The organism is Sorangiineae bacterium MSr11954, from assembly GCA_037157815.1.
GTDB classification, from domain to species: Bacteria; Myxococcota_A; Polyangia; order Polyangiales; family Polyangiaceae; genus Pendulispora; species Pendulispora albinea.
Map to the genome: position 1 here is coordinate 3,228,886 of CP089984.1, position 57,324 is coordinate 3,286,209.

General features: G+C 66.8%; 49 protein-coding genes and 2 riboswitches (2 of these 51 cut by a window edge). Of the genes, 27 read left to right on the top strand and 22 right to left on the bottom strand.

What is annotated here, in order from left to right; genetic code table 11:
• Both LZC94_12610 and LZC94_12615 read left to right on the top strand, forming a co-directional pair.
• A protein-coding gene (locus tag LZC94_12610) for an MATE family efflux transporter (GenBank protein ID WXB18088.1) crosses the window boundary here: on the top strand, positions 1–763 show its 3' portion. Its footprint begins 656 nt before the window's first position; 763 of the gene's 1,419 nt are visible here — the last part of the coding sequence; its start codon lies off the left edge, out of view; its stop codon occupies positions 761–763.
• Between the two features lie 172 nt (positions 764–935).
• Positions 936–1,988 carry a succinylglutamate desuccinylase/aspartoacylase family protein gene (locus LZC94_12615; GenBank protein ID WXB18089.1) on the top strand — a complete coding sequence of 351 codons (1,053 nt, stop codon included), beginning with the start codon at positions 936–938 and terminating at the stop codon, positions 1,986–1,988.
• Between the two features lie 3 nt (positions 1,989–1,991).
• Here the strand turns inward: LZC94_12615 and LZC94_12620 are convergent, their stop codons facing one another.
• Positions 1,992–2,675 carry an alpha/beta fold hydrolase gene (locus LZC94_12620; protein ID WXB18090.1) on the bottom strand — a complete coding sequence of 228 codons (684 nt, stop codon included), beginning with the start codon at positions 2,673–2,675 and terminating at the stop codon, positions 1,992–1,994.
• 168 nt (positions 2,676–2,843) lie between these two features.
• Between LZC94_12620 and LZC94_12625 the strand changes: the two genes are divergently transcribed.
• Both LZC94_12625 and LZC94_12630 read left to right on the top strand, forming a co-directional pair.
• The gene (locus LZC94_12625) at positions 2,844–3,512 is read left to right on the top strand and encodes a hypothetical protein (protein ID WXB18091.1); all 669 of its coding nucleotides are present in this window, start codon (positions 2,844–2,846) and stop codon (positions 3,510–3,512) included.
• A complete protein-coding gene (locus LZC94_12630) occupies positions 3,466–4,107 on the top strand; it encodes a hypothetical protein (GenBank protein WXB18092.1) in 642 nt (213 codons plus the stop codon). The genes LZC94_12625 and LZC94_12630 overlap by 47 nt, the downstream gene beginning before the upstream one ends.
• Positions 4,108–4,424: 317 nt before the next feature.
• Here LZC94_12630 and LZC94_12635 read toward each other — a convergent pair whose 3' ends face one another.
• Complete coding sequence (locus LZC94_12635) at positions 4,425–5,117, bottom strand: hypothetical protein (GenBank protein ID WXB18093.1); 693 nt, start codon at positions 5,115–5,117, stop codon at positions 4,425–4,427.
• A 172-nt stretch (positions 5,118–5,289) separates the two neighbouring features.
• Between LZC94_12635 and LZC94_12640 the strand changes: the two genes are divergently transcribed.
• Positions 5,290–6,120 (top strand): hypothetical protein, encoded by an 831-nt coding sequence (locus tag LZC94_12640; protein ID WXB18094.1) that lies wholly within the window; start codon positions 5,290–5,292, stop codon positions 6,118–6,120.
• A gap of 60 nt (positions 6,121–6,180) precedes the next feature.
• Positions 6,181–7,461 (top strand): flavohemoglobin expression-modulating QEGLA motif protein, encoded by a 1,281-nt coding sequence (locus LZC94_12645; GenBank protein WXB18095.1) that lies wholly within the window; start codon positions 6,181–6,183, stop codon positions 7,459–7,461.
• Positions 7,462–7,485: 24 nt separating this feature from the next.
• On the opposite strand, the gene LZC94_12650 is transcribed toward LZC94_12645, so the two are convergent.
• Positions 7,486–7,887, bottom strand: a complete 402-nt coding sequence (locus LZC94_12650; protein WXB18096.1) for an amino acid-binding protein — start codon at positions 7,885–7,887, stop codon at positions 7,486–7,488.
• Between the two features lie 95 nt (positions 7,888–7,982).
• On the bottom strand, positions 7,983–8,477 hold the full coding sequence (locus LZC94_12655; GenBank protein ID WXB18097.1) for a hypothetical protein: 495 nt from the start codon (positions 8,475–8,477) through the stop codon (positions 7,983–7,985).
• A 742-nt stretch (positions 8,478–9,219) separates the two neighbouring features.
• On the opposite strand from LZC94_12655, the gene LZC94_12660 reads away from it, so the two are divergent.
• On the top strand, positions 9,220–10,263 hold the full coding sequence (locus tag LZC94_12660; protein ID WXB18098.1) for a hypothetical protein: 1,044 nt from the start codon (positions 9,220–9,222) through the stop codon (positions 10,261–10,263).
• Between the two features lie 31 nt (positions 10,264–10,294).
• Here LZC94_12660 and LZC94_12665 read toward each other — a convergent pair whose 3' ends face one another.
• On the bottom strand, positions 10,295–10,927 hold the full coding sequence (locus LZC94_12665; GenBank protein WXB18099.1) for a TetR/AcrR family transcriptional regulator: 633 nt from the start codon (positions 10,925–10,927) through the stop codon (positions 10,295–10,297).
• Between the two features lie 50 nt (positions 10,928–10,977).
• On the opposite strand from LZC94_12665, the gene LZC94_12670 reads away from it, so the two are divergent.
• The 3 genes from LZC94_12670 to LZC94_12680 all read left to right on the top strand — a co-directional run bounded on the left by LZC94_12670 (position 10,978) and on the right by LZC94_12680 (position 15,377).
• The gene (locus LZC94_12670; GenBank protein ID WXB18100.1) at positions 10,978–11,421 is read left to right on the top strand and encodes a DUF6463 family protein; all 444 of its coding nucleotides are present in this window, start codon (positions 10,978–10,980) and stop codon (positions 11,419–11,421) included.
• A gap of 458 nt (positions 11,422–11,879) precedes the next feature.
• Positions 11,880–12,269, top strand: coding sequence for a hypothetical protein (locus LZC94_12675; GenBank protein WXB18101.1), 390 nt, complete (start codon positions 11,880–11,882; stop codon positions 12,267–12,269).
• A gap of 354 nt (positions 12,270–12,623) precedes the next feature.
• Positions 12,624–15,377 (top strand): serine/threonine-protein kinase, encoded by a 2,754-nt coding sequence (locus LZC94_12680; GenBank protein WXB18102.1) that lies wholly within the window; start codon positions 12,624–12,626, stop codon positions 15,375–15,377.
• 34 nt (positions 15,378–15,411) lie between these two features.
• Here LZC94_12680 and LZC94_12685 read toward each other — a convergent pair whose 3' ends face one another.
• Positions 15,412–15,831 carry a hypothetical protein gene (locus LZC94_12685; GenBank protein WXB18103.1) on the bottom strand — a complete coding sequence of 140 codons (420 nt, stop codon included), beginning with the start codon at positions 15,829–15,831 and terminating at the stop codon, positions 15,412–15,414.
• Between the two features lie 389 nt (positions 15,832–16,220).
• Here LZC94_12685 and LZC94_12690 point away from each other — a divergent pair, with 389 nt between their 5' ends.
• Entirely contained in the window at positions 16,221–16,826 is a 606-nt protein-coding gene (locus tag LZC94_12690) for a phospholipase D-like domain-containing protein (protein ID WXB18104.1), read from the top strand.
• 227 nt (positions 16,827–17,053) lie between these two features.
• Here the strand turns inward: LZC94_12690 and LZC94_12695 are convergent, their stop codons facing one another.
• Positions 17,054–18,556 (bottom strand): M1 family metallopeptidase, encoded by a 1,503-nt coding sequence (locus tag LZC94_12695; protein WXB18105.1) that lies wholly within the window; start codon positions 18,554–18,556, stop codon positions 17,054–17,056.
• 613 nt (positions 18,557–19,169) lie between these two features.
• On the opposite strand from LZC94_12695, the gene LZC94_12700 reads away from it, so the two are divergent.
• Positions 19,170–19,961, top strand: a complete 792-nt coding sequence (locus tag LZC94_12700; GenBank protein WXB18106.1) for a tryptophan 2,3-dioxygenase family protein — start codon at positions 19,170–19,172, stop codon at positions 19,959–19,961.
• Between the two features lies 1 nt (position 19,962).
• Here LZC94_12700 and LZC94_12705 read toward each other — a convergent pair whose 3' ends face one another.
• A complete protein-coding gene (locus LZC94_12705) occupies positions 19,963–21,384 on the bottom strand; it encodes a hypothetical protein (protein WXB18107.1) in 1,422 nt (473 codons plus the stop codon).
• A 108-nt stretch (positions 21,385–21,492) separates the two neighbouring features.
• Between LZC94_12705 and LZC94_12710 the strand changes: the two genes are divergently transcribed.
• Positions 21,493–23,256 (top strand): monovalent cation:proton antiporter-2 (CPA2) family protein, encoded by a 1,764-nt coding sequence (locus tag LZC94_12710; protein WXB18108.1) that lies wholly within the window; start codon positions 21,493–21,495, stop codon positions 23,254–23,256.
• 561 nt (positions 23,257–23,817) lie between these two features.
• Here LZC94_12710 and LZC94_12715 read toward each other — a convergent pair.
• Both LZC94_12715 and LZC94_12720 read right to left on the bottom strand, forming a co-directional pair.
• On the bottom strand, positions 23,818–25,488 hold the full coding sequence (locus tag LZC94_12715) for a hypothetical protein (GenBank protein WXB18109.1): 1,671 nt from the start codon (positions 25,486–25,488) through the stop codon (positions 23,818–23,820).
• A 119-nt stretch (positions 25,489–25,607) separates the two neighbouring features.
• Positions 25,608–26,006, bottom strand: coding sequence for a VOC family protein (locus LZC94_12720; protein ID WXB18110.1), 399 nt, complete (start codon positions 26,004–26,006; stop codon positions 25,608–25,610).
• Between the two features lie 48 nt (positions 26,007–26,054).
• Here LZC94_12720 and LZC94_12725 point away from each other — a divergent pair, with 48 nt between their 5' ends.
• Together LZC94_12725 and LZC94_12730 are read left to right on the top strand one after the other, a co-directional pair.
• The gene (locus LZC94_12725) at positions 26,055–28,391 is read left to right on the top strand and encodes a hypothetical protein (GenBank protein WXB18111.1); all 2,337 of its coding nucleotides are present in this window, start codon (positions 26,055–26,057) and stop codon (positions 28,389–28,391) included.
• Between the two features lie 1,366 nt (positions 28,392–29,757).
• A complete protein-coding gene (locus LZC94_12730) occupies positions 29,758–30,600 on the top strand; it encodes a hypothetical protein (GenBank protein WXB18112.1) in 843 nt (280 codons plus the stop codon).
• A 102-nt stretch (positions 30,601–30,702) separates the two neighbouring features.
• On the opposite strand, the gene LZC94_12735 is transcribed toward LZC94_12730, so the two are convergent.
• Positions 30,703–31,347, bottom strand: coding sequence for a histidine phosphatase family protein (locus LZC94_12735; protein WXB18113.1), 645 nt, complete (start codon positions 31,345–31,347; stop codon positions 30,703–30,705).
• 96 nt (positions 31,348–31,443) lie between these two features.
• On the opposite strand from LZC94_12735, the gene LZC94_12740 reads away from it, so the two are divergent.
• Positions 31,444–31,818 carry a tautomerase family protein gene (locus LZC94_12740; GenBank protein WXB18114.1) on the top strand — a complete coding sequence of 125 codons (375 nt, stop codon included), beginning with the start codon at positions 31,444–31,446 and terminating at the stop codon, positions 31,816–31,818.
• 491 nt (positions 31,819–32,309) lie between these two features.
• Here the strand turns inward: LZC94_12740 and LZC94_12745 are convergent, their stop codons facing one another.
• Both LZC94_12745 and LZC94_12750 read right to left on the bottom strand, forming a co-directional pair.
• Entirely contained in the window at positions 32,310–33,419 is a 1,110-nt protein-coding gene (locus LZC94_12745; GenBank protein ID WXB18115.1) for a branched-chain amino acid aminotransferase, read from the bottom strand.
• Between the two features lie 311 nt (positions 33,420–33,730).
• Positions 33,731–34,807, bottom strand: coding sequence for a Xaa-Pro aminopeptidase (locus tag LZC94_12750; GenBank protein ID WXB18116.1), 1,077 nt, complete (start codon positions 34,805–34,807; stop codon positions 33,731–33,733).
• Positions 34,808–34,941: 134 nt separating this feature from the next.
• Here LZC94_12750 and LZC94_12755 point away from each other — a divergent pair, with 134 nt between their 5' ends.
• Complete coding sequence (locus LZC94_12755; protein ID WXB18117.1) at positions 34,942–36,456, top strand: PLP-dependent aminotransferase family protein; 1,515 nt, start codon at positions 34,942–34,944, stop codon at positions 36,454–36,456.
• Between the two features lie 185 nt (positions 36,457–36,641).
• Here LZC94_12755 and LZC94_12760 read toward each other — a convergent pair whose 3' ends face one another.
• On the bottom strand, positions 36,642–37,214 hold the full coding sequence (locus LZC94_12760) for an acyl-CoA thioesterase (GenBank protein WXB18118.1): 573 nt from the start codon (positions 37,212–37,214) through the stop codon (positions 36,642–36,644).
• 212 nt (positions 37,215–37,426) lie between these two features.
• A riboswitch (cobalamin riboswitch) is annotated at positions 37,427–37,655 on the top strand.
• Between the two features lie 277 nt (positions 37,656–37,932).
• Between LZC94_12760 and LZC94_12765 the strand changes: the two genes are divergently transcribed.
• From LZC94_12765 to LZC94_12790, 6 genes are read left to right on the top strand one after another with little or no spacing between them, the layout of a single operon-like run.
• Positions 37,933–39,828 carry a TonB-dependent receptor gene (locus LZC94_12765; GenBank protein WXB18119.1) on the top strand — a complete coding sequence of 632 codons (1,896 nt, stop codon included), beginning with the start codon at positions 37,933–37,935 and terminating at the stop codon, positions 39,826–39,828.
• Positions 39,822–41,063, top strand: coding sequence for a hypothetical protein (locus LZC94_12770; protein ID WXB18120.1), 1,242 nt, complete (start codon positions 39,822–39,824; stop codon positions 41,061–41,063). The genes LZC94_12765 and LZC94_12770 overlap by 7 nt, the downstream gene beginning before the upstream one ends.
• A 1-nt stretch (position 41,064) precedes the next feature.
• Complete coding sequence (locus tag LZC94_12775) at positions 41,065–42,132, top strand: iron ABC transporter permease (GenBank protein WXB18121.1); 1,068 nt, start codon at positions 41,065–41,067, stop codon at positions 42,130–42,132.
• Positions 42,125–42,985 carry an ABC transporter ATP-binding protein gene (locus tag LZC94_12780; GenBank protein WXB18122.1) on the top strand — a complete coding sequence of 287 codons (861 nt, stop codon included), beginning with the start codon at positions 42,125–42,127 and terminating at the stop codon, positions 42,983–42,985. The genes LZC94_12775 and LZC94_12780 overlap by 8 nt, the downstream gene beginning before the upstream one ends.
• Before the next feature lie 5 nt (positions 42,986–42,990).
• Positions 42,991–44,037 carry an ABC transporter substrate-binding protein gene (locus LZC94_12785; GenBank protein ID WXB18123.1) on the top strand — a complete coding sequence of 349 codons (1,047 nt, stop codon included), beginning with the start codon at positions 42,991–42,993 and terminating at the stop codon, positions 44,035–44,037.
• The gene (locus LZC94_12790; GenBank protein WXB18124.1) at positions 44,034–44,699 is read left to right on the top strand and encodes a hypothetical protein; all 666 of its coding nucleotides are present in this window, start codon (positions 44,034–44,036) and stop codon (positions 44,697–44,699) included. The genes LZC94_12785 and LZC94_12790 overlap by 4 nt, the downstream gene beginning before the upstream one ends.
• Before the next feature lie 4 nt (positions 44,700–44,703).
• Here the strand turns inward: LZC94_12790 and LZC94_12795 are convergent, their stop codons facing one another.
• Positions 44,704–46,071 carry a hypothetical protein gene (locus LZC94_12795; protein WXB18125.1) on the bottom strand — a complete coding sequence of 456 codons (1,368 nt, stop codon included), beginning with the start codon at positions 46,069–46,071 and terminating at the stop codon, positions 44,704–44,706.
• Between the two features lie 78 nt (positions 46,072–46,149).
• Positions 46,150–46,338, bottom strand: a riboswitch (cobalamin riboswitch).
• Positions 46,339–46,450: 112 nt separating this feature from the next.
• Between LZC94_12795 and LZC94_12800 the strand changes: the two genes are divergently transcribed.
• A complete protein-coding gene (locus LZC94_12800) occupies positions 46,451–47,158 on the top strand; it encodes a cell surface protein (GenBank protein WXB18126.1) in 708 nt (235 codons plus the stop codon).
• A gap of 187 nt (positions 47,159–47,345) precedes the next feature.
• On the opposite strand, the gene LZC94_12805 is transcribed toward LZC94_12800, so the two are convergent.
• Together LZC94_12805 and LZC94_12810 are read right to left on the bottom strand one after the other, a co-directional pair.
• Positions 47,346–48,662, bottom strand: a complete 1,317-nt coding sequence (locus tag LZC94_12805; GenBank protein ID WXB18127.1) for a hypothetical protein — start codon at positions 48,660–48,662, stop codon at positions 47,346–47,348.
• A gap of 83 nt (positions 48,663–48,745) precedes the next feature.
• Entirely contained in the window at positions 48,746–49,942 is a 1,197-nt protein-coding gene (locus LZC94_12810; GenBank protein ID WXB18128.1) for a hypothetical protein, read from the bottom strand.
• Between the two features lie 794 nt (positions 49,943–50,736).
• Between LZC94_12810 and LZC94_12815 the strand changes: the two genes are divergently transcribed.
• Positions 50,737–51,324, top strand: a complete 588-nt coding sequence (locus LZC94_12815; protein WXB18129.1) for a GNAT family N-acetyltransferase — start codon at positions 50,737–50,739, stop codon at positions 51,322–51,324.
• Positions 51,325–51,370: 46 nt separating this feature from the next.
• On the opposite strand, the gene LZC94_12820 is transcribed toward LZC94_12815, so the two are convergent.
• The 4 genes from LZC94_12820 to LZC94_12835 form a co-directional block, all read right to left on the bottom strand.
• Positions 51,371–52,222 (bottom strand): alpha/beta hydrolase, encoded by an 852-nt coding sequence (locus LZC94_12820; GenBank protein WXB18130.1) that lies wholly within the window; start codon positions 52,220–52,222, stop codon positions 51,371–51,373.
• A gap of 308 nt (positions 52,223–52,530) precedes the next feature.
• Complete coding sequence (locus LZC94_12825) at positions 52,531–52,911, bottom strand: hypothetical protein (GenBank protein ID WXB18131.1); 381 nt, start codon at positions 52,909–52,911, stop codon at positions 52,531–52,533.
• A gap of 301 nt (positions 52,912–53,212) precedes the next feature.
• Positions 53,213–54,097: an AraC family transcriptional regulator gene (locus LZC94_12830; protein WXB18132.1), complete on the bottom strand. Its 885-nt coding sequence runs from the start codon at positions 54,095–54,097 to the stop codon at positions 53,213–53,215.
• Positions 54,098–54,111: 14 nt separating this feature from the next.
• Positions 54,112–54,285 (bottom strand): hypothetical protein, encoded by a 174-nt coding sequence (locus LZC94_12835; GenBank protein WXB18133.1) that lies wholly within the window; start codon positions 54,283–54,285, stop codon positions 54,112–54,114.
• A 129-nt stretch (positions 54,286–54,414) separates the two neighbouring features.
• Here LZC94_12835 and LZC94_12840 point away from each other — a divergent pair, with 129 nt between their 5' ends.
• On the top strand, positions 54,415–55,353 hold the full coding sequence (locus tag LZC94_12840; protein WXB18134.1) for a LysR family transcriptional regulator: 939 nt from the start codon (positions 54,415–54,417) through the stop codon (positions 55,351–55,353).
• A 17-nt stretch (positions 55,354–55,370) separates the two neighbouring features.
• On the opposite strand, the gene LZC94_12845 is transcribed toward LZC94_12840, so the two are convergent.
• Positions 55,371–56,375, bottom strand: a complete 1,005-nt coding sequence (locus LZC94_12845; protein ID WXB18135.1) for an MBL fold metallo-hydrolase — start codon at positions 56,373–56,375, stop codon at positions 55,371–55,373.
• A 216-nt stretch (positions 56,376–56,591) separates the two neighbouring features.
• On the opposite strand from LZC94_12845, the gene LZC94_12850 reads away from it, so the two are divergent.
• Positions 56,592–57,324, top strand: the beginning of a protein-coding gene (locus LZC94_12850; GenBank protein ID WXB18136.1) for an amidohydrolase family protein. The gene runs 1,073 nt beyond the window's last position; the window shows 733 of its 1,806 coding nt (coding positions 1–733); the start codon lies at positions 56,592–56,594; the stop codon falls past the right edge of the window.

Here is a 57,324-nt window from a genome sequence, read left to right on the forward strand (position 1 = left end):
GGCCTCCACCCTCGCCTACCTGGTGCTCGTCTCCTTCGTCGGCGGATTCGCCTTGCGGCAGCGGCGAAAGACGGCTTCGCAGCCCGCCGCGCGCGCCCCGGGCGACCCCGCCGCAACCACCGTGTCGATGGGCACGATGGTGAAGCTCGGCACGCCCATCGGACTTCAGCTGCTGGCCGAGATTGGCGTCTTTACGATGGCCTCGCTGCTCTCGGCGAGCTTTGGCGCCAAGGTGGCGGCCGCGCATCAAATCGCATTGGCGCTCGCGACCTTCGCCTTCATGGGCGCCATCGGCATCAGCGGCGCGACGGCCGTGCGCGTCGGTCTCGCGGTGGGCGCAGGCCAATCGGCGCGCCGTCCGGGGCTAACGGGCATTCTGCTCGGCGGCACGGTGATGACGGTGCCGGCCATCGTCTTTTGGTCCATCCCCGAGCACCTGGCGTCGATCTTCACCTCCGATCCCGAGGTGATCGCGCTGGGCGCGCGCCTTCTGCGCATCGCGGCGATCTTTCAGCTCTTCGACGGCGTCCAAGGCGTGGCCGCCGGTGCGCTCCGCGGCGCAGGCGACGTGCGCGTTCCATTCGTCGTCATGCTCATCGCCCATTGGTGCGTCGGTTTGCCCACCGCGCTGCTCTTCGGCTTCGTCCTCGGCGCCCAGGCCCGCGGCATCTGGTGGGGCCTGACCGCGGGCCTGATCGCCGTATCCCTGGCGCTCGTCTGGCGCTTCCTTCGCATATCCCGCGGCACCATCGCGCGGGTCTAGCGCGTTCGGACGGTTTGGCACATGCTGACACGAGTGCCTGGCTCGTAGCAGGGGGCGCTGCGATGAAATGCCGCGTGCAATTAACGCAACGTAGATGTATTTGTATCCGTATCGTATGAGTCGGACACATCGAGCGGACGTTGGCAGGGGGCGAAGGTTGGGGTGCGGGCTCGTGCTCGCGTGGTTGGTCACCATGTGCGCTTCGTGCGAGCGCGTTTCGGCGGCGGCCTCGCCGGTTCCGGAGGCCTCGCGATGGGGGAGCGTGGTGGTGGAACCCGGGCAGAAGGCGTCGGGGGTTCTCCCGGTGCCATCGGGCAGCGACGGGGCGACCGAGATACCGCTGACCGTGGTGCGCGGCGCCCGGCCGGGGCCCGTGGTGGGGGTGGTGGCGGGCGTGCACGGCTCCGAGTACGTTCCGATTCTGGCGTCGCAGCGCTTGCGCGAAGCGCTCTCGCCGGCCGATCTCGCCGGAACGGTGGTGTTGGTGCACGCGGCCAACCCGCCGTCCTTCTTCAAGCGAACCATTTACGCGTCGCCGGTGGATTGGAAGAACCTCAATCGCGCCTTTCCAGGTAAACCCGACGGCACCCTCACCGAGCGCATCGCCTACGTCCTCACGCGCGACATCATCGAGCGGGTCGACGCCTTCATCGATATGCATTGCGGCGACGCCAACGAAGCGTTGACCCCCTATGTCGGTTACGTCACCACGCCCGATCGGCCCCTGGCCCAGCGCGCGCGCGCCATGGCGCTCGTCTTTGGCGTCGAGACCATCAAGGTCCGCTCGAACCCCATCGACCCGAGCAAGAGCCGCTACAGCGTCGACACGGCGGCCTCCCGCGGCAAACCCGCCATCGCCGTCGAAGTCGGCCAGCTCGCCCAGACCCCCGACACGGACGTGACCCGCGTGGTCGAAGGCGTTCACCGCGTCTTGCAGCGCCTCGGCGTTCTCGCCGGCGAGCCGGCCCCCGTGGCGCACCCGCGCTGGGTCGCGCGCAGTGAAACGGTGTCGAGCCCCGTATCGGGGATCTTCACTCCGTTCGTCGCGGTGGGCCAATCCGTCGAGGCGGGTGCCCCCATCGGCGTCGTGCGCGACTTCTTCGGCCACGTGCTGAGCGAGCCGCGCGCCCCCATCGCGGGCGAAATTTTATTCGTCACCAAGACACCGCCGATCAACGCCGAGGAGTCGGTCGCCAGCGTGGGGCAGCTCGGGGATGCGCCCTGATCGCTAGGCGCCGTTCGTAAACCCTGCGAGGAACGCATCGGCCTCGTCGGCGATGCGCGCGAGGGATGCGACGAGCTCGTGCCCGTCGTCGACCTCGACCAGGCGCACGTGGCGTTTGCCGGCGGCCCAGGTGCGTGCGTTGTCGATGAGCGCCACGTCGTCGTTCACGCCGTGGACGATCAAGGTTGGAACGCGGACGTCGGGCCAGCCGTCGCCGTGGGCTTCGAGGGATTCGAGCTCGCGGATGAAGCCGTAGTCGACGGTGGTGCGGCGCTTTTCGGCGTAGTCGTCGATTTCGAGGGCGTCGGTCTCCTCCCAGCGGCGCCAGGCTTCCTCGCCGAGGCGGACGCGCCAGCGCGGGCTGATGCGAAAGGCCGGTGCGAGCAGGACCAGCGCGCAGATGCGCGCGTCTTCTTCGGCGACGCGGCAGGCCGTGAGGGCGCCCAGGCTGGAGCCGAAGACGATGGCCCGATCGGACGGGCCGCCGATGGCGTCGTGGACGACGCGCTTCATGGCGCTGAAACGAAGGTGCTCGAGGGAAGGCACCCGAAGATTGAGCCGCTCCAGCGCGATCCCCCGGCGCGAGTAGTGCTCCGAGAGCGCCACGCCCTTCGACGACTGCGGGCCGGAGGCAAAGCCGTGCAAGTAGAGCCAGCGAGGACCTTGGACCGCGCGCGGAGCGTTCATACGAAGCTCTCTAGCACCATCCGCGGCCGCCCCGCTCCGGCTCGGGCATCATCATTGGCTCGCTTCACCCTCGCCGCAGGCGCGATCTCGAGGAGTGCCCCACGTGAAAAGATTCGCTCGTACGAAACCATGGCTCCTCGCCGCCATGGCGATGATGGCGCTGTTCGGGTGCACCAAAAGCTCGAACGGCGGTGGCGATGGCCCGTTGCCAACGGTGACATCGATGGAGACGGACTTGACGATGGCCCGCCCGGCACGCATCGAAAGCTCCCCATCGAGGTGCTCGGAAGCGGAGCCCCCGATGCGCCGGTGATCGCCCGCGCCCAGCTCGGCCTCGACCCCGCGAAGATGCCTTTGGCGGCCCGCCTGTCCGTGCTCTGCCACCGCTGTGGATATTACGATCCGCCGGAGTTTCAAGCGCTGGCCAAGCCGCTCACCAAGGTCAAGGCGAGCGTCCGCATCGTGGGAAATGAAGGAAGCGGCGGCGCGCAAGCGCCTTGGATCGACGTGACGGAGGCGAACGTTCACCTGCGCGAGGTGGAGCGCGCGCACGGCGGCTTTCACGGGGGAATGGTGACCGCGCGCTTCTGGATCGCGATCGACCCGGCGACGCGCGCGCGGCTCGTGGGGCTCCCGAGCACGAACCGAATCGAGTTTCGTTTCAATGGCACCGAGGGGAGCTCGAACGGATATCGGGTTTTGGACGTGCAGCTGCAAGATGAAAATGGCGTGGATTTGAACGCCGTTCCAATCCGTCAACCCGGGGTGGGCGGGCGCCTCGCAAGGGCCCATGGATTGGCCGTACCACCTGGGGTTCACCACCGCCGTGGTCGATGAGCTGGAGACGGCCAAGGCGCCGGCTTGGGTGTCGGCGGCCCACCTGGTGCGGTTCTTTCAAGTTCGCGCCAAGATCGCGCAGCTGGCCAATACGGATATCTCCTTCAATACCCCCGATCCGGCCGAGCCGGACAACCTCTTCAAGAACACCGGCATCGAGAGCCGCGCGGATCGGGTCTACAAGCCCGCGCCCACCCGAGTTCTGCACACGGGCGCCGCGGACCATCCGCACACCATTTTCCGGCACCTGGACGTTCTGTCACCGGGGCTCCACCTGAAGTTCGTGAATGCCTCGATAGCCCTCTACAATACGTACTTCGCGGCCACCCAGCGCAGCCAGTGGCGGACGTGCGACCCCAATGCGCGGTTCGGAGACGAGCCGGAGACGCGATCGGGCTTTCGCTACTGCCTCGACGAGGTGCGCACGGCGCTGCCCCTGGACGACAAGGGAAGAGCGTACCTCGAAGGCGGCTGGGTCGATTGGAGCATCGAGCAGTACATCGCGTGGGGCATCCTGGCGTCCAAGCAAATGGGCGCGGATCCTGCGCGGATCGCGACATGGTCGGATTGGCACGACCGCATGTGGCCACAATGATGATTCAGCGCCCCGGACCGGCATCGCGCGCATCCCCCGCGCGGCCGCTCGCCCGGGGCGCAGCTCACCCCGACCTGAGCCAGCTCGCGACGTTCGCGACCGTGGCGCGACGCGCGCAGTCCCGGTGCCTCGGAGTTGCCTTGGGTGCCTGGCGCCATTCAACGCAAAGGCGATCCGGAAGGCGCCCGCAGATCGCCGCTCGCCCGCTCGCGCTCAGGTTCGAACGCCGACAGGCCAGACGCCGCACGCCACGCACCACGCACCGCGCACCAGACGGAGCACGAACCCGCGTTCATGCTCCTTCGATGTCCCGCGCGTTAGGTGCGCGTCCGGCGGAGGACGACACCACCGCCGACGACCGCCTTGGCCACCTGCTCACCTTCCCGTAACACGGGCGCGGTGGGGACGGTCGGCTCGACGGGTGCCGGCTCGGGCGGGGGCGCCTTGGGCCGGGACGAGCCATTGGCGCGGCGGCGGGGCATTTTCGGCGGAATGACCGTGACCTTCGCCAGCACCGTCGACGGATCCGTGATGGCAAACGCCAGCCCGGACGACGGAGGCTCGCTGGCGCCCGACTTTCCGGCGGTCGCCGGAGATCCGGAGCTTGCGGCGGCCGACTTTCCACCAAAAAGAGGCCCGGAGCTTGCGGCAGACGACTTTCCACCAAAAAGAGCTCCGGCCGCGGCGGCCGACCTTCTGCGCAGCTGCTCCTCCTTCGGGGAGGCCGGCGGCGGCTTGTCCGCGGTCAAGGGGAGCGCAAGCTGGGGAGAGGCCTCCTTGCCCTTCGCCTTTACGGGCCGGGGCGCGGGAGCGCGCCGGGCCGGCGGCGGAGGGCGGCGCCGACCCCCCGAGGCGGGTGAATCGGCAGAGGAAACGAGGCGAAAAGACGCCGAGGCGACTTTATCGAGCGAGGATTTAGCCAGTGCGCGGGCGGCGGCCAAGACGGCATCGACGAGCTCGGTCTTGAGCCGCTCGAGCGTGGCGGCGAGCGGAGTAGGACGGGACTTCACGAGTAAAAGGATTTACGTGTTTGATCGCGTTACGTCGAGTGATTCTGTCGTGGAGCGCGTTAATGCGCCATTATGAAATGGCCGCGGTGCGAGCCGCCGCCACATCGTACGCGAGGGACAATCGCTCGAATATCGAGTAAACGTTTCGCCAGGCACCGTACGAGGCAACCCCATGAATCGTATCCATGCGCCTGAGATCGAGGACTACGACTGGTGTCCAGCCGTGTTGCGCGACACCCTTACCGAGGTTTTGCGGACGTCCTGCGAGGTGTTCCGGGTCTTCGACAGCGCGGCCAAGGTGGTGGCCGAGGTGCTGGACGAGACCGGGGCCACCCGTGTGGTGGATCTTTGCTCCGGCAGCGGCGGCCCTGCTGTCGTGCTTCTCGACGCCCTCGAGCGGCTGGACGGGCGGCGCATCGACGCGGTGTTGACCGATAAATACCCCAACGCCGCCGCTTTTGCGCGCGCCGAGGCCGAAGGGCGCGGCCGCATCGTCGCGCGCCGCGACCCGATTGACGCGACGGCCACCTTACCCGAGGATCTCACGGGGGTGCGCACGCTGTTCAATGCACTGCACCACTTTCGCCCATCGATGGCGCGCGCCATCCTTGGCGCGGCAGCTCGCGATCGGCAGCCGATTGCGTGCTTCGAGATGGTCGAGCGGTCACTTCAAGGGGTGGCCATCGTCGGTACCACCCCATTCATGGTCGCCGCCTCGGTGCCGTTTCTCAAGCCGCGCACGTGGAAGCGGCTCGCACTCACGTACGCGCTGCCCGTCCTACCCGCGATGATCGCTTGGGATGGCTTCGCCTCGTGCTTGCGTGCTTACTCACCCGCCGAGCTTCGCCAGCTGGTCGATGGCCTGGGCGACGAGAACTACCAGTTCCGCGTCTTCACGCGCCGCGCGCCGTGGAACCCCGTTCGGGTCACCGGGGTCGTGGGGGTGCCGGTGATGCGCGCCCGCGACCGGGTGCAGGCCATGGGGGCCGTCCCCGCCATCTAGCCATCGAGCCATCGAGCCATCGAGGTAGCGGCGGCGAGTTCGAAGGTCCGTATGCACGAAATGTCCGTCGAGAAGGCCAAGCAGATGCTCGCCACCGTGGCGGCGGTGCTCGGCGCGCGAAAATCCACGAACTTGCTCGAGGACATCGCCTGGAACCGCAAGGTCGAAGCGGAGTTCTTCGAAGGAGGAGGGGCGCGCATCCCCGAGGTGAGCTACGCGGTGGACCGGGAGGCCCTCGATCGGCACAACGACGAGCTCTCACGGGCCGAGGCGAGCCTCGAGGGCGACGGACCCATCGCGGTGTGGCTGCGCGCCGTGGTGCGCTCGGTGATCGACAAAAATCGGCTTCTGCTGGCCGCCGGCACCATGGAGTTCGGCAAAATCTCGCGCGAAATCTATGGCGGGGCCCGCAGCACCTTCTTCGGCCTGCCCGTGCGCAACATCGATCTGGCCGAGCACCTGCTCGAGCGCCTCCGCATCCACGGGTGGGACGAGGCCGAAGAGCGCAACGAAACGCCGATGGATGCGCAGACCTTCGCGGACGATCTCACGCGGCGAATCGAGAAGCGAAGGCCCCCGATCAAGTGCGAGGTCATCCTCGACGAGCACTGCACGGCCAAGGCCATCGCCGGGATGACCAAGGTGCGGGTGCGGCCGGGCGCCACCTTCTTCAAGTGGGAGGCGGAGGGCCTTTATTGCCACGAGGTCGAGACCCACGCGTTCACCGCGCACAACGGGGCCATCCAGGAGCACGCGCCCTTTCTCCGCAGCGGCGGTCCGCGCACCACGCCCACGCAGGAGGGGCTGGCGGTCTTCTCCGAGCTGTACAACCGCACCTTGGCCACCCCGAGGCTCGAGCGCCTGGCCCTACGCGTCAAGCTGGTCGAAATGGCCGAGGACGGGGCCACGTTTCTGGACTTGTACCGCCTCTTGGTGGAGCGCGGGAGCAGCCCGCGTGACGCCTTCCTCGACGCGGCGCGCGTCTGCCGCGGCGGGGTCGCGACCGGGGGCTCTCCTTTTACGAAGGACGCGTGCTACCTCGCGGGCCTGCTCCACGTGCACGCCTTTCTCGCGGCGTTCGTGCGCGGGGGTTTTCGCGACGAGACGGAGCTCCTCTTCTGCGGGCGCATCGCCCTCGAGGACGTGTCGGCCCTCGCGTCCCTTCGCTCCATGGGGCTTTTGAGCCGGCCCGTGCACCGCCCGCGGTGGCTCGCCCGCTGGAGCACGCTCCTCCCTTATTTCGCCTTCAACTCGTTCATGGATGGGATCGAGCTGGCGTCGGTCGAGGCGCGGTACCGCGAGCTCATCGAACGAGCCGAACGGGCCGCGCCCAAACCGTGACGGGCCCCCGATGTCGAGCGCGGGTCAGCGGGGCTGGCCGCGCTCTTTCGTCCACTCGGCGGAGATGGCCCGTCCGCGCTCCATGTCGTCGACCACCAGGATCAGCTGATTCTGATGATCGCTGTAGAGGACCTGGATGGTCACCCCGGCTTCGGCCATGCGGCGGGTGATGCGGCCCAACTCGCCGGGGCGCTCCTGGTCGAGGCGCTGCACCAGCACCTCGCGATCCGCCAGGACCTCGATGCCGGCCGCCTCCAGCGCGCGCCGGGCGGCGGCGCCATCCTCGAAGAGGAAGTGCGCGATGGGCTGTCCGTCCACGACGAACATGCCGCCGCCCTCCACGCTCACCCCGGCGCGTCCCAGGGTTTCACCCATCTGGGCCATGGCGTCGGGACGGTTCTGCAGGCGGATGGTCAAATCTCTCATGCGCGGCACCGTACTGCATGCCGCGCACGAATGCTTCGACGGCCGTCGAAGCGTCCGCTGGGCGGGAGCCCGCCATCGCCCTCGAAATCGAGCCCTCAATTGAAAATCGGCACCCGCGCGCTGTCGGCACACGCCTCCAAGTCGTGCGCCGCGAGGCGGGAGGGGTGCTCGATGTATCCATCGATCCGCTGCACCGCCACATAGACGGTGGCGCCGATCTGGAGCGCGTCCCAGTCCGGATCGGCCGGGGCGGGGAGGATGGACGTGACCTCGATGAAGGGGACCGACGCCGACTCCATCTCCCGCTCGCGAAGCTCGGCGATGCGCCAGGCCACCAGCTCCGGGCCGTCGGCCTCGCCGCACTGGAGCAGGCGCCCGATGCCCTCCCATGGCGCGTCGTGGATCTTCTTTCGGTAGCGCACGCCCGATTCGTACAGCCATGGCGTCTCCGGATGCTCGCGCAGCCAAGCGACGTTGCTCGTGACGAGCTCGTCGAGCCTCGCCCAGACGTCATCGTGCACGGTGGTCACCAAATCGTGCACGTTGATGGCGAGCTGCTCCAAGATCCCCTTCTTGGTCCATTCATCCATCGTATCCCCCTGGAACAACCGTAACCCCCTGCCACAAATGACTGAGAACAACCCTGATGCCCCGGACGATATCATTCCGGCGGAGAGGGCATTCGCCAAAATGAAACATCGTGCGTTCACCACCCCTTCCCGATGAACCTATGACCTGTGAGAAGAGCCGGATCCACATCCCTTTTTGGATCATGCCGCACGGTACATTGGGACATCGACCCCAACGCTCCGACCCGCGTCCAACGGCAATACTTGCGTCGTCGCGAGCTTCATAAATCCAAAATCCCGAATTTTGAATGCCTCGTTTCAATTGCCCATCCCCTCACTACGGCTCAGGATCCACGGCTGAAACGGCAGCGTCACAAGTGCGCGATCGATGGCGCGCGGTCTGCAGGCGTCCAGTGCACGCGACAGGGTCCAGTGCACGAAAGGAGAGCGATGGAATGACACGAACGACACGAAACGATGCCTGATGCTTTTCTCACCTTGGCTCGAGCCTCTCGCGGAGCCGCGTTTTTCTGTTTGGCATTTCCCACGTTCTTCGCATCTTCTCCTCCACGACTTCGCCTTACTCGAATAAAAATTCGTTCATCTCCGGTTGTCGCGAATCGCGACAATGCTAAAAGGGAGGTGTCCGACGAGTGAGTTTGGCGGCCCAGGTATCCCGCCTTCGGCGTTGAAACACCGGAAACCACTCCAAATGAACGAACGAAATCGTCGCGATCAGACGCTTCCAGATCTGGAATCTTGCATGCGGCTCCGCCAGGAGTCGAATCCCGAGCGCGAAAAGCGGCCCGTCGATTTCGGGCTGCTCGCGCCCGCACGGCGCATCATCGAAGAGCTCTTCGGCCTGGGGGCCGGTGAGCGGTTGTTGCTCGCGTGCGACGAACCGCACGAAGACTTCGGGGATGCATTCGAAGAGATCGCATGGCAGCGCGGCGCAACCGTCGAGCGCGTCCACGCCGATCAGATTTGGGGCCGCCCTTGGAGGCGGTGTCCACGGGACCTGCTCGACCGGCTGCCGGGTGTGCATTGCACGCTGCTCGCGCTGCGCGGGGAGGAGCGCGAGCAGGACGCGCGCGCCGACTTCGTGTCCGCGGCCACGGCGGCGGCCGCGCGCCACATTCAGATGATCGGGGTGAGCCGCCAGGCCCTCCTTGCGACCACGTCGGTGCCGTGCATCCGCATTTTCAAGCTGCTCGAGACGCTCGGCGCGCGCATGAAGCCCACCTCGCGCATCGTGGTCCGATCGGACGCGGGGACGGATCTCGCCATCGAAATGGCGCCGCACCTGCGGTGGTATACGAACGGTATGCTGCTGCCCGGCCAATGGATCACCGTGCCGTACGGCGCGCTGCGGACCACACCCCACCTTGCGACCGGCACCTATGTCGCCGACGCCACCGTGAGCGGAGGCCTCGGCGAATACCGCGCGGGCCTGCTCGGCTTGAACCGGGTGCGGCTCACCATCGACCACGGCCGGGTGCGCTCCGTCGACTCGCGCGACGAGCGCCTCCAGCATCAAATCCAGCGATTTCTAGCTGGCGGGAGCAACCACGACCGGATCGGGGCCATTATCCTCGGCGCCAACGTGGGCCACATCGCCCCCCTGGGCGAGCAGCTCCACGACGAGAACATGCCCGGCCTGCACCTCGCCCTGGGCAACCCCACCCCCGCCAAGAGCGGCGCCCCGTGGATGGCGCACGGCCAGCTCGTTTTTGCCAGCCAAACGTGCGACGTGGACGTCGACGGGCACCCCATCATCCGGCGCGGCCGCTACGTAGAGTTCCTTTGAGCTGGCCCGGCTCGTTCTCATTTCTCATTTCTTATTTGGCACCCCGCGGCCTTTGCGCCTCGGGGATCAAGCGCGCGGACAAGTAGCGGATGTAGCGCTCGCGGGCCTGCGCCGTGGGCAGCTCGCCGGGCGCGAACCGCGCGATTTGCAGCAGGCCCACGTACGCCGAGTAGGCCAAAAGACCGGAGCAGCGCGCATCGGCCGGGGTGAGCCCCATGCCGCGGTAGGTGTCCACCAGGTACTCGAGCCGGCGCGCCGCCACCCGGGTGAGCACGGGGGCGACCAGCGGGTGCTCGGAGGCGGAGAGGACGGCGATTTCCAGGGCGTTGTTCTCCTCGTCGAACACCGTGGAGAGCAGCCGCAAGAGCCGATCGCGCGGCCGCTCCAGCGCGTCGAGCTCCTCGATGACCTGCGAGGTGCAGATCACCTCCCACCGCTGGATCGCGGCCCCGAGCAGCGCATTTCGGTCCTTGAAATGCCAGTAAAAGCTGCCCTTGGTCACCCCGAGCGTGCGCGCCACCCGGTCGATGGTGAGCTCCGCCACGCTGCTCTTGCCGATGGCCCATAGCGCGGCGTCGGCCCAGTCGCGCGGTGTGATCGTGCGGATCTCGGAGCGCGGGGTGGGAGGTTCCAGAGCGATCTTGACGCGGTTCGAGTTGGCCATACCGTCTGGTATGTCCATACCACGGAGTATGGTGGAAAGGTTCGTGCGAAATGAGTGAGTCTTTGGACCGTCTGGTCAGCGCCCGCGCGCGCACATGGACGGTGTGGGCCGGGCGTTCCATGATCGGCATCGGGATCCTTCACGTCCTCTACTTCACCAAGAAGACGTGGCCGTACTGGGCCGGCTGGATGGGAGGGGATCTTCGTGGGTTGGACGTCGCATCGCGCGGCGCGAGCTTCTCGCACGAGGGCTTCTGGGCGTTGCCGGGCGGGTTCACCGCGACCCTCGTCCTTTTGGGCCTCGTGGCCATCCGCATGGCGAAGGCCGGTTTCTCACTACCGGGTTATGTCGGGTGGGGACTGGGAGCTTGGGCTGCCCTTTGCTCCGTCATCTGCGAGCCATCGGGATTTCCGCTCGGGCTCGTTCCCGCCGTGCTGCTCGTCGCCGCACACTCCCGAAATCGGGCCGACGCGACGAACGCGATGCTTCGTTGAGCATGGTTGGTCATTTTCGCGCGCCTACCGCCCGCGGCGATAATACCACTCCACTCGTCCTTTGGTGTTTCGATGTCATCGAGCCTGATAATTAAGCCCCAAAAGCAAAAACGACAGACGATTGCTGCCGGCGCAACGTTGTTCGGTGGTGAACGGTTGGAGCCAAAATGATGACGGGTGACGGGGTGACGGGTGACGGGTGACAGAGCGACGGGGTGACAGAGCGACAGGGTGACAAGCTGACAAGTGACGACTGACAGCTGACAACGGACGGGTGACAGACGACAGATCACGAGTGACAGATGACACACGTTGACACGCCCAAAACGGCCTATCGCGGATGACTCGATTCGACATCGCATTAAACCAGCAGAGCGCTCGGTGCGTGCGCATCGTTAAGTTTGATTGAGGTGAAGATACCACTTCATCGCGCACGTAAAATGATTTACTCCACCAACATGCCCAAAGATCTCCGATCCGCAATCCGTCAGCTCGCCGGGACGTTCGCACAAGGAGTTCTCGACGTCGTGTGCGCCGCGTCGCTCGACGAGATCCGAACCAACGGAGTCGTCTCACCGCGCCCGCACGGCCCTGGTCGGCGTCGGCCCCGTAAACTCGAAGGCGCTCCGCCGCGCCGGTCCGAAAAATCCCGCGCCCCGTCGGACGTCACGGTCAAGCGCATCGTCTTCCTCGTGGGCAACAGTCCAAACGGGGTGCGATCCGAGGAGCTCCGGGCATGGCTCGGGCTCGAACGGGTCGCGTTTCGCGAGGCCGCCGCCAAAGCCGTCGCCGCGAACCTGATCGTCCGCAGAGGCACCAAGCGCACGACGACGTTCCTACCGGTTTGAGCGGACGAGTGAAGTTGCTTAGTGCGTTTGCGACGATGAAATTATGAAGACGCGAGCTCGAAATGTGAAAGCGCTTACTTCAGCTCGCCGATAGAGGTTTCCCTCCCGCCGAAAACCCGAGCTCGGGCGCGTTATCGCGCTGCGGCAGACGGGCACGGCAACTCGTACTTCCTCTGTACAGCTCGAGGAATGTATAATGACGAGTTTTGGGGAGGGGCTTCGATGGGGGATGACAGGATCAGCACCGAAATGGAGGCGCGGCTGGAGGCGGCCTGTGAGCAGCCTACCGTTGCGCTGGCAGACGCCGCCCCAGCTCGAGCGTCCACTGCGGTTGCGACCTCGGCCCATCCCCCCATGTCGGGGCATTTCGGACCCGGCGCCGTCGTCGGGCGCTTCGTGATCGTGCGCGCGCTGGGGCGCGGCGGAATGGGCGCGGTGATGCTCGCTTACGACATGGAGCTCGCACGCGACGTCGCGCTCAAGATCGTGCACACCAAAATAGCGTCGGACGAGGCGCGCCTTCGCATGATGCGCGAGGCCCGCGCCATGGCCCGGCTGTCGCACCCCAATATCGTCGCCATTTACGATGTGGGCACCCACGATGGAAACATCTATTTGGCGATGGAGTACATCGAGGGCGACACCTTGCAAACGTGGCTGAAAACGCCGCGCTCGCGGCGTGAGGTGCTGTCGGTGATGAAGCAGGCCGGCCGCGGGTTGCGGGCGGCGCACGCGGCGGGCATCGTGCATCGCGACTTCAAGCCGGCCAACGTCTTGATCGCAAAAGACGGAAGGGTGTGCGTGCTGGATTTCGGCATTGCGCGCACGGAGAGCCCGTATGGCCCTGGCGCCAGCCTCACCATGCCCACCCCATCGGGGCCGAGCGTGAACGCGCCGGCGGAACCCGATCCGCATCCCTCGGAGGGCATGGCGGTGCCCGCGGCCTCCGTGTCTGTGCCAGTCTTCGAGGACAAGCTGACACAGGAGGGGCACATCGTGGGCACCATGGGCTACGTTGCGCCGGAGATCATCTCCGTAACCGGCGACAAGGTGGACGCGCGCAGCGATGTGTTCAGCTTCTGCGTGACCCTCTGGCGCGCGCTCTATGGTGCGTGCCCGTTTCGGAGCGACTCGCTGGACGCGTACTTGCTGGCCATCCACACCACATCGCTCAAACGGCCGCCCGGCAAGCACGTTCCGGCGTGGCTGCACGACGTCGTCCGCAAAGGGCTGCACCCCGATCCGGCGCAGCGGTTCGCCAGCATGGGCGATCTCCTGCGGGCGCTCGACAAGAACCCGTGGCGCGCGCGGGTGGCCGCATCCGCCGTGGTGATCGCGGTGCTGGCGGTGGTGCTGGGGACGGTCCAGCACCGGCGCGCGCTGCGCATCGCCTGCGAGCACGAGGCGGGGGCCATCGGGACCCAATGGGACCCCGCGCGGCGCGCGCGGGTTCGCAGCACGGTGACGGCGGCCGGCGATCCCGCGGCCGAGGAGCGCGCGGACCGGGTGCTCTTGGCGCTCGATCGGCACGCGCAGGATTGGCAGCGCGAGCAACAATCGTCGTGCGAGGCGACGCGGCTCTTCGCGACGCAGACCTCCGAGGTGCACGAGCGGCGCAGCGCCTGTCTTTCGGCCGCGCGCGAGCAGTTCGACGTGGTCGCGGAGGTGCTCGGCCAGACCGATCCCACCTTCCAGCGCCGCGCCATCGATCTGGTCGGGGCCCTCACCCCGCCGCGCCTGTGCAGCGGCCGCGAGGTCGACAGCACCTACGTCCCGCTCCCGAGCGAGCGCCAGGCCCGCGCGCGTGCGCAAGAAGCCCGCCGCTTGACGGTGCGCTCGCGCGTCTTCGCCGACGCCGGGCGCTGGGACGAGGCGCTCTCCGCCGCGCGCAACGCCAAGGATCTCTCGCACGAGGCCGGGGTGGTGGCCGACGAGGCCGACGCGCTCCTCGCCGAGACCAAGGTGCACACCCTCCGCTTTCACTCGGGGCAAGCGTTCGCGGTGGCGCGCGAGGCCTTCATGCTCGCCGAGCGAAGCGGCGCCGATCGGGTGGCGGGCAGGTCGGCCGCCGAGCTGGCGTTCGTGCTGGGCACGGCGTACACGCGCTTCGAGGAGGCGCGCGGCTGGCTCGATGTCGCGCGGGCCAAGCAGGGGCGCCTCTCGGGCGACGAGGCCCTGGAGCTGCGCATCCTCAATGTCGGCAGCGTGCTCGCGGCGCGCGCCCACGATCCCACGAGCGCGCTGGACGACAATGCGCGGTACATCGAGCGCCTCTCGGCCCGCTTCGGCAATCAATCGCCCGCCGTGTGCATGGCGCGCCACAATCGGGCGCTCATGCTCCTGAACGCCGCGCGCGACATCGCCGGGAGCATCGCGGCCGCGGAGGAGGCCATCGGGTGCTACGCGGTCGCCACCGGCTCGCGCGATCCCTGGCTGGGAAATACCTACGCGGCCTTGGCCGAGGCGCTCACCCGCGCAGGAAGGCTCGACGACGCGCGGGCGGCGGCCCACCGCGGCCTCGAGCTGCGCCTCTCCCAAGGCGAGAACGACGCGGTGCGGGCGGGCTTGCTCGAGCATTTGGCCATCGTCGACGAGCTCGAGGGCCGCTCGTCGGAGGCGGAGGCCAGCGCCCGGCGCGCGCTCTCCATCGCCGAGGATCAGGGGGGGTTCATCGCGGAGAACATCCCGAACATGCTCTTCACCATCGGCGTGGTGCGCCTCGCCCGCGGCGATGCGCTCGACGCGCAGGTGCATTGCACGCGCGGCGTGCGACTCCTGGAGCAGGGGCACTACCTCGCGCCGGATCTGACCTACGAAGGCGACGTGCTCCGGTGCCTGGGGGAGGCGGAGCTCGCGCTGGGCAACGTGGTCATGGCGCGCAAACACTTGGAGCAAAGCATCGCGCTGCCCTTGCGATGGCACGACGACGATCTGCCCCGCGCCCGTTTTGCGCTGGCGCGCGCGCTCGCCGTGGGGCCCAGCCCCGATCGCACCCGCGCAAAACAGCTGGCCGTGCAGGCGCGCGATGACTTGCGCGTCACCGTGCCGTCACGGCCTTGGCTTCAACCGGTGGTCGATCGGATCGAGCGCTGGCTCGTGAGGCCCTGACCGGGCATCGTCCTCACCGTCATCCTTGGCTCGATCACTTGGGGAAGAAGGTCGTCGAGCGCTTCTCGCCGGTCTTTCGGATCAAGTTTGCCGCCACGGCCTTGGCCGCCGCCTGCCGGAACGCGATTTTCTCCAAGTTGAGTCGCGCGCGGAGCTCCTCGGAGCGCAGTCCTTTGGGGCTCTTGCGAACGAGGTACACGATGCGATCGACCGATACGTCGGTCCCCTCTTCCTGACCTTTGGCGGCGCGTCCGCGCTTTGCGCGCGCGGGCGCGGGCGCGGGCTCCACGGAGGTGGCGGCGGCGGCGCCACGGGGGGGGCGGCCCCGGCGCCGTGCGCCGCCGTCGGCATTGTTTCGGATTTCTTCGAGCGAGGAAGCGCGCACGGCGTCGAGAACGCCCTGGGCAAAGGTCTCGGCGAGGTGACGAATGGCGGCTTGGAGATCTTTGGACATGGTAACCCCCGGAGTAGTGCATTTTTCATGTCGGCGTCCATTCAAAGAACGCGCGAATCGTCTCCATTCGACCACCATCAGGTCCGACGTCACGCGGACCAACGCGCGCCCCGCGTTGACCGCCCGCGTTCATTGGACGGGAAGGCGACCGTCTCGAACGATATGTGTGGTTCAAGTGATGAACCGTGAGGCGGGTGTGCCTGCCGCCGTTTTTGGACCGCCCGAGCTCGAAATGTCGACGGCTCACCTCGCTGCGCATGGGGCGGACGCCACGATGCTCCAGGCGGCCCGGTCATCCAACGAGATGCGTGAGCGTCACCCTGAAAGAGTTCGAGCAGCTGGTCCGAGCGACCCTCGACGACGGGCATCTTTCGCGCACCGAGCGAAAAATGCTCGATTTGGCGCTGGGCGGCTCGTCGCTCTCGTGCAACGAGCTCGTCCAGCTTCGCGAGCGGGCCTTCCGGCTGGCCAAAGCGCAAGTCGTCGATCCGCACGCCCGCCGTATGATCGAATGGCTGGAGGAGGTGATGCAGGTGCTATCGCCCGAGAGCCTGCGCCCCAAGCAAAGCGATGCGTTCTTCAGCCCAGGCGACCAATGCATCGGCGCGGTCAGGTCGGCCTTTGCCAATGCCCGGGCCAAAGTCGATGTCTGCGTATTCACCATCACCGATGACCGCATCGCCGAGACCATTCTGGCCGCCCACCGGCGGGGCATCCGCATCCGTATCATCACCGACAACGACAAGGTCTACGACGAGGGCTCTGACATTCCCAGGCTCGCGCGCGCCGGCCTCGCCATTCGCGTCGATCGGAGCGAGTTCCATATGCACCACAAATTTGCTTTGTTCGACGACAGCGCCCTTCTCAACGGCAGCTACAACTGGACCCGCAGCGCCGCCGCCAACAACGACGAAAACCTGGTCCTGACGCACGACGGAACCCTGGTCGAAAAGTTCGCCGCCCAGTTCGAAAAACTTTGGACAAAATTCGCATAGAACGAAGCTCGTCGCCTCGAAATGCGACATAGGACGAAGCTCGCGGGGGTCGCCGCCTCGAAACCATAGGACGAAGCTCGTGGGCGTCCCTGCTTCGAAACCGTTGGGACGAAGCTGGTGGGCTTCGTTCCCTCGAACCGTAGGTTCAGTCACCAAATCCCCGGGAGGGGTAGAGGGGCTCGCAAGTGCCCCTCCCGTGGGGGAGTGCTCAGCCTAAACGCTGGAAATCAGTGCGCGTGATGCTGCTCGGCGAGCAGCCGGTGCGTCTCTTGGATTTCGGCGAACGCCGGCGGCTCCGGCTCAGCGGCAAATGCTTCGGCGTCGAAGGCTGCGCCGGGGGGGCTGGCGGGGCGGCCGCGGGTGAAGAGCCATGTGTTGAAGACGGCCTGCAGCGATTTGCCCGAAACGCGCTCGGAGGTGGCGATGAACTGCTCGATGGTGCCGGTGGAGTACTTCCGCTCCGATTGCCACGTCTTTAGAATGTTGAAGAAGGCCGTGTCGCCCACCGCCACGCGCAGCGCATGAACGGCCAGGCCGCCGCGATCGTAGATGGCGGCGTTGAACTCGTTGCCGGCGCCGGGGTTCGCGACCACCACTTGCCAGAACGAGCTGCTCGCCGGACGCGAATTGTACGTGGAGTTCGCGATTTGCTGCGCGGTGCCGGTGCCGTTGTGCTCCGACCATAGCCACTCGGCGTAGGTGGCGAAGCCCTCGTGCAGCCAGATATTGCGCCATGTGTCGCCGGAGACGTTGTCCCCCCACCATTGGTGCGCGTTCTCGTGGGCGACCACGCTCGTGTTGGCGCGCGATCCGAAGAACGCCGTGCCGTAAACGGGGCGCGTTTGCACCTCGAGGGCGAAGCTGAGGTTCGGCACCACCACCCCGCCGATGGCCGCGAAGGGGTAGGGGCCAAAGACGCTGGACTCGTAGTCGATGATGTCCGGTGTACGATTGAGGCTATTGCGGGCGTTGGTGAGGGTGGCGCCCGTCACGTTCGAAGCGTATGCCGTGATGTAGGGCCTTCCGCCCGCCGTGGCATGATTGACGGTGAACTTGCCGATGGTGACGAACGTCAGATAGGTCGCCGTCGGGTTCACGTTGCGCCAATTCCAGCGCTTGAGACCGCCGGTCTCCACCGCAGAGCCCAGGAACGCACCATTGGAGACCACGGTGGTGCCGTCGTCGGGCACGGCGATCGATACGTCGAAGGTGGCCTTGTCGCGCGGGTGATCGCTGCTCGGGAACCAATAGCGCGCGATGTGCGGCTCGTTCACGGCCAGGGCCCCGTTGGACGTTTTCACCCATGTCGATCCCGACACCCGCGACGGCACGTCGGAATACGTCACTTCCACCGTGAAGGGCTTGCTCGCCGGCAGCTCCGCGGCGGGGGTGACCGTGTATTCGGCGCCGCTTCGGGTGAACCGCGCCGCCGCGCCATTGACGTTGATGGCGCTCACGCTGAGGGCGAAATCCAGATTGAACGCGGTCAGGTCCTGCACCGCCGTGGCTTTGATCGTGGTGGTGCCCGAGAGCTGGTCGCTGCTCGGTCGGTAGGTCAGGCGAAGATCGTAGTGATCGACATCGTAGCCGCCATTTCCATCATTTGGATAATAAGGATCACCGAGGCCGGGCGCGCCAGGACCTCCGGCGGCGATCGCCGAGCCTCCCAGCAAAACGGTCGCAATGCCGAGCATGATCTTCGGAAATCGACGAAGGGAAAGAGAACGCATGATCGAATACCTCCAGTGAGGGGGGTATTTCGTATAGGGTAATTCCGATGCCGAATTAACAAGTTGTGATGTGACAAAGTGATTCAGCTGCGACATTGTGTTCCTACACGCATCGCGCGCGCCAGGTCGATAGACGATCACTTGCGCGTACATGGTGAGTCGGCCGCAAGGTCGGAGGCACCATGGATGTCGGTATGTCGTCGATGCAAACGCCTCCTTGCGGGCGCAGCGATCGGATCGTTTACGCGCGCTCGCGGCGCTACTTCGCGCAGGCCATCGGCATCGTTGTCACGCGCATACTCGAATGCCGGTATGAACGAGCCAGTATGAACGAGGATGTCGAACGATCCGATCGCGCCTGTGTGGCGATCGACCTCGAGGCGATCGCCGAAAGGCTCACGAGCTCCGAGTCGTCGGCGCCTGCCCGCGGGCGCACGGTGGCCTCGACCGTGAATCGGACGGCTCGCGCTCGCTTTCGGGTTCGCGCGCGCCGGCGGGTCCTCGATCGCGCGCGTTGTGCAGCTCGGTACCACGTGGCTCGAGCCTGAAATCCGGAGCGCGTTGTGTCTCGAGGTTCGCCCGAAAGGCTGGAAGTCGAGGTATTGACGAGGGCATGAGTGAATCCTCCGCCGCGCTGACCTACACATCCTACCTCGCGCTCGACGAGATCCTGGGCGCGCAGCGTCCGCGCTCCGACGAGCATGACGAAATGCTGTTCATCGTCATCCACCAGGTCTACGAGCTTTGGTTCAAGCAGATCCTGCACGAGCTCGGGCACTTGCAGGGCCGGTTGGAAGAGGGGAACGGCGCCCACGCGCTGCACACCTTGAATCGCGTGCTTACGATCCTCAAAGTCGTCGTCTCGCAGATCGACGTGCTGGAGACGATGACCCCGCGGCAGTTCACCAGCTTCCGCGCGCGCCTCGAGGCCTCGAGCGGCTTTCAGTCGGGCCAGTTCCGCGTGCTCGAGGTGACCCTCGGCCGCCGCGATCGCGGGGCGTACGAGCACTACCCCGAGGGCAACCCCTGGCGCGCGCAAATCCTGGCCGCCGTCGCCCGCCCGTCCCTGTTCGACTCCTTCCTCCGTTACCTCGCGGGCCGCGGCTACGCGGTGCCGCGCGAAAAGTTGGAGCGCGACGTGCGCCTCCCCAGCGAGCCCTCGGAGGCCGTGCAGCGCGTCCTCGTCCAGGTCTACCACGACGACGGCGAGGCCTCGCAAATCGCCGAGCGCCTGGTGGACGTGGACGAGGGGCTGCAGGAGTGGCGCTACCGCCACGTGAAGATGGTGGAGCGGACGATCGGGCGCAAGCCCGGCACCGGAGGCTCGCTCGGCGCCGAGTACTTGCGCAGTACGCTCTTCAACCCGATCTTTCCCGATTTGTGGGCGGTGCGCGGCGAGCTTTGATTCACCGCCCGAGCGGGATCACCGATTGCAACTTGCCGCCCGGCGACAGCTCGGGCGGTTCGGTGCCCCGCTCGATGGCCACGTGCGCGAGCCCGTGCTTCGTCAGCATGGACGAGAGCGCGAGGTGCGCATCGCGCCACACCTTCTCGGGGTCTGCCCCCGCGCGCGGCTGCAAGCGCACCCGCAAGGTCTCGGGCGCCGTCTGCACGATTTGAAAGAGCTCGACCCCGCCCGCGAGCTCGATCTGCAAGCTCACCACGAACGACGACAAGGTCCGGACCTCGCCGCCGGGCGTGGGGAAGTGCAGCATGATGGGGACCCGGCCGTTCACCTTGATCGCCTGGAACGGATTGCCGCAGGGACAGGGATCCGGCCGCACCAAGATGCTATCGCCGATATCGTAGCGGAGGATGGGCTGCTCGCGCCGATAGAGCACGGTCACCAGCACGGTGTGCGATCGCTCCCCGGGGGGCGTGGGTTGGTAGTGCGCGTCCACCGGCTCGAAGATCATCCAGTCGTCGTGCAGGTGGTACCAGCCCTCCGGACACTTGATCATCAAGCCGGGAAACTCGTTGGCCCCGTACAAATCGAGCACGGTGGTGCCGAACGCCGCGCGCATGCGCGCATATTCGTTCTCGGTGAGCCCCTCGCCGCAGATGGCCAAAAACTCCGGCGCGATGGCGAGGCGCCCGGCCTCCCGTTCGCCGGTGAGCAGGAGCGCCACCGTGGGGTAACACTCCACATAGGTGGGTTGAAACGCGGTGAGCTGCTCCACCAGCTCGGGCATGGGCGTGGTGACGGGAAAGATCCGCATCGACCTCTTGCGCCGCGCGCTCGCGTCGCGTTTTTGGGTCGCCAGGACATGGCTCCCAAAGTGTCCTCCGGTCGGCACCAGCATGGCCGTGCGCCCGGAGGCCGTGAGGATCTTGAGCACCTTCCAGGTGGAGAGCACGCTGGACATGGCGCGCAAGACCAGAAGACCGCCGACGGTCTTGGTCTCCTCGGACATCAAAAAGAAGGCGCGCCGCCCGGTGGTCCCCGAGCTGGTGGTCACCGTGTATTTGCCGTGCAGCTTTTGGCCGACCTTATCGGGATCGTCGGCGTGCGCCCGGACCTTCGCGAGGGTCAGCTCCCGATCGGTGACCCAATCATCGAAGCGCTCGGACAGTTTCTGTTTGTTGGTTACGGGCAAGGGCCGCACGTCGTCGAGGGACGCGGGCAGATCGGCATAGAGCTCGCGGTAATAAGGTGAGTGGGCACGAACGTACGCAATCAGCTCACGCAGTCGCGCGCGCTGGCGCCGGCTGACTCCTTCGGGGCCTTCCTTTCGGGCCTTACGGACGTCTCGGAAGATGGCGAAGGTGGATTCGGGCGTGGTTTTGAGTGGTTGAAGGTGCTGCTCGCTTTCGCCTCGGTCGATCACGAGCAGCGATCTTAGGCTTCCCGGCGGAAAAAGCGGCTGGGTTTCGAGGTCGTTTCGAGAAAAAAAGTTCTCGGAAGTGGCTACGTGTCAGGCATTCTGCGCGATCCTATGCTCGTCGACGTTGCCATTTTTCTCGCGGCCGCCGTGTTGGTGGTTCCTCTCTCGAAGCGGCTCGGTCTCGGCACCGTGCTTGGATATCTCGCTGCTGGTGTTCTCATTGGACCATGCGGTCTGCGGCTGATTTCCCGGGTGGAGGAGACGCTTCACTTCGCGGAGTTCGGGGTGGTGCTTTTGCTCTTCCTGATTGGCCTCGAGCTGCAGCCCTCCCGGCTCTGGAAAATGCGCGGCAAAGTGTTTGGCATGGGCGGCGCGCAGGTGCTGGGCACCACCGCGGTGCTCTCGGGCGCCATCATGCTGTTTGGCTGGACTTTTCGCACGGCATTGGTGGCGGCCTTGGCCCTATCCATGTCCTCGACCGCCTTTGCGCTGCAGGTCCTGGGGGAGAAGAAGGAGCTCGCGCAGCCGCACGGCCACGTGGCCTTCGGCATTCTGCTCTTTCAAGACGTCGCCGCCATTCCCACCTTGGCGCTCGTCCCCATGCTGGGCACGCACGCGAGCACCAGCACCGGGAGCCCGGCATTGCGGGTGCTGACCGTGCTGGGGGTGCTCTTGGGCATCGGCCTCGCCGGCCGTTATCTCTTGCGGCCGATGCTTCGCTTCATTGCTTCGTCGCGAAACCACGATCTCTCGGCGGCGGCCACCTTGTTGGTGGTGGTGGGGACGTCGCTCATCATGCACGGGGTGGGGCTCTCCGAGGCGCTGGGCGCCTTCATCGCCGGGGTGCTCCTGGCCGATTCGGAGTACCGGCACGAGCTGGAGGCGAACATCGAGCCGTACAAAGGGCTCTTGCTGGGGTTGTTCTTCATGGCCGTCGGCATGTCGGCCGATATGAAGCTGGCGCTCGAGCGTCCGGTGCTGGTGGTGGCGCTGGTGCTGGGGCTCACCGCCGTGAAGCTCGCGGTGCTCTATGGGGTGGGAAAGCTGGCCAAGCTCCCCCTGCGCGGTCGGGCGAGCCTTTCGGTGGCCATCTCGCAAGGCGGCGAGTTTGCATTCGTCATCTTTGGCGTGGCGCAGGATGGCGCGGTGCTCGACAAGGGCATGGCCGACTTGCTGGTGGTCGTCGTTACCTTGTCCATGGCCGTGACCCCGCTGCTCTTCATCGTGCGCGACCGCATCTTCGCGCGCCTGGACCGCGGGGTGAAGCGCGATTTCGACGAGCTCACCGACGAAGGCAACCAGGTGATCATCGCCGGCTTCGGCCGGGTGGGGCAGATCGTGGGGCGCGTTTTGCGGGCCAAAGGCATTCCATTCACCGCCCTGGACGCTAGCGCGCAACATACGGACTTCATCAAACAATTCGGCAACAAGATTTATTACGGCGACGCCTCCAGGGCCGATCTGCTGCGCTCCGCCGGGGCCGAGCACGCGAGCATCTTCGTCCTCACGGTCGACGACATGGAGGGCTCCTTGGCGGTGGCCAATACGGTGCAGCACCACTTCCCTCATTTGAAGATCATCGCGCGCGCCCGAAACCGGCAACATGCCTATGCGCTGCTGGGCCTGGGCATCGATATTTTGAGCCGCGAGACCTTCGCCTCCAGCCTGGAGCTCTCCGCGTGGACCTTGGAGGCATTGGGCCTGCCCGGCACCGACGCCATCGAGGCCGTGCGCCGATTCGGCGAATACGACGACGCCCAAGTGCGAAAAATGTATCACCTGCGCAACGATCAAAAGGCGCTCATCGCATCGGCCAAAGAGTACACCGCCGAATTGAAGCGCATCTTCGAAGACGATGCGCAGGCGTCGACCTAGCCGTGACGCGGGCCATTCGGGCATTCCGGCCGCCCGGCACGATGGTGCGATATCGTGGACGCGACGAACAGTCGGTGGGGGCTGTAACACCGTTACATGCCGGGTAACATCGCGGATTGAAATGACGTAAAAGGATCACCATGCGATGCATGTCGATGTACAATCGAACGAGCGTGGATCGGCCGCCCACCCCGGGCGGGTGGCGAGACGGATGACGCGACAATCGCAGTACGCGGAATAACGTTATCTCGGCGATGATTGGCAATCGGCCGTGCGGGGCATACGCCTTGCTCGGCTGCGCGGCATGAAGCGCAAGATCACCTCGAGGCGAGCCGCTGGGCCGTGGGCTGACGTGCCGCTGGCGAAGTGATCGCGCCGCCGGCGTGCAAGCTCGCGAGGTGATGTGCCGCTGGCGAGGTGATCGCGCCGCTCGTGTGCGAGCTCGCGAGGTGATGTGCCGCTCGTGCTCGCGACGTGATCGACCCTTTCGGTGTCGCGAAGAGAGGTCGTCGATTCGCTCTTGCGAAAGGATGGTAAATCTCGTGAATCGACGACGAATCGTTAGCGGCGAATTGATGATTCGATGTTTTCGAAGGCAAAATTCCAATCGAGGCTTCGATAAATGCGCCGGAGCTCGAGGGCGGCGCGCGGGGCCAGCTCGTGGCGCAGGAGGTAGAGCCGGAGGAGGGCGCGCTCGGCCTCCAGCACGTTGCCGTGCTTCTCGATGGCCAGCGCCGCCTCGACGGGGCCGTTCGGGGCGGACGACTTGGCGAAGAGGTTCTTGATGGATGCGAAGAGCCCCCCGCCCGCGCGGGGCGCCGCCGGGGTGGATGGGGGGACGGACTCCACGGGCAGCCACGGCGGCGGCTCCCCCGCATCGCGCGCGGCCATCGGGAACTCCAGACGTTCGCGGATCATCCGAACCAGCTCGGTGTCGGCCGCCTCTTCGTCGACGCGGCGCTGGAGCTCGCGGTCGAAGAACGCCTCGAAGGTCCGCGCCTTGAACTCGACGAAGTTCGTCTCGTGCAAGGCCTCCACCACCGGCGGCTCGTTTCCCTCCTTGCACCAGGGCGGATAGATGTAGAGTGCAAATTCATCGCCGTTGGCCAGACGGCACACCGCGAGCAAGTTGGGATCCGTATCCCAATCGCGGGCGAGCGCGCGCACCTCGATGATGTCCCACCCCAGCTTGTCGAGCCACCGCCGAAAGACGCCGTCCGACTCGCGAACGCGAAGGAGCTTCAAAAGCAACTCGGATGCAACGAACCCATGGCGCGAGGCCAAGTCGTCGAGCCTCTCCGAGTCGAGCACCCGCGCCCCCGAGCTGGCGACGGGCGCATGGAGCGACGGGGGTGACGCGAAGGACGGCTCCGGCGCGAGGGCCACGGCCGGAGGATCGAGCTCCAGCGGCGGAGGGGCCGGGCGCACGGTGGGCTCCTCACCGGCCTTGTGCCACGCGTGCACGTGGAGGATACCGGGCAAGCCCTCGCGGATGTCGTCGATGAAAATGGGATCGCCTTTGGCGATGGCGGGCGCGTTCGAGTCGCGCGGCAGCCGCAGGCGCTTGAAGCGGGGATGATCGACCAGGATGCTCTCGGGGAGCACCACCACCGCCTCCCCCGGATCGGGATCGGAGCCGCCCGCGCCGGCCAGCGCCTCGTAGCGCATGGGGAGCGCCGTGTGGGCTCCGTCGAACGCGAGCTCGTCCGCCTCGATGAGCAGCAGATAGCCGCCCGAGAGCACGCAGATGCGCGCGTCCGTGACGAAGACGTCGGGCCCCTCGCCGCCATACGAGGGCGGGGTGGCCAGCGAGACGCTGCGAACGGTGGTTCCCTCCCAGCGAAAGACGTGGACCAACCCTTCCAGCGCACACGCTGCGACGTGTGCGGAGCCCGCGAGCGGCGACTGCCACGAGGCGGGGAGCCTGTGGACCTCCTCGCCGCCGAGGGTGAACGCCACGCAGTCCCAGCGCCGATCCGGCATGGCCACGATGGCCAGGACGAAGTCGCCGCTCCGCCACGCGTGCGAGATCTCGCCGTCGAAGCGGGCCTTTTGCCCCTCCGGATCGGAGAGCTCCGTCGTGTGGCCGATGGCGGTTTCCGCCAGGTTCTCTGTGAGCCCTTGAAGCACCAAGCTCGCCTCGGCGGGCGGATCGCGCACATAGCCGCCCTCGCGCGCCGTGATGGTGCCCGTTGTGAGGTCGACCTCGGCCGACACCGCCCGTAACGCCACCGTGGCATGCGTGGCCGAGGTCGGCCCGAAGCACTCCGCTTTGAATGGTAGCTGAACGTAGCGATGCGGCATATCGATGTGGGAAGATTGAAAAGTGGATGAAATCCGTTCTCTACGGTTTACGGCGATCCATGGAAGACGGCTTCGATATCGTGTCCGTCGGGGTCGAGGATGAAGGCGCCGTAGTAGTTCGGATGGTAGTGGGAACGGACTCCAGGCGCGCCAAAATCCTTTCCCCCGGCAGCGAGGCCGGCGAGGTGAAAGGCATCGACCTCGGCGCGGCTGCGCGCGGCGAACGCCACGTGCGAGGGGGTGATGATGCGAAGGTGCTCCGCGGTCTGGAACGCCGTGGGGCCGGTGCCGATCCAGAAATCGGGTTTGCCGTCGCGGCCGAAGCCGCACGCTTGACCGAAGTCCTTGAAGATTTCGATTCCCAACGTGGCGAGCACCTGCGCGTAGAAGGCCTTGGAGCGCACCACATCCCGTACGACCAATGTAACGTGATCCAGCGTGGACATGGGGTGAGATCCTGCCACGATCCGGAGGGGGCATGGTAGAGGAGGCTCATGCCTTTAGCTCGCGCCCGTCGGTCGCTCGAGAGTCTTCGAAACGTTGCCAAGGGAGCGGTCCGGCTCGCCGCGCCGCCGCTGGTTTTACCGCATGCGCTGGCCCGGGAGCTCTTCATCTCCCAGTTGCACTGTCGCATCGTCGACATCGAGGCGCACGAGCTTCGCGCGCGAAACGAAGGTTACTATACGATTGCGAGCGCGGGGCATGAAGGAAACGTCGCCCTCGGGCACCTGACACGAAGCACCGATCCGGCCTTACTTCATTATCGCAGCGGAGCGTTCTTCATCGCCCGCGCGCGGGCGGCCGTGCGTGCCTCGGGGATGGCGCAGGGCGGCGATCCGCCGGGTATTTTCGAGCTTTTGCTGTCGCTGGCCGCGTCGGCCGATGATCCGATTTCGGGCGGGCGGCACAAAGTATTTGGCAGTGTGCCATGGGGCATTCCGCCGCAGACCAGCACGATTGCATCGCACTTGCCGAAGGCGGTGGGCATGGCGGTAGCGATCGACCGGTCGGCGAAGCTGCGTGTTCACACGAACGGCACGAACGGCATACCCGCAGCGGGAACCGTGCCGACCACCCGCGACTCCATCGTGATTTGCTCCTTCGGCGACGCCTCGTTGAACCACTCGACGGCGCAAGGCGCCATCAACGCAGCGTCGTGGGCCGCGTACCAACGCGTTCCCGTGCCAGTTCTGTTCGTCTGTGAGGACAACGGTCTCGGCGTTTCCGTGCGAACGCCGCCGGGGTGGGTCGAGGCTCGCATGCGCGGCATGCCTTGCGTCGCATACATCGCGGCCGATGGCTCCAATCTTTCGCAGGCCTACGAGGCGACGGAGCGCGCGGTGGCCGCGTGCCGCAAGACCCGTGCGCCGGTGTTCCTCCACCTTCGATGCGAGCGCGTGTGGGGACACGCGGGCAGCGACGCCGACGCCGAGTACCGTGCGGCGACCGAGGTTGCAGCTGCCGAGCAGCGCGATCCGGTGTTGCTCACCGCGCAATCGCTCCTCGAGGCCGGCGCCATGACATCGGTCGAGCTTCTCGCGACCATCGACAATGCGGTCTCCACGACCACGGCGCTCTCGCGAAAGGCCTCCCTCCGGCCCAAGCTTCGCACGCGCGAGGCGGTCATGGACGCGATCGCGCCCCCGTCGGCTCACGGGGCGAGCGCAGAAGCCAGAGCGGAAACCCGAGCAGAAACCCGAGTGCTCGACGAGGCCCGGCGCGCGGGGTATGCGGCTGCGCCGGCCGACGCCAACAAGCCCAAGGCGCTCGCCCATGCCATTCGTATGGGGCTGGCCGATTTGATGCGCAAGTACCCCGAGATGCTGATGTTCGGGGAGGACGTGGCCGAAAAAGGGGGCGTGTACGGCGTAACCGTCGGTCTTTGGAAGACATTTGGGGCGGGGCGGGTGTTCAACACCTTGCTCGACGAACAAACGATTTTGGGATTTGCACTCGGTGCTAGTCAGATTGGGCTCTTGCCGGTTCCCGAGATTCAGTTTTTGGCATACCTCCACAATGCCGAAGATCAACTTCGCGGCGAGGCGGCGACCCTCTCGTTTTTCTCGCGCGGTCAGCTGAAGAATCCCATGGTCGTGCGCATCGCGGGGCTCGGTTACCAAAAAGGGTTCGGCGGCCATTTCCACAACGACGACAGCCTCGCCGTGCTCCGCGATCTTCCCGGCGTGCTCGTGGCGGCCCCCTCGCGGGGCGACGACGCCGTCATGATGCTGCGCACGCTCCTTGCTGCGGCAAAAATCGACGGGCGCGTCTGCGTTTTCGTGGAACCCATTGCATTGTATCACACGCGTGATCTCTTTTCGGGTGACGGCGCCTGGAGCTTTCCATTCCCCGAGCAAGGCCGGGCGATTGCCGTCGGCGAGGTCGGCGTGTACGGGGAGGGGGCGCGCGATCTGGTGATGTTCACGTATGCCAACGGCGTGCCCATGTGCTTGCGCGTGGCGCGTGCGCTGGAGGAAAAGGGGATTCATGCGCGGGTGATCGACCTCCGATGGATCGCCCCGCTGCCCGAGGATGCCATCCTGCGGCATGCGTACGAGGCGCGCGCGGTGCTGGTGGTGGACGAATGCCGGCGTTCAGGGAACGTGTCGGAAGGCATCAGCGCGCTCCTCCTCGGCGCGGGCGACGCAGAGCTCCGCGCAAAGCCCTTTGCGCGCGTGACCTCGGCCGATTCGTTCATTCCGCTGGCCGAGGCCGCGAACCTCGTGCTCGTTCAAGAAGCGGAGATCCTCGAGGCGGCCCAACGCCTCGCGCCGAAAGAAGCGCGCGCAGCGCGGCAACGTGACGAAACCGATGCGGAGCAGTTGCGGTGATCACGACACCACCGGGCGCTGGGCTTCGAACGAGCTTGGACGAAGTGACGGTTTTTACGCCCTGTGTCCGGTGCGCTTCGTTGTCGATGTTGCATGATATGCGTAATATGCTTGTCGGCCTCGAGTCGAAATACTCGTGTAATTGATTCCTCAGCTTCGCAATTTACAAAAACGTCCTCGTATCGTCGCGCGTGATATGCCATTTAGGTCTCGCCAGTGAACATCGACGGGACTGATCACCCCGATTGATGGCTCACTGCATGAAAGAAACCCAATCACCGCATCGTCCTCGCGTGCTGGGGGGCGCGTTGCGATGCGGCAAACTGGAACGATGGAGGAGTGTCATGCGCCAGATTACGAAATACATGAAGTCCATGCTCGTGGTTGCCGCCGGACTGGTTGCTCTCGGAGTCTCCACGACCGGATCCGCTGGTTCCACGGCCCCTGCGGACGTGAGCGGCGGCGGCGGTGGTGGCGGCAACGGGTCGTTCTGCGGCGTCCTGGAAGACGCGTGTGACCGCGACCAGGGCGATGTGGTGACGTGCCTCGAGACGCCAACTCACACCGCGATCTGTGCGTCCCCGATTGGAAACAGGTTCGATTCGGCCTGCACCAGGACCCCCGGGTGCAACGTCGACATCGTTTTGAATCTCCATATCTGTACTTGTCTTCTCTGATGGCGCTCGACCGCTGGCGGGCGCGTTGCGCTCGAGGGTGGTCTGGGCCTGATTGAGGCTGGTTTGGGCCGGGAAACCGCTTGTTTTTCGGCCCAAATCCATTGTCGGCCGAGCGCGTCGTATCAGACCAATTCCGAAACAGCGAGTTGCCATAGAAATCCTGTTCAATATGGATTGAGCAATTACGACGCGGTGCGCGTGCCAATCGCGCCATGCGTTAGCTGCCTTGGCAATCGTTTCGTGTGAACGCAGGGTTCGATTTAATGTCATTTTGACATCTCGAATCGAGTGCGAAGGGATACGTGCGACCTGCGGGCGCCGGTGAGGGTGGGCGAGCGCTCCTCGCAGGGTCGCGGGATACCTTATTTAAGATTTTTGTAAGGTTTTGGATTTGGGGATTGCGAATCATTGGATTGATTTATTCATCTTCCGATGGGCCGGCGTGCGGCTGGCGAGTCGTTGCACGTGGTATCGAGAGGAAGGGCGCCCTGGGAACAGCGTGACGAGGCGCGACGCGGAGCTCGGACGAAGGGGCTCGGCGGCATGCTCCGTTGGAGCGGAGGGCGCTGACCTTCCGCCGGTTCGGGGAGCGGGCGCAAGGTCCCGTGGGCGCGCCCGTGGTGGGTGGCCGGCGTGCTGCAAGCGCGAGGGGAAAGCGCGGGTCTCGTGCTATGTGCACAAGATCCAGGATGAAGCGACGGCCCCGAAATGGACGCAGGCTCGAGAACGCGGTCTTTTGGCTGGGGGTGATGGCCATGGCCGTGGGGGCGGGGTGTGCGCTGGTTTTCGATATCGACCCCGATTCGCTGCCGCGCGAGAGCTCGGAGGCCGGGGCGGTCGACGCGGGGGCCGGTGGCGATGCGCGCGGGCCGGGGCCCGTGCCGGACGGCGGGACCGAGGATGCCCGAGGCGGGGCCGAGATCCCTGCGTTCGTCGGGGCATCGACCGCGAAGGTGCCGAGCGGCCAGCCCATTGTCGTAAACCGTCCGGCCGAAACGGTGGCCGACGACGTTTTGCTCGTGGCCCTCTTCGCGAACGGGAACGACAACAAGGTGACCCTCCCCGCGATGTGGACCCTCCTGGACGAGTCGGAGCTCCCGTGCGCGATGAGCGTCGTATTTGCCTACCACACGGTGGAGGCGGCCCCGCCGGCGAGCTACACGTTCGCGCTGCGGAAGACCACCTTCGAATCGATGGGCACCATCGTCGCCTACCGGGGGGTGAATCCCCAATCGCCCATCGATGCGAAGCGGCTGACGCGGCTCATCGACGCGGGGAGCGCATACACCTCGGAGGGGATCGCGAGCTCCAGGCCGAACGCGATGCTCGTGTTCCTCGCCATCAACGACGATGGGACCGATGGCACGTGGAAGGAGCCCGAGCGCATGAAGCCACGGGTGACCCAGAACGTCATCGGCATCTTCGATGCGCTCCAAGAGGCTGCCGGCCCGTCGGGAGCGCGCACCGCCTTTCCAAGTCCGGCGGGGTGCGGGGGGATCGAGTTGACGTTTTTGGCACCGCGTTTGCGGTAGTCGGGGGGTGGGGGATGGTTGGGTGATGGTTTCGTGATGACCGCGCGAAAGGCGTGGCCGGCTCGCGCGGTGCACGCGCGGTCGCCGCACCGCACCGTGGAATCAGCGCTGCACGGAATCGTCGGGGGAGTCGCGCCACTGATGGAAGGGGCGGTCGAGCTGCCAGCGGGTGCCGTGGCGATCGAGCACGCGGTGCTCGCAGGTGTCCAGGTTGGAGAGCGACTCGAACAGCTCGATGCTCCAGCCGAAGAGCCGGCGGCAGAGGAGCCGGATGGTCAGCCCGTGCGACACGATCAACACGTTCGTGGGGTGGGCTGGATCGGCGGCGCTGATCCATAGCTCGCTCAGAAAGGCGGCGACCCGATCGTCGACATCGGCGCCCGACTCGCCGAGGGGGAGGCGGAAGAAGAAGTGGCCGTACGCTTGCCGCTGTTGTTTGAGGGTGAGCTGCTCGCCTTCGTCCTGCAAGTTCCCCCAGTCCTGCTCGCGGAGCCGGGGCTCCAGCACGGTGCGCTCCACCACGTCGCCGAGCGCCATGCGCTGCAGGGTCTGCCGTGTTCGCAAATACGGGCTCACGTACACGGCGACCGGGCCGGGCTCGAGCAGCCGGAGCACCTCGGTCCCGGCCGCCCGCGCCTGCTCTTCGCCGCGCGGGGTCAGAGGCAGCGCATGATCCGGGATGCGGCAGTACGCGCGTTCATCGACATTGCCCAGGCTCTCCGCGTGACGCAGCAAAATGAGTCGCACATCGCCATGGTGTCATCCGCGGCGCGCCATGTCCAAAGTCCGTTGCGCGTCGACGAACCGGTGGACAGGGCGCGATGCTTCTGCAAGGACAGACGGATGCCGCAAGTCAAGGTTTACGGGCTTCTAGAATCCATTGGCAAGAACGCCGCGGCCCTATCGGAGGCCATTCATGCCGCGATGGTCTCGGCGTTGAAGGCGCAGCCCGACAAAAAGTTTCAGCGGTTCTTTGCCATGGATCGGTCCGAGTTTCTGTTCCCGTCCGATCGCAGCGATTCGTACACGATCATCGAGGTCTCGATGTTCGAGGGGCGCTCGGTCGAGACCAAAAAGTCCTTCATTCGCCAACTGCTCGCCAACATCGAACGCGACGTCGGCATCCGCCCCTACGACCTCGAGGTCACCCTCTTCGAAACGCCGCGCGCCAACTGGGCCATTCGCGGTGTTTTGGGCGACGAGCTCCAAACGAGCTAGCTCGAACCGTCGAACCCCCGGGGTTCGATGCCCTAGCTTCCGTCGTCACGCGTTGCGCCGCCTCGTGCGGGACCCCGCTCGGGTCGTCTTCGCTGCGCGCGTCGGATCGATCATGGCCTCGGCGATGCGTCGCTCGCGCTGAAGCTCACGTCCATCGAACGTCATGGCACTTCCATATCGAGCTGCACCCGTCACGAGCAGCCGCATCGAGCTGCACCCGTCACGAGCAGCCGCCGTGCTGTGGGCCGCGAGCGCCGTGAAGACGCGCGCCATTGGAGGGCGACCTCCCCGGGGCCTCTTCGTTCGAGCTCCTCGATGCTGGGCACGCCAAGATTCGGCACGGGGCCCGTGCCGAATTCGTGCGTGCCTCTCGAACCGAGGGGGCCCGATCGGCGTAGGCTCGGTAGAAGCTGCGAAAATGTCCGAGATTCCTGACGGAGTGCCCTCGGGCCGGCGCGCTCTTGCGGGCGCGCGGAGAGCTCGCGAGGCGCTCAGCGGGGCGGCAGGAGCTGGTGTATCCAGTTGTGCGGATCGGGGGAGGTGCCGCGTTGGATGCTGGTGAGGCGTTCGCGGATGTGGGCGGTGACCTTGCCGGTGTCGCCGGTGCCGATGGTGAACTCGCCGCCGGCGTGTTTGGCGCGGCCCACGGGGGTGACGACGGCGGCGGTGCCGCAGGCGAAGACTTCGGTCAGCTCGCCGCTGGCGGTCTTTTGTTTCCACTCGTCGGTGGAGATGCGGCGCTCTTCGGCGCCGTAGCCGAGATCGGATGCGAGGCGGAGGATGGAGCTGCGGGTGACGCCCGGGAGGAGCGCGCCGGTGAGCTCGGGGGTGACCACCTTGGCGCTCTTGCCGGAGCCAAAGACGAAGAAGAGGTTCATGCCGCCCATCTCTTCGATCCAACGGCGCTCGATGGCGTCGAGCCACACCACTTGGTCGCACCCGCGCTCGGCGGCTTGGGCCTGGGCGAGGAGCGATGCGGCATAGTTGCCCGCGAACTTGGCGGCGCCGGTGCCGCCGGGTGCGGCGCGCACGTACTCGGTGCAGAGCCAGACGCTCACCGGCTTGAGGCCGCCGCTGAAGTAGGCGCCTGCCGGCGAAGCGATGAGCACATAGAGGTACTCCTTCGACGGCCGCACCCCCAGGCTCGCCTCGGTGGCGATCATGAAGGGGCGGAAGTAGAGCGACTCCTCGTTCGCATCGGGGACCCAGCGCGTGTCGATGGCGACCAGCTCGCGCAGCGAGCCGAGGAACAAATCATCCGGGAGCTCGGGCATCGCCATCCTTCGAGCCGAGGCTCGGAAGCGCTCGGCGTTGGCCAGCGGTCGGAATGTGGCGATCGATTTGTCGGGCTGGCGGTAGGCCTTCAGGCCCTCGAAGATGGCCTGGCCGTAGTGGAGCACACTGGCCGAGGGGGAGAGCTCCAGCGGGCGGTGCGCCTCCACCTTGGCGTCGTGCCAGCCCTGGCTCTCGTTCCAGCGGATCGTCACCATGTGGTCGGTGAAGTGACGGCCGAAGCCCGGCTTCGCCAATATCTCCGCCAAGCGCTCCGCGCTCGTCGGTTGGGGGTGGGGGATCTTGGAGAACGAGAGGCTCGACGTCATAGTTGCACATTACTCGGAAAATCGACGCCAAGGACGGGCCGGTGAGGGACGCTCGTGCGATTTCGATGCGGACAAGCTCGACATGTCCGATCGTTGCGGCCTCGGGCGTAGCCCGCGCCGCCGCGCCCGGCGCTCGTTTACCTTGCGCGGCGCTCGTCGCCCAGGCGCTCGTCCCGCGCGCGGCGCTCGTTACCTTGCGCGGTGCTCGTCACCCATGGCGTTCGTCACGCCCACGGCGCTCGTTACCTTGTGCGGTGCTCGCCGCCCACGGCGCTCGTCGGGCGCGCGGTGCTCGTCCCGCGCGGCGCTCGTCACGTGTGCGGCGGCAGCCCGAGCACCGACGCGTCGATGCAGTAGATGTCGCCCAGGCCGTTGCCGGGCCCGTGCAACCGCTCGCTCAAGGTGCGGTAGTTCATCGGCTTGTCGAGCGGTGCATCGACGAAGCTGCGCGCGCTCGTCCAGAAGAAGGTCTTGCCGTCGGGCGAGAGCTTCGGGGAGAGCTCGTTGCCCGGTGAGTTGATGGGCGCACCCAGGTTCTTCGCCTGCGTAAAACGGCCATTTTCTTGGAGGCTGAGATACAGATCGTAGCCGCCGACACCATCGGCGCGCGCAGCCATGAAGACGAGGTAGCTCTCGTCCGGGGCGATGTACGGCTCGTACTCGTCGAACGCCGTGTTGACCGCGTCGCCAAGGTTCTCCGGCTCTCCGTAGTGACCATTCTCCCACCGCGCGCGGTAGAGATCCGTTCGTCCGCGACCTCCGGGGCGGTCGGAGCCGAAGTAGATCGTGCCGTTCCGCGCCACCGTGGGGTACCACTCGCTCGCGGTGCTGTTCACCTTTGCGCCCACGTTCACCGGCGCCGTCCAACCATCGCCGCGGCGGTCCATCACCCAAATGTCGTTCGTCTCGGGATGGGGACCGGGATCGAGGCCGCCCGGCCGTTTGGAAATGAAATACAACTTGCCACCATCTTCCGTAATGAACGGATCCGCATCGCTCCACTGTCCGGAGAAGGGCGCCACCTCGGGCGCGCCCCAACGCCGTCCGCGGCGCTCGGATACGAGGATCGTCCAAAAGCGGAAGTTGGGGGTGCTCCGAAGGAAATAGAGCCGCGATAGGTCCGGCGTCAGCGCGGGGTGCGAGTCGAAATCGGCGGTGGAGACGACGCCCTCGCCGAAGAGCGCGGGCTCCTTCGCCCGCTTCGGGGACGTCGGGCATAGCGCGCCAGGTGAGCCCGCGCTCTGTGCGTCGGCCGAAGCCTCGAGACGCGCCGCCTCGCCCGGCGCAGGCTCGAGGTCGCGCGCCGCCCCACGGGTACCCGACGAATCGGAGCACGCCCCCGCAAAAAGGCCGGTCCCTACGATGAGTAAAGTCGCAATTCGATGCATGTGCGGTCCTCCTGGTGCGAGCGCGCCCGGCGCCGTGAATCGACGCCCGGTCGCTGCGAATCAGATTAGGAAGTACCGCGCGCGCGGGCAGGGAGCAGACGCGCACCTCGGCATGGGTACAGCGCGCCGCCGCGATGGGTACAGTTGACCGCGCGCCCGAGGTGGCGGATGTTGGGGCGATGGCGCCCGTAAAGTCGGTGGCCGCCGGGCCGCCCCGGCGCGAAGAGGTCAAACGGCACGTGCTCGCGCTGCTCGAGAGCGGCGCCCTCGCGCGCGGGGATCGCGTCCCCTCGATCCGCGAGCTCGCAGGCGCGGTGTCCGCGGCCAAGAACACGGTCATCGCCGCGCTCGACGAGCTATGCGGCGAGGGCGTGCTCGAGCCCCGCGAGCGATCGGGCTTCTTCGTGCGCGAAGGCAAGCGCGCGCCCCGCGCCAAGCGCGCCGAGCTGCGCGACCTCGAGGCCGATCGCTTGGAGCACGGCCTCGCCGTGGCGCTGCTCGGGGCCGACACGGGGGCGTTCGTCAACCTGGGGAGCGGCTGCCTGCCCGCTCGCGTCGCCGCCACCGAGGAGCTCAAGAAGCTCCTCCGCGCGCCCTCCCGCGGCCCCGCCGTCGAATATGGCTTCGTCGATCCGCAGGGCGATCCGCGGCTGCGCGAGCTCGTCGTCGCCAAGCGCGCGCTCGGCGAGTCGCGGATCGATCCCGAGCACGTGATCATCACCCACGGCGCGAACGAAGGCCTCAACCTCGCGTGCATGGAGGCCGCGGGCGCATCGGGGTGCCGCCGCATCGCCCTCGAGTCACCGGGCTACTTCCTGCTCGCGCCCATGCTCCGTCATCTGTCGCTCGAGCCTGTGTTCGTTCCGCGCGGGCCCGAAGGCATCGACCTCGATGCGCTCGTTCGCGAGCGGCGCCGCGGAGGCCTCGCCGCCTTCGTGACCAACCCCACGCACCACAATCCGCTCGGCACCACCCTCACCCTGCAAGAGCGCTTCGCCCTGGGATCGCTGGCGGAGCGGGAGGGCATGTACCTCGTCGAGGACGACGTCTTTCGCGGCCTCTCGCTCGAACGAAACGAGCCGGCCACCTTGCGATCCTTGGTGCCCGAGCGAACGATCTACGTGAGCTCGTTCTCGAAGACCCTCGGCGCCTCGTTCCGCATCGGGTTCCTGGTGGCGCCGCGCGGCCTCGTGCGCGGCGTGCGCAATCGCAAGTTCCTATGGAACCTGGGCGAGGAGGTCCGCTCGCAGCGCCTCCTCGCGGACTTTCTAGAGCAGCGTGGGTACGTGCGGCACGTCGAGCAGGTGCGCGCGGAGCTCGCGCGCAGGGCCAAGCTCGCGGCCGCGCAGGCCAAAGGCTTTCCCGATCTCGGACGGCTGGAGCCTTATCGGGGCGGGTTGTTCGTTCGTTTCCTGCTCCGCCCGGGGCTCCGTGCGCTCGCCCTCTACGAGAGCGCCAAAGCGCGACGCATCCTGATCTCGCCCGGTGAATTTTTCCAGTCCGATGGGCGGGTGGCTCCCCCCCCGCGCACGCGGCGAAGCCACCCCGAACGGGGCGGCGGCTGGATGCGCATCTCCGTTGGAGTCTGCGACGGCGACGTCTTGCGAGACTCCCTCCGGACCTTGAGTGAGCTCGTGACCGATCGATGACAAAGATGACAAAGGGACGCTAAGCACTCGCCTGGACTCGATGTGAATCACGCATCGACCGCGCCAGCGAGGGCTGAATTGGGCAGTGGACGAAAACGCGTTCATTGTTCCAATATCGCAAGGATCGTTTCCAAAGTTGCAATGCATTTGCAATCGCGTCTCGCTCGCCTGTACCGGCGAGCGGCTCATTCATTGGTACACAGGTACGGTGCGCTGGTACGCTCTCGATTCGTTGCGAACGGCAACACCTCGGCGGTCGATGATGCGTCTTGGGGCAACGCGGGCACCATGGTCGAGCGACCGTGCGCATCGAGGGCAACGAGCACGAAACGCCCGCGCGTACCGAGCTGGCGATCGCCCGTGAGGAGGTCTTCGGCCCAGAGCTCGACTTCCACCTGGATGGAGGTTTTTCCCGTGGCAACGATGCGGGCAATGAGCTCGACGAGCTGCCCTTGCCGAACGGGCACGTGGAAATCGACCTTGTCGCTGCTGGCCGTGACGACGGCCCGGCGCACGTAGCGGGAGGCTACGATGAAGGCGGCTTTATCCATCAAGGCTAGAGCCTGACCGCCGAACAGCGTGCCGTAGTGGTTCGTATGCTCGGGAAAAACCATCTCGATCAACCGCACTTCCGTGAGCCGCCCGGCCCCGACCTTCTCCCGCTGGTCGAGTTCCCGGATCATCGAGGGGCGCGCCGCCGGCGCCGCCACAACGAGGTTGCTCTCGCTACTGCTCTCTCTCGCCATAATCTCCTCCATCCCTTCGCCATCCCCACCGGCGTCCCAACGACGACGCCGACGTTGCGGGGAGGGCCGCGCCACAAGTCTCGCGATTCCGCGATGCATGAATCTCGCCAGCTAGAGCATTCCGCTTGGATGTCAAAACGTTACATGTGGTTGGACTTTTGGATGTCCAGGTCCAGGAGGCTCCCGACCAGGGTACTCCTTGACGCCCTACCGCTTCGGAGGTAGTAGGCGTCCCTGCTTTCGGTGCTTGGCAGGCCGTTGCCTGCCCGGCTCAAAAGGGAATCCGGTTCGAATCCGGAACTGCCCCGCAGCGGTGAATGGGAACGAAAATCGCCACAGAGCACTGGGTCACCAACGTGCCCCGGGAAGCGGCGGTGAGTAGGAAACCGACCTGGCTGTTTTTGGTCGCCACGCCCATGAGTCCGAAGACCTGCCGAAGGTAGCGCGCGCCCCGTTTTTTCGAACAAAGCACGCGTTCTGACCTGAGCCTTCGTGGGGAAGGCGGGTACGTTTCGGCAACCGCCCCAACGCGGTGCCGCAAGCACGCACGCCCCGCCCCAAGTCCGGCTTCTTCAACCCGGGGGGGTGGCCTTCGTGAATGGAGCTTCGGGCAGAAAAAAACGGACATCGGGGGCGCGGCGCGCGCTGGATCGTGATCGTTGGGATCACTGCGATCGCAACGATCACATCACAGGCGCGCGCAGCCGAGCCGGCGAAGGAGGGCACGGACGTGCGCGTGGTCGGTGATCCCGTGCGCGCCCCTGTGCCGCCCAAGGATCCCGGCGTCGCGGGGTCGGTGATTCCACGCGAGCGGCTCGTGGGGCCTGGCCTCGAGGCGCAGGATGTCTTGCGTACCCAGCCGGGGGTGGCGGTCATCGAGTCGGGCGGCTATGGCGCCCCGGCCACCGCCGCCATTCGAGGCGCGACCGCGGCCGCGACGCCGGTTTACCTGGGCGGCGTTCGCTTGAACGACGACGTGGCCGGAACAGCGGACCTGTCGATGGTCCCGCTCTGGCTCATCGATCGGGTGGAGATCTACCGCGGCAACGCGCCCATCGAGGCCGATCGTCTGGCGCCGGGCGGCGCGATTTTTTTCGAGCCGCGAAGGCCGTCCAAGACCATGGGCGGCGCCGGCTACTACGGCGGCTCGTGGGGCGCGAGCAAGGGCTGGGCATACCAAGGCGTTCGCGCGGGCGCGGTGCGCGCCTTGGTCGGGGTGAGCGCCGATCACGCGACGAATCGTTACCCGTTCCTCGACGATCACGGCACCTTGCTCGCGTCCCCGAGACCGCCGACGTGGGAGCACCGGCAGAACGCCGATCAAACCACGTACGAAGGCTGGGGCCTCGCGCGCATCGATCTGGGGCGCGGGGCGAGCATCGACATCCTCGCCAATGGCATCACGCGCGAGCAGGGCGTGCCGAAGCTGGGGGTTCAGCAGAGCGTGGAGGCCCGAGGGCGCTCGGAGCGGGCGCTGGGATCCATCGCCGTCCGCCTTCCGATCGGCACGGGCGAGCGCTACGTGCTCGACGCGCGCACCTCGGTGCTCGTCGGCGCCACCTCGTACGACGATCCGCGCGGGGAGCTCGTGCTCGGCGGGAACGAGTTGAGCATCGTCGGCCGGCGCATCGAGCAATCGCTGGGGGCGACCCTCGACCTCGGCGACCGTCTGACCCTCCGCCCCACGGTGAACCTGGCGCACGAAGCCATCCGGCGCGAGCCGAACGACATCCCCGTCGCCCGCGCGCACCGCGAGTACGCCCGGCTCGCCGTCTCGGCCGAGGAGCGCCTTTTGCCGTGGCTCACCCTTCGCGCGCTCGCCAGCGGCGAGTGCCACCGCACCGGCGCCAAGGAAGGCACCACCTGCGACGTGCTCGAGCCCGCGGGGCGTGTCGGGTTCCAGCTCGGCCAAGGCCGCGTGCGGGTGCTCGGCAACGTGGGGCGCTACGCGCGGGTCCCCACCTTGGGCGAGGTCTACGGCGTGTCGAACGTGGTCCACGGCAACCCGGACTTGTCGCCCGAGACGGGCTACACCGTCGATGCCGGCGTCCGCCTTCAGACCAAGCGCGGCGCGTTCTTCGAGGGCGCGTTCCTCGACGCGTTCGTGTTCGCGCATTGGAGCTCGGGCCTCATCGCCTACCGTCGCGCCGGGCAGGGTTATGTGGTGCCCTACAACGTCGGCTCGGCCCGGGTGGCCGGGGCGGAGCTCCTCGGCGGCGTCGCGTTTACAAAGATTCTACGCGCCGAGGTAGCGACCACACTCCTCGAGCCGCGCGACACCACCGACGGGCGCACCACCGTGAACGACGTCCTGCCATTTCGCTCCCGCCTCATCGCCGTGCCGCGCCTGCGGGCGGACTGGAAGCGCGGATCGCGGAGCGGCGTGAGCGCGCTGGGCGGCGAGCTGCGCGCGGTCTATCAATCGAGCCGCTACGCGGATCCCGCGGGGCTCGGCGTGATCGACGAGCAGACCAGCTTCGATCTCGAGGGCTACGTGTCGTGGTTCGACGGGCTGCTCACCGCGCGCGGCCGGGTAGCCGATCTCGGAGACGCGCGGCGTACGGACATCATCGGTTATCCGCTCCCTGGACGGAGCGTCTATTTCGGTTTGGAGGCGACATGGTGAAGCGCGGTTTCGGGCGGCTCGCGTCGGGGTCTCTGGTTTTGGCTGTCGCCGCGTGCAACGTCTCGTCCGCGCCGCCGTCGACGGGCGGCGTTCGGTTCGACGAGGTGGGACCCAACTGCGCGCGCGGCGTGGCCATCGTGGCGAGCGACTACCAATCGACGAACATCGTCGTCTCCAAGCCCGACGGGACCACGCTCTCGGAGTCGTTCATCTCGAGCGGCGCCGCCAAGCCTGGGTTGGCCCTCGCCTTGTCGGGCGACGTCGCCTTGCCCACCACGGCGCCCGCGTCCAAGAACCTGGTGATCATCGATCGCTACGGGACCAACGTCCTCACGTGGATGGACCTCCCGAGCGCCAAGGTGCTGGCGCAGCTGCCCATCAGCACCGGCTTCCAATCCAACCCGCACGATTACATGGAGGTCGACGCGACGCGCGCCTTCGTGACGCGCTACGAAAACAACCCCACCCCCGGGGTGCAGCCCTTCGATCAAGGCGGCGATCTCCTCATCGTGGACACCGAGGAGCACGCCATCGCGGGGCGCATCGCCATGCCCGAGGAAGACGCCGGCCTTCAGCCACGCCCGGAGTTCATGACCCGCCTTCGCGGGGAGATCGTCGTGAGCCTCGGCCGCTGGTCGCCGAACTTTTCGCGCGCGGGCGATGGCCGCTTCGTGGGCGTCTCCCCCATCACCAACCGCGTGACGTGGCAGCTCGACATCCCGGGCCTCCAGGCGTGCGGGCGCCTGGCCGTCGCGCCATCGGGCAAGCTCGCGGCGGTCGCCTGCTCGAGCAAAATGGATTTTACGACCCACAAATTCGACCCCAAGGGGAGCGACATCGTCGTCTACGACGCGACGGTTTCACCGCCCCGGGAGCTGCGCCGCTTCGGCCTCGGAAAGAAGCTCGACACAGGGCTTCAGCCCTCCCTCACCTTCGCCACCGACGACGCGATCCTGGCGCTCACCTACGGCGGAAACGGCACCGCGGGCGACACCGCCATGCTCGTGAGCGCGACCACCGGCGCCATCACCACCTTGGTCGAATCCGCGAAGCCCTTCGTGCTCGGCGGGATGCACTGCTCCCCCGGCTGCGGCGACGTATGCCTCCTCGGCGACGCCGACCGCAACCGGCTGCGCCGCTGGCACGTCGCCGCCGATGGCCGGTTCGAGCCGCTCGAGGACGCGGTGCTCGAGACCATCATCGGCCTTCCGCCGCGCTCCATCGGGGGGCTCTGACATGATCGCGCAAGGCAGCTCGCTGGGGTCGGTGGCTGCACCGGCCGCGCCCTCCGCCTCGAGGGCGGAGGATCGGCGCGGGCGCATCGCGCTCGTCGTCGCGGGGCTCGTGGTGGTGCTCGCCTTGGTGGTGCTCGCCTCGCTGCTCCTTGGCGAGGGCCGCCTCAGCGACGCGGGGCTGCGCTCGACATTGCTGGTGCTGCGCGCCTCGCGCCTGGTGGGCGCGCTGCTCGTGGGCTCGGCGCTGGCGGTCTCCGGGCTCATGATTCAAGGCCTGTTTCGCAACCCCTTGGCCGACGCCTCGGTGATTGGGACGTCGGCGGGCGCGCTGCTCGGCGGCAACACCACGGTGCTGGTGTTCGAGCTCTGGCTGGCGGGGCGCGGCCTTTACGGGGTGCCGGCCGATGTCGTGCAGCCGATGGGGTGCCTCCTCGGCGCGCTCCTGGCGCTGTCGATCATCCTGGGGCTGCTCCGGCGCACGGGCGACGTGCTGTCGGTCATCCTCACGGGCTTTCTCTTGTCCTCGCTCTTTCTCAGCCTGGGGAGCCTGGTCACCAGCCTCGCGCAGGAGCGCTGGGAGCTCGGCCGCGCGGTGGTCGCCTTCTCGTTCGGAGGGCTGAACGCCACCGGTCCGCGCCATATCGCGCTGGCGGCGCCGCTGGTGGTGGTGGGCGTGGGGGCCGCGTGGTTCTGGGCGAAGCCGCTCGATCTGCTCCTCTGCGGCGATGAAGAGGCCGCGTCCCTCGGCGTGAACGTGATCGAGGTGCGCCGCTGTTGCGTGCTCTGGATCGCGGTGCTCACGGCGGGCGCCGTGTCGCTGGGCGGCAACCTCGCGTTCGTGGGGCTCCTCGTTCCGCACGCGCTCCGCCCGATCCTGGGCGTCGATCACCGGCGGCTGCTCCCCGTCGCGGCGCTGACGGGGGCGGTGTTCGTGGCCGCGTGCGACGTGCTGGTGCGCGCCATTCCGTCGCGCAGCGAGATACCGCTGGGGGTGGTCACCGGGATGCTGGGGGCGCCTGCGTTCTTTGCGCTCCTCGTGCGGATGCAGAAGGAGGGGACGAATGGGTGACATGGGTGACGTTCGAGGTGCGGGCGGCGCGGGCGACGCCGTCGGCGCGCCGGCGCTGGAGGTCTCGGGGTTGCGGGTGGCGCGCGGCGGGCGCACGGTCGTCGAGGACGTGGGCTTCGTGGCGCGCAAGGGGAGCATCCTCGGCGTGCTCGGGCCCAATGGGGCGGGCAAGTCGTCGCTCGTCAAGGCCATCGCGAGCATCCTGCCGTATGAGGGCGGCATCTCGGTCGACGGCCTCCCGGTACGCGCCTTGGAGCGCGCGGATCGGGCGCGGCGCATCGCGTACGTACCGCAGCAAACGGAGCTTCGCTCGCCGCTCACCGTCGAGAGCGTCGTCGCGCAAGGTCGCTACGCGCACCACGTCGGCCGCATCCGCCCGCCCGACTCGGATCGCGCCGTGCTCGCGCGCGCCATGGAGCTGGCCGAGGCGGACAACCTCGCAGGGCGCGTATTCACGGCGCTCTCGCAGGGCGAACGGCAGCGTGTGCTCCTGGCGCGCGCGCTAGCCACCGAGGCGCGCGTGCTGCTCCTCGACGAGCCCACGGCGGCGCTCGACGTCGGCCACGCCTTGCGGCTCTATCGTCTGCTGCGCGATCTGGCGCGCGAGGGTTACTGCATCCTGGCGGTGCTTCATCCGCTCGAAGAGGCGCTCGACTGGACCGACGACGCCATTCTGCTCGAGCGCGGGCGTCTGGTGTTGTCCGGCACCACCCGCGATGTGTTTCGCGAAGGCTCGCTGGAGCACGTGTACGGTGTGCGGCTCGTTCCCGAGGGCGCGCTGGGCTTTCGCCTGGCGGATTCGGGCTCGATTCCGCCCACGGGCGGCGCGGCTCCGGGCGGGGGCGGATCGTGAGGCTCGTGACCTTGTGGAACGGTGGCGCGCTCGCCGCGGCGCTGCTGCTCTCGACGGCCGTCGCGTGGATACCGCACGCGCGCGCGGTCCGCGCGGACACCGACGCGCTGGCCTCGGCGAGCCCCGCGCCGGCCACCGCGACCTCGGCGAGCCCCGCGCCGGCCACCACGCCATCGGCCGGCTTCACCGACCACGCCGGCGTGACGATCCCGCGCGCCCATTACGCGCGCATCGTCTCGTTGAGCACCGTCTCCGACGCGTTGCTCCTGGAGCTGTGCGAGCCCGATCGCATCGCCTCCTTCACGGGTTACAGCGCCCGCGGCGGCCCGGAGTCGAAGGCGCACCACTTTCAGGGCAAGCCCCTCTTCGAAGGGATCAAGGACGTCGAGGCGATCCTGCAGCTGCACCCGGATCTGGTGCTCATCAACACCGTAGGCGATCGACGCCCCGTGGCGCGCCTCAGCGAGGCGGGCCTCCCGGTCTACGAGCTGGGCGAGATGCGCGGGCTCGCGACATTCGTACAAAACATCCACGAGGTGGCGGCGATCCTCGGCCACCCCGAGCGCGGCCGACGCTACGCCGAGTCGTTCGTGGCCCAGATGAACACGGTCGCCGCCGACATCCCCGCGGCCATGCGCAAGCGCGGACTCTACATCACCACCTACGCCGGAAGACTGTACGGCGGCGGCGCCGGGACCAGCTACCACGACGTCTTGAGCGCCGCGGGCCTGGTGGACGCCGCCGCCGTCGCCGGCTACCGCGATTGGCCCGAGTACACCAGCGAGCAGCTCCTCACGATGGATCCGGAGATCGTAGTCACCAACGACGCGATGCGCACGCGCATCTGCGAGCACGCGGGCCTCGGCGGCCTTCGGGCGTGCGCATCGCCGTCTTCCATCGTCGAGCTCCCGGCCGCGCTCATGGGCGATCCCGGCTCGGGCATGCTCGACGCCGCGCTCGCCGTACGCCGCTCCGTATACGGCGCACCCTATGACGCGCTCGGCGCGCGCGACTCCGAGACGACGACCACGGCGAAAGGGCAGGGGCGATGAGCACCATCGGCGACGACAACGAAAATCCGGGCGAGCCCGGGAGCGCTCGAAGCGTGCGCGGCGCGCCCGGCGCGCCCGGCGAACGCGCCCTCGAGAAGAACCTCGACGGGACCACGACCGAGTACTTCGACCTCGAGGCGACCGAGGAGGCGCTGAGCGCCTTGCTGCGGACGCTCTTCGACGAGCACTGGGACCGCATCGACTTCGGCCCTTGCATGCAAGGCGCCGTCTTCGAGCTGCGCTTCGCGACCAAGCCGCGTATCAGCTACCTCGACGGCTACCTCACCATCGGCGAAGAGCCCGATCCCGGACAGAGCCGCTGGCACTTCCACCTCTGCGTCGGCCCCCACCGAGGCACGAAAAATCGCCCCACGCCCCCCGAGCTCGCGGCCTGGCGGCGCTGCTCCCGCGCCGCCTTCTACCGCGACACCGACCCGAGCGGCCGCCCCTCGAGCTGGGGGCTGCGTTTCTGGAACGGCCGCGGCGAACAGATGATGACCGTCTTCTTCCCCAATCCCTGGCTCAACGAACGACGCACCAAATTCGTCAAAACCCCCGATTGGTCCAAGTTGGAATTGTGGATGACCTTGCGCGAGCGCTTCGCCGGGGTCCCGGCGGATGAACGTCCGGACCCCGAGGCGATGCGCCCGGTCATTCACTGAGGGATCAGCGAAGATGCGCGGAGGTCACTCCATAGAACAGATCCGGCTCCACGCCCTGGAACGGTCTCTCCACGATGGTGGAGATCTGCGAGGTCGCCACGTCCCACGAGACGACCGAAATCGCGGAGGCGGGACCGCCATCGGCGTGCTTGTCGGAGAGGCCGAGGATATGCCCGGCGCCGTCGGAGAACGGCGCGATCGGGAAGTTGGAAACGACACCGCCAAGGGTCGTCTGCGTGGGATTCCATGCGGACCACTGGCCATCTTGGCGCACGAAGGCGTGCGTGGCGTCGGCCCAAACCATGCCATCGAGCCGGGAGGAATCGCTCGCGTGGTACAGCCACGCGGTCGCCTTGGCGGCGATCGAGACCGCCTCGATGCCACGCCCGCGCCGTTGCACCGGATCGCCGCCGGTGGGTGGAATGTAGCAGCCCGTGCTGGGGATCAGGATGCGACCCGACACCACGTCCGCGGTGAGCGACTGGGGATTGTCTCCGAGCAAATCGAGGGCCTTGCCGGGAAGGTCGCCATTCAAATCGACCAGCGTATCGTTCGTGACATCCACGGCCACGAGCTGGGCGGGCCACGCTTTGCACCGGCCGAGGTTGTACGTGGGGTCGTAGTCGAACTGATCGATGCGTTGCAGCAGGAAGTACGCGCGCTTCGCGGCGGCATCGTAGAGCGCATCGGTCACGTCGACGAGGCGGAGCTGCGGTTTGCCCGGCGGAGGGGTGCCATCTTTGTCGTCGGGGTGCAGGAACGGCGACAGATCGACGTTGCCGATGACCGTGCCCGAGGCGGCATCGAGGATGGTGACCCCATTCGACGCATAGCGTGCGACATACGCTTTGGTGCAGGTGGTCACGACCAACGCGTGCGGGTTCGACACGTATGCACCTGCGTCTGGCGTGTCGTTGATATCGACGGTCGAGCGCACCGTCCAGGGCTGCGCGGGATCGAGCACCTTGACCCTGCCGAGACCGCGCTCCAGAACGAAGCCAAAGCCGCCGCTCGCCGCGGCCACCGAGTCGCCATTGTCGATTGGCAAACGTCCCGCGACGGTCTTGGACTCGAGGGAGACCACGGAGAGCTCGGACGTAACGAAATCGGAGCCTACGAACAGGGCATGACCGGCGCGGCCCGCGTCGTTGCCCGCGGGGAACGCGCACCCCGGTCCGGCGTCGTGCCCGGAATCAGCCGTCGTGGCGCTGTCGCCGGTCGCGGCGCTGTCGGCCTTCGTCGCGCCGTCGCCGCCTGCATCGCCCCGCGGCGGGTTCGGCTTGCCGTCATCGCTGCACGACGTGACGGCAAACGGCACCAACGTCAACGCACTGCTCAAAATCGCGCTGCCCAAAATGGAAATACGTCGCATGACTTACTCCAGCTCCCCGCCGCTCCGCGGGGCCCAAGGGAACCGACGCGCGACGAGGCGACCATCGCCTCGCGGGGTCGATCCGTAGCGCGCGCGATCCGGTCTCCGGACTTCCGGGTCATCCTCCCTCGGCCCTTCCCAGAGCCTTCGCTCCAGTGGTCACGCCGAGCTCGTCGCCGGTTACCGTGGCGGGGGCCGTGCCGGCATTTCACCGGCTTCCCATGGATCGCGCCTCGATGGAGGTGCGATCGCGATCGCGCGCGATCGTCCGCGTACGCAACCACGACGCGAACGGTCCGTCGGCTCCTACTTCGCTCGGCCCGAAAACGTCAAGCCTCACCTTTTCGTTCACTCACCTTCAACTGCAAGGAATCTCATTATGCGCCTTCTTTCCATCGTTCGATCCATGCTCGTCCTCAGCGCGGCCACCCTCGGCATGGCGTGCAGCTCGAGCGAGGATGCGGCAAATGCACCCCCCACCGGCGCCGATGCTTCCGGTGACGGTGACGCGGTTCGCGCGGCCGGAGAGCGCTTCATCACCAGCGTGGTGTCCTTCACACCCGGTGCCTGCGCAGGCTTCGGCCAAACCAAAATGCCCGGCATCGTCCAAGGCCCGCCGAAGGGCGCCGGCAATCTGCAAGGAAGCCTCGACGTGGTCTCCCTCGGCTACCACGGCGAAATCGTCGTCTCCTTCGGCTCCAACGCCATCGTCGACGGCCCCGGCGCCGACTTCATCGTCTTCGAGAACGTCTTCGACATCTCCGGCGATCCGCAGCGCCCCTATGCCGAGCCCGCGGAGGTCAGCGTGAGCGACGACGGCACCAACTGGACCACGTTCCCCTGCACCGCGACCAGCTATCCATACGGCGCCTGCGCGGGCTGGCACCCCATCTACTCGGCGCCGGGCAACGGCATCTCCCCCACCGATCCCAACACCGCCGGCGGCGACGCGTTCGATCTGGCGGCCATCGGCGTCACGCACGCACGCTACGTCCGCATCGTCGACAAAATGGCGGCGACCTGCTCGGGCAGCTCGGCCGGCTTCGATCTGGACGCGGTGTCGATCGTCAACGCCGAAGTCCCGTGATCGCGCTCGCATCGAGCTCGCCGCGCGCCTCGCTTCGTTCGTAGGCGTGGAGGTGACGATTCGAAACGAAAAGAGGGACCGGCCGAAGACGGCTCCGACACCGTCTCGACCGCGTCCCTCCGCCGTCCATCTCCGAACGGCGCACCGTTCCTCGGACGGCGTTACCGGGCCCGCGTCACCGATGCACTCAGCGCAGATGGGCCGAGGTGACGCCGTACGTCAGATCGGGGAGCAGTCCCTCGAACGGATTCTCGGCGATCGTCGACAGCTGCGAGCTGGCGACGTCCCACGCCACGACCGAGAGCGCAACGTCGCTGGCGCCCGCATCGAGCTTCTTGGCGGCGAGGCCGATGATCCGGCTCTTGCCGTCGTAGAACGGCGCCTTGGGGAAATTGGAGAGCTCCGAGCCCAAGGTGGTGGCGCCGGTGTTCCACGCAAACCATTTTCGGTCGGAGAAGTTGCTCGTGAGGCCCACGTAAGCGTGGGCCGCGTCGGCGACGACCAGGCCTTCGAGCCGTGCGAGATTGTCGTGCTGATAGAGCCAGCTCGACGTGGCCGTGGCGAGGGTCACCGCCTCGATTCCACGCCCGCGACGGGGGCCGATGCCACCATCTTGCGGCACGAAGCATCCGGTGTCGGGCACGAGGATGCGTCCGGCGGCAAAATCCGGGACGAGGGCCTGCGGATTGTCCCCGACCAGATTGATGGCCTTTCCAGGCGCGGCGCCATTCAAATCCACGAGCGTATCGTTCGTCACGTCCACGGCGACGATCTGGCCGCGCACCTCCACGCAGGGCGCGAGACCGTCCTCGGGCGTGAAGGGGCCCGAGGGATTCTGATTGATTCGCTGCAGCAGGAAGTACGCCCGCTTGGTCGCCGGATCGTACACGGCGGATTGCGCATCGACGAGCGAATCCGGGTCGAGAGGATCCACGAACTCCGAGAGGTCGAGGCTTCCGGTCACCGAGGCCGCCGCCGCATCGATGATCGTGACCGTATTGCGCGCATAGCGGGTGACATAGGCCTTTGCGCCTGCCGTGACGACGACGTCGTGCGGATTGACGGGGGTGGGGCCCGAGTCGACGGTGTCGTTGATGCCGATGGTGGCGCGGATCTTCCAAGGCTGCGCCGGGTCCAGCGCAAACAATTTGCCGGTGGCCCGCTGCAAAACGAAGCCATGACCGCCGCTCGCGGCGAGCGCGACATTCGTGTTCCCGGCGATGGTCAAACGGCCCGCGACCGCCTTCGATCCCAGCGAGACGGCGGCGAGCTGGGGAGAGGGCGCGGAGAAGTCCACCCCCAGAAACAGCGCGTACTCCGGACCGCCCGCGTCCTGCCCCGAATCGGCGCTGTCGCGCCCCGCGTCGGTCGTGACCGAAGCGTCAGTTCGGTTGTCTGGGAGTTGAAAGAGCGTTTTGTCGTCACTGCACGAGGCCACGGTGAGCGGTCCGAGGACCAACGCTCCACCTAGAACCGCACTACCCAAGATCGAGAGTCGCCGCATGATGAGCTCCAGCTCCCCGCCACCTGTCGGCTCCTACTTCGCTCGGCCCGAATGCGTCAAGTCTCCCCTTCATGCATTCGCCTTCAGCTACGACGGCCCCCTTCGCGACCCCCCGGCGCGCCGGACGCCGAACGACGCATCCTCCGCCGCCGTTGCATCATGGCCAAGCCAAATACGGACATCGCGCCCATGACCACACCCTCCGTCAACGGGGCCCCTTCGATCGCACAACCCCCGGCGACCCCGCCCGCCTCCCGGTAGCGGTAAAAGAAGTCGCCCACCGGGCCCGGGGTCGCGCACACCGAGCTCGAAAGCTTCCCCATGGTGCTCGTTTTGTCGGTGGCGGCCACCGCGCACGCATACTCCACCCCATTGACGAGGTTGCGCACGGTCCCCTTGGTGGACGCGGCGCCCGGTACGTACTGGCGCTCCGTGGAGGGCGTATACGGGCACACGCCGGCGTCGTTTCCGTTCTTTCCACCATCCCCGCCATCCCCGCCATCGACCGCGTTTCCGGAAGCTTCATCGTCCGCGCCGCTCCCGTCGGCGTACTCGCCCGCGGTGTCCACGTCGTGCGCCGACGATACATCCCTCCGTGCGAGCTGATCGACGGGGTCGCAAAAAACCTTGTATCCTACAATCGAGGTGCTGGCGCCGGTGGGAGCCTTCCAACCAATGACGAGCACGCGATCGCCTTCTCCTGCCGTCACGGTCGCGGGTGAATCGGGGCCCCGTGTGGACAGCGTCACTTGGCTGGTCTGGCTACCCTCCGGCTCGGCAGAAGGATTGGCGAGCCACAAGAAGTAAATCGTGACATTCTGCGCACCCGAAGTCGGTTGCAAACTGCATGCACTTTTCGTGGCCGCGGTGTAAGCGAGGTTCTTCGTATCCGCAAACCGTTGTTGCGCCAAATCCCGAACCCGAATCTCCACCTCCGTGGCGACCTGCAAGGTCGCGTCCAGCGGCGCCGCGACCTGGCCGCAGATGGCGGCGTTGCCCGTGCGCGAGGCGGTTGGACTGCAACTGCCACCTCCTGCCCACATTTGCAATTGATGCCCATTGTCGATACCCGATAGCGAAAGCGCGAATCGAAGGCGCACGTCGTCTTCGCAGTCCTGCTTGGTCAACGTCGTATCGGGAACGCCCGCTGGGTGCGCGGGAGCGCCGGATCCATCTGCAGCTACCCGCGTGATCGTGCGAATATCGATGGACAGCTCCGCATCGGCCCGCCGTTCGTATGAAAGGAGCGCGATCATGGCCGCCCATACGGCCAACGTCACGCGCCATATCCTATGGAAACGAGAAAAGGAACAATCGGTGCGCATTAAGAGAGTTTCCTCGCGGTAAGAAACGCGCCCACCGAATAGGCAGGGTATGTGCCACCCCAATTATCCGAGCAAATTGGAGGAACACAATTCGAGCTCGGTCAAGCTGGCACGTATTCCGTCATGCCATTCCCGGGTGTCCGACAACTTGACAATGACGTGGAGCGCAATGGTCTTTCGAAGGGCGACCACCGTCACACGCGCCGACGAAGGCGACGGGCTCTCGGCCATCTCGGTCGTGCGACCACGCGTCGAACCCGCGGCGCGAGATGCTCCGCAGCGATTCGTCACCCACGCGGGGAGCCGCGTGTCGTAGCCCCAAAGGCGAAGCTGTTTACTTAGGATTTCTCCCGTACCCGTACACGTTCCCCTTCCCGATCTTCTCTCCCCCGAACTCTCGGGAACGGGAACGTGTACGGGGTCGGTGAACGGTTGGCGCAAAAGGGCGGTCACGAACGCCTGGCGCAGGTACCGAGGGCTCCTCGAACCATGAGTTGTCGTCCGAAATAGGGCTCGGTGTCCGTTGGAGCTCAGTGTCCCGGCGCGGCCGGCGCTTCGGCCGCCACGATGGAACCGCGCCCGACGTGGCGCGTGGGTGGCCGCGTGGCGCGTGGTGGCCGCGAGAGACGGCATCGCCCCGATCGATGCCGTCGCAGCGGTTTCGAAATCGTGGCAACCTTCGGACACGAACACCATGAGCCATTCAACCGCGGCCGATGGCGCCGTTCGTCCCTTCCGGCGTTGATCCCATGCGCATGCCCGTCCTCGAGACACCCCGCCTCGCCATTCGGCCGTTCCACCTCGACGACCTTGCGGCATGCCACGCGCTCTTGGATGCCAACGGTGGCGAAGAGAGTGGATCGCTCGAAGAGCGGGAACGCTGGCTGCGCTGGACCCTCCTCAATTACGGGGAGCTCGAACGTCTTCATCAACCGCCATACGGCGATCGGGCCGTGATTCACCGAGCGAGCGGGCTCCTCATCGGTTCGTGCGGGCTCGTGCCGTGCCTTCTTCCAAGGGTTCCTGCGCCCCACGCGCGCGCCCGGGCGCACGCGAAGCGGTTCGTTCCGGAGGTTGGCCTCTATTACGCATTTTCGCGCGGCGAGCGCGGAAAGGGCTACGCGACCGAAGCGGCCGGAGCCCTGATCGACTGGGCGATGCGCGAGCTTCATCTGCAGCGCATCCTCGCGATGACGACCTATGAAAATGCCCGTTCGCGGCGGGTGATGGAACGGCTCGGGATGCGGATCTACGAAAATCCCGATCCGGATCCGCCGTGGCTCCAGATCGTGGGGATCTTGGAGAGCGACGCGGATTCGTCCGAGCTCGACGTCTAGCCGGGGGCGAATCCGACGTCCGCGTCCACGACGGACACCGTGGTCGTTACCGAACCTTTGGAAGAAAATCGAGCACGGTGGCCACGATGGCCTCCGGGGCGTCCTCTTGCACGAGGTGGCCGGCATCGGGGACCACACGGAGCGTGGAGTTGGGAATCCGCTGGGCGAGGGCGCGCCCTCGTTCGGTGGGGATCCATGCGTCGCGCGCGCCCCATAGGATGGCAACGGGGCAGCGGATTTCGTTGTAGCGATGTTCGATTTCGTCCGTGTAGCGATCGCTCATTTGGGCGATTTGCCGGTAGAAGGCGGGTTGGCCTTCGGCGCCCAGCCAGGGAGCCATGTACAGCTGCAGGACGTCTTCCGACAGCGGACGGTATGCAGCGCCTCCGATGTAGGCGCGCAAAATGGCGCTATGAATGTACGCCGGAACGCCGGCGAAGACCGCTTCGTGCTGCCTGGCGTGTTGGACGAGCGCCGAGCCCGAGGGGCCGATGGCGACCGGATCGATCAGGGTCAGCGAGCGATAATTTCGGCCATTCAAAAGGTGGGTGCGGAGCGCCGTCGTTCCCCCGAAGTCATGGGCGATGACGTCCGGGCGGTCCAGGCCCCAGTGATCGAGGAGGGCCGCGAAGAGTCGATTCTGGACGCCCAAGGAGACGTCTTGGCCGGCGCGCATCTCCGAGCGCCCATATCCAAGCAAGTCGAAATAGAATACCCGCCGATGCACGGCGAGGTAGGGGGCAATTCGCCGCCAGACGATGGACGAAAACGGCGTGCCATGAAGGAGAACGAGCGGACTCCCATCTCCGAGTGAACCGTAGCGGATCGGCTGTCCTTCGAAGTGGAAGACGCCCGGCAGCTCCCAGGCAGGTGTGCCCGCTTCATTGGAGTCACGCATATCGACCTCGTAGCTCGGAGGGTATTGGGTTCGATGGTTTGCTTCTCGTCGCGCTATCGAACGTAGCACCCGTACCGTGCACGGAAAGCTGGGCCGCCGCGGAAAACGTGACGAATGTCCCTCGTGGCACGATAGGCCGCACGGGCGGCGTGATCCCAAGTGAGCTCTTCGAAGAAAGATATCGATAATGGGCTATCTGCGGTCGCGGTGAACGATCTTCGCCCTGCGAAGGGGAAGAGCACACCTTATCGAAACGTCTGGCGTGTGACCGCGAGCATCGATGCTCGCGATACGGAGGCCTCGGCTCTTCAGCTCGCGGTCTTTTGAAGATCGATGACGACGTCTTCCGTCGCGCCGGGGGAGATGAAGCGGCGGAAGATGCCGTGGGTGCCGTCGGCGCTGACGCTCACCAATTCGCCCGGTTGCGCATCGACATAGACGACGCGGGGCGCGTCGCCGGGGTGGCGGCGGACGAATACGCGCGTTTGCTCTTCGCCTTGGGTGCGCGCGGAGTAATACGCGAGATCGCGATGGCCCTCGGGGACGATGGGCGCGTCGCGATCCACGGCGGGGGTGAGCGCGACCACGGTGCCATCGGCGTTGCTTCCGTGATGGCACCCGACGGCGCCCGCAACGAGCACGAGGGGGAGAAGAACGGAGGGCAGCCAACGCGCGATGGTCGTGTTCATGATGCTGTTCTTTCGTAGATGGGGCCGAGGAAATTTCAGCGAGCGCCGGAGGCGCCGTTCGCCGATGCTATCCACCGTCTTCGCAACGGACGTGCCACGAGGGAGATGCCCGGCGCGAGCGCGCTTCTTCGATTCATTTTGCGCAGGAAACCGGCTTGGCGGACAGGTGTCCGGCCATGCGTCCGCGAACAGGCGCAACGGTGGGCGCGGCGTTCGTCCACGCTCATGGGACGAGCTCGTCCCAAATTCGGGAATCGTGCACCCTGCGTAGGCGATAAACTGCGACCCGCGATGCGCGCGCTCAGCGCTCGAGCGACTTGGCCGCACGCCACGCCGACGGCGTGGTGCCGTGCGCGCGTCGGAACATGCGAATGAAGTGCGTTGGATCGACGTATCCCACGCGCTCGGCGATCCCATCGACCCGTTCGTCGGAGTGGAGGAGCAGTCGGCGGGCCTCGGCCATGCGTCCGGCGATGATCCACTCCACCGCGCTGCGGCCCGTCGCCCGCGTAAGGGCGGTGGTGACATAGGCCGGGCTGCGGCAGACGGCCTTGGCGACGTCTTTCAAGGTCAGCGGGCGAAGGCAGTTGCGCTCGATGAAGGTCAGGCTCTCCGCGACCACGCCCTTCGTGCCCATCGCGCCCACGGTGCCCGCGGCGCCATTGGCGCGCACCGAGCCCTCGACATCCCACCGCGCGGCCCGCCGCACCTCGTTCAAGACCAGGGTGAGCAAGCTGCGCTGCACCGCCGGCGTTTCGCCGCGCCGCGATGGCGCGCTCGTCTCCGAGAGCTCGCGAAAGAGCCCCTCCAGAAAAGCGTGACGCGCGGAGGGGATGCGCACGACCACCGATGCGCCCTCCCGAACGCGCTCGAACGGCTCGACGAAGCCGACCGCTTCGCCCGCCGCAAAGCACGGCACGCAAAAGCCCACACTCCAAAACTCCGCGCGCCGCGCCTCGAGAAAGCGATGCGGCTCGCCGGCCGGCACCAGCAGAACGTCGCCCGCCTCGAGCATCCACCGCCCGCGCTGCTCGAACCGCAAGCTCCCCTCCGTATAAAAGGAGAGCGCCGCGTACGTGTGCGTGGCCAGCGCGCGGGCGACGCGCGTGCCATCTTTCGCGTACCGCGCCGCGAACATGGGCGCGCCCGCGCCGAGGAGCCCTTCGTCGAGCGGCGAGGAGGTCATGGATGAAACGGCGGTCACCCGCTCATGATGCCCCGGTCCACCTGCGGATGCGAGGGCTTCGCGCGGCCGGGACCGTCACCCGCGCGCTTCGGCGGCCCGTATGCGGGCGCGCGCGTCACGTCCACGTCGCGCACCGCGATGGCGCCAGGGCCGGACGCCGCCGGCCCCGATTTCGAACCGAAGCGCACCCGAAGCCACGATCCGCGGTGCAACGTTCGACCCCGATTCCGGCGCGCGGTTCGCGGCCGGCCTGGACTTGTTTCTCGCAGGCCTCAAAGTACGGATCGACGCGGCGAAGTGAGCCGCGAAGAACCTCGATGGCCACCAAGATCGAAGAGCTCGACATCAACTTGCTTTTGGCGTTCGACGCCTTGCTCGACAGCCACAACGTGACCCAGGCCGCCCGAAAGCTCGGCATCACCCAGCCTGCGCTCTCCGCCCGGCTCGGGAGGCTGCGCGCGCTGTTCGACGATCGCTTGTTCATCCCCGGCGCCTCGGGGCGAGGGGTCGTCCCGACGTTTCGTGCGCTCGAGTTGAAGCCCCTCGTCCACGACGTGGTCGAACACCTTCGCGCGCTGACCACGCCGATGGTGGCGTTCGATCCTGCACGGAGCGCGCGGACGTTCGTCCTCGCCGCCTACGAGAACCCCGGCACCGTGCTGGCGACCCGCCTGGTGCCGCGCGTGCGTGCGCGGGCCCCGGCCATCCGGCTCGCGTTCGTGCTGCCGCAACCTGGGGCCATGGCCGCCGAGCTGGAGTCGGGGAAGGTGGACCTCTTCATCGGCGGGACCGGCCGCGCGGACAGCACCTTGATGAGCCGCACCTTGTTCAAAGAGGACTTCGTCACCGCCCAGCGAAAAGGGCACCCGCGGGGCACCGGCCCATTGACCTTGCAGGAGTTCTGCACCTTGGAGCACCTGCTCGTCTCGTCGAGGGGCGGCGGCTTTTCGGGCCTGGTGGACGAGGCGCTGGAGCGGCGCGGGTGCGAGCGCCGGGTCACCGTATCGGTCCAGAGTTATGCCATGGCGCCGCTCATCGTGGCCAACAGCGATCTGGTGTGCACCCTGCCGCGCCGCTTCCTCCAGCGGTTCGCGAGCTCCATCGATGCCGTGTCGCCGCCGGTGGAGCTCGAGCACTTCGAGTTCGTGGCCTATTGGCACGAGCGCAGCCATCACGATCCCGGGCACCGCTGGCTGCGCCAACTGGTGTTCGCCGTGGCGGAAGAAACCGGCGCGCCCACCGCTCCTGCCCGCTGACGAGCGGCGTCTTCGCGCTACTTCACCTGGCGGTTGGTGTAATCGACCGGCACCCATGAATAGCCGCCGTCGCCCTCGCCGCGGATATGCCCGACGCCGGGAAATGACAAATGGGGCGCGCCGATGAGCACGCGCTCGCGCGCGAAGATCGGGAAATTCTGCGCGCGCACCCAGGCGGCGTTTCGCGGATCGAGATCGTAGGTGATGGTGATGTTGGGCCGCGGGAACTGGACGGCGGCGACGTGAATGATATCCCCGATGAAGCAGATCTTCTCGCCCCGGCTCTCGGCGACGAAGAAGGCCGTCCCGGGGGTGTGGCCGGGGTGGAGGCTCGCGGTGATGCCGGGGAGCACCTCGGTGGTCCAGCGGAACGTGCGGACCTTTCCGAGATCGACATAGGGTTTGAGGATCTTGATCGCTTGATCGAAATACTTGATGTCGTATCCCGTTCGCGCGGCGTTGGAGCGGTCCAGGAAGAAGTCGACGTCGGCCTTGGCGACGTGCACGGTGGCATTTGGAAAGACGAGGTTGCCGTCGGCCATCAGTCCGCCGATGTGATCGGAGTGCACGTGCGTGATGAGAATGTCCGTGATCTGTTGCGGGCGAAACCCGGCCGCGGCGAGGCTGGAGACGAGCTTGCCGCCATTGCCGGGGCCGAACAACTCACCCGCGCCGGTGTCGACGAGCACCAGCCGGGGCCCTGATTCGATGACATAGACGTTGATGGATGCCTCGACCGGGTTGGTGAGGTACGAGCGATGCAACCATCGATCGACCTCGCCAGGTGTCGTATTCGTCAGGAGCTGGTGCAGATCTTGAGCTACGCTCCCATCCGACAGCGCGGTCAGGTGCAAATCGCCGACATCGAATCGATAAACGCCCGGCACTTGCAACCGCGGCTTGTTGTACGACGGCGTCGCCGGCGCCGACGCGGTCGATTGCGCTTCGACCTTCGCCGGGTGCGCCGCCAACGCGAACGCGAGCGCCAACCCAAAAAGTCCGATACGTGATTTGGTCATCATTTTCGTCGTCACCTCCATCGCTTCGACACCGTGGTTGTAACGACAGGCGGTCCGAAGAGAAGGCGAGCGGGCTCGATGGCACCCATAGGCGCGCGTGATACGTCGGTTTTGCGCGGCAGAGGTTGGCAGTGCCCGCGAACCATGAAAATTTCCATGCGCCAACCGCGCCCGGGCCGCGTCCTCTATTTCGAAACGAGAATACGGGAGACGATGGGGATGAACGAACGACCTTATCTCGATCTTGCGTCGCCGCCGCGGATGGCCTTCGCCGCCTTGACGAGCTTGTTCCTGGCCTGTGGCGTGGACCACCCTTCGGGGAAGCCCTCCGATCCGACCTTGGGGGCCGATGGCCGGCCTTCGCCCGCGGCCCGTCCGAGCGACGGCGGAGCCAAAGGCGATGGGCGCGCGCCCGCGCAGTGGGTGCTGCGCCACGGGCGCATCCGCACGATGCGCGAGGCGCAGCCCTTTGCCGAAGCGGTGGCCGTGCGCGATGGCGCCATCGTGTTCGTCGGCGCGAACGATCGCGCGGGCGAATACATCGGGTCCGGGACCCGCGTGGTCGATCTTCGGGGGCGCTATGTGCTCCCGGGCCTTCACGACGTGCACCAGCACACCATCGAAGCGCACGTGCCCGTCGTGTCGTGCCGCCTCGATCCCGAGGTCACCAACCCGGAAGATTACGTCCGCGCGGTGAAGCGGTGCCAGACCGCGGAGGGCACCTCGTGGGTGCTGGGCAACGGTCACGAAATCGAGACGATCCTCGCCGCCAAGCGCCCGCCGCGTGCGATCCTCGACGATGCCATCCCGGACCGGCCGGTGGCCATCCTCGACTCCACCTCGCACAGCACGTGGGTCAACACGCGCGCCCTCGAGGTGCTCGGAATCACCGCCAGCACGCGCGATCCGCAGGGCGGCTTGATCCTCCGCGAGCCCTCCGGAAAGCCCAATG

Coding starts and splice junctions, on each gene's coding strand:
- LZC94_12730 (WXB18112.1), top strand. CDS start 29,758: ATGAAGCGACGGCCCCGAAATGGACGCAGGCTCGAGAACGCGGTCTTT.
- LZC94_12755 (WXB18117.1), top strand. CDS start 34,942: ATGGGTACAGTTGACCGCGCGCCCGAGGTGGCGGATGTTGGGGCGATG.
- LZC94_12790 (WXB18124.1), top strand. CDS start 44,034: ATGAGCACCATCGGCGACGACAACGAAAATCCGGGCGAGCCCGGGAGC.
- LZC94_12670 (WXB18100.1), top strand. CDS start 10,978: ATGAGTGAGTCTTTGGACCGTCTGGTCAGCGCCCGCGCGCGCACATGG.
- LZC94_12745 (WXB18115.1), bottom strand. CDS start 33,419: ATGACGTCGAGCCTCTCGTTCTCCAAGATCCCCCACCCCCAACCGACG.
- LZC94_12830 (WXB18132.1), bottom strand. CDS start 54,097: ATGACCTCCTCGCCGCTCGACGAAGGGCTCCTCGGCGCGGGCGCGCCC.
- LZC94_12760 (WXB18118.1), bottom strand. CDS start 37,214: ATGGAGGAGATTATGGCGAGAGAGAGCAGTAGCGAGAGCAACCTCGTT.
- LZC94_12665 (WXB18099.1), bottom strand. CDS start 10,927: ATGGCCAACTCGAACCGCGTCAAGATCGCTCTGGAACCTCCCACCCCG.
- LZC94_12780 (WXB18122.1), top strand. CDS start 42,125: ATGGGTGACATGGGTGACGTTCGAGGTGCGGGCGGCGCGGGCGACGCC.
- LZC94_12710 (WXB18108.1), top strand. CDS start 21,493: ATGCTCGTCGACGTTGCCATTTTTCTCGCGGCCGCCGTGTTGGTGGTT.
- LZC94_12675 (WXB18101.1), top strand. CDS start 11,880: ATGCCCAAAGATCTCCGATCCGCAATCCGTCAGCTCGCCGGGACGTTC.
- LZC94_12770 (WXB18120.1), top strand. CDS start 39,822: ATGGTGAAGCGCGGTTTCGGGCGGCTCGCGTCGGGGTCTCTGGTTTTG.
- LZC94_12650 (WXB18096.1), bottom strand. CDS start 7,887: ATGAGAGATTTGACCATCCGCCTGCAGAACCGTCCCGACGCCATGGCC.
- LZC94_12630 (WXB18092.1), top strand. CDS start 3,466: ATGGATTGGCCGTACCACCTGGGGTTCACCACCGCCGTGGTCGATGAG.
- LZC94_12775 (WXB18121.1), top strand. CDS start 41,065: ATGATCGCGCAAGGCAGCTCGCTGGGGTCGGTGGCTGCACCGGCCGCG.
- LZC94_12685 (WXB18103.1), bottom strand. CDS start 15,831: ATGTCCAAAGATCTCCAAGCCGCCATTCGTCACCTCGCCGAGACCTTT.
- LZC94_12840 (WXB18134.1), top strand. CDS start 54,415: ATGGCCACCAAGATCGAAGAGCTCGACATCAACTTGCTTTTGGCGTTC.
- LZC94_12700 (WXB18106.1), top strand. CDS start 19,170: ATGAGTGAATCCTCCGCCGCGCTGACCTACACATCCTACCTCGCGCTC.
- LZC94_12750 (WXB18116.1), bottom strand. CDS start 34,807: ATGCATCGAATTGCGACTTTACTCATCGTAGGGACCGGCCTTTTTGCG.
- LZC94_12795 (WXB18125.1), bottom strand. CDS start 46,071: ATGCGACGTATTTCCATTTTGGGCAGCGCGATTTTGAGCAGTGCGTTG.
- LZC94_12725 (WXB18111.1), top strand. CDS start 26,055: ATGCCTTTAGCTCGCGCCCGTCGGTCGCTCGAGAGTCTTCGAAACGTT.
- LZC94_12720 (WXB18110.1), bottom strand. CDS start 26,006: ATGTCCACGCTGGATCACGTTACATTGGTCGTACGGGATGTGGTGCGC.
- LZC94_12845 (WXB18135.1), bottom strand. CDS start 56,375: ATGATGACCAAATCACGTATCGGACTTTTTGGGTTGGCGCTCGCGTTC.
- LZC94_12695 (WXB18105.1), bottom strand. CDS start 18,556: ATGCGTTCTCTTTCCCTTCGTCGATTTCCGAAGATCATGCTCGGCATT.
- LZC94_12680 (WXB18102.1), top strand. CDS start 12,624: ATGTCGGGGCATTTCGGACCCGGCGCCGTCGTCGGGCGCTTCGTGATC.
- LZC94_12740 (WXB18114.1), top strand. CDS start 31,444: ATGCCGCAAGTCAAGGTTTACGGGCTTCTAGAATCCATTGGCAAGAAC.
- LZC94_12815 (WXB18129.1), top strand. CDS start 50,737: ATGCGCATGCCCGTCCTCGAGACACCCCGCCTCGCCATTCGGCCGTTC.
- LZC94_12825 (WXB18131.1), bottom strand. CDS start 52,911: ATGAACACGACCATCGCGCGTTGGCTGCCCTCCGTTCTTCTCCCCCTC.
- LZC94_12800 (WXB18126.1), top strand. CDS start 46,451: ATGCGCCTTCTTTCCATCGTTCGATCCATGCTCGTCCTCAGCGCGGCC.
- LZC94_12655 (WXB18097.1), bottom strand. CDS start 8,477: ATGGATGAATGGACCAAGAAGGGGATCTTGGAGCAGCTCGCCATCAAC.
- LZC94_12640 (WXB18094.1), top strand. CDS start 5,290: ATGAATCGTATCCATGCGCCTGAGATCGAGGACTACGACTGGTGTCCA.
- LZC94_12620 (WXB18090.1), bottom strand. CDS start 2,675: ATGAACGCTCCGCGCGCGGTCCAAGGTCCTCGCTGGCTCTACTTGCAC.
- LZC94_12645 (WXB18095.1), top strand. CDS start 6,181: ATGTCCGTCGAGAAGGCCAAGCAGATGCTCGCCACCGTGGCGGCGGTG.
- LZC94_12660 (WXB18098.1), top strand. CDS start 9,220: ATGCGGCTCCGCCAGGAGTCGAATCCCGAGCGCGAAAAGCGGCCCGTC.
- LZC94_12820 (WXB18130.1), bottom strand. CDS start 52,222: ATGCGTGACTCCAATGAAGCGGGCACACCTGCCTGGGAGCTGCCGGGC.
- LZC94_12805 (WXB18127.1), bottom strand. CDS start 48,662: ATGCGGCGACTCTCGATCTTGGGTAGTGCGGTTCTAGGTGGAGCGTTG.
- LZC94_12690 (WXB18104.1), top strand. CDS start 16,221: ATGCTCGATTTGGCGCTGGGCGGCTCGTCGCTCTCGTGCAACGAGCTC.